We start from the raw sequence: 57,671 nt of genomic DNA on the forward strand, positions 1-57,671 counted from the left end.
TTTCATAGGCTAGAGCGAGGGTACGCATTCCGCGCTTTTGGTAGGCTTCGATTTGAGCGAGTAGGCGATTGCGATCGCTTAACGGCACTTCTCCCACCTCTTCAAGGCTGTGGGAACAGTATTCGAGCAAGACTTCCGGCGCGCCTTTGATATGAATAACATCGGCTCCGAGCATGGGAGAATAGCCCAAGGTGGCCATGTACTTCTTTTCTGGGGAAAAGGAAGTTTGATAGGTAAACTGAAAATGTTGGCGATAGGTTCCGTACTGAAGCCCCCACTCGTGGAGCCAGAGGAGTAGCGCGCCCTCGGTGGCATTGCCGAGGATTGCTGGTTCGCCCTCACCTCGAGTTTCAAGATCTGCCGTACTATTCGCGGCGATCGCTTCGGCGATCAGTCCTCGGGCAACTTCGCGATCGCTCTGCCATCTTGACTGTAACCCCGGAAAATCGACCTCTGCCACCCGCATTTGATTTTGCGTCAGCGTGCCGGTTTTATCCGAACAAATCGTCGTAGCCGCCCCAATCGTTTCGCAAGCGTGCATCCGCCGCACCAGGTTATTCGAGGCGGCCATCTTTCGCATACTATAAGCCAGCGAAAGGGTCACGCTCATCGCCAAGCCTTCCGGAACGGCAACGACGATAATCGTCACGGCAACCATAAAGTATTGCAGCAGGGCATTGCTGACGGCGGCGGGCAGCCAACTTTGACCTTCGGGGGGCAGCCAGTGCAACAGGTAGCCCGCCCCCAAACCGCCCAGGAGGACAATCGAACTGGCAGCAATGGGTTTCAGGCTGCCCCAGCCGCCCTTCGCTTCCAAAAAGTCCGGCCGTTTTTCCGTGCGCCCGAGGAGGTTCCAGCCGTCGTAGAGGACGGGCAACCAGATCGGAATCAAAGCGACAACAGCACTAGAAACGAGCAATCCGAAGATGTAGCTTTGTGGGGCAGTCAAGGAGTAATCACCGAGGAAGAAGCCGCGCGCGAGTAAGGCAATGAAGATAAATAGTGCGAAGGAAAGCCCGACAATACCGATGAGTTGGCTGAGTTTTTCCAGTTGGAGGTTAAGCGGTGTATTGTCGCTGGCTTCGACGGTGGCGACGGCGGTAGCGAGTTTGCCGATTTCGGTATTATCGCCGACAGCCGTAACTTCCATTACACCGCGTCCTTGGGCGACAAGAGTACCGCGATAAAGTTTTTCGGGAGAATAGGTTTCTGAGACGGTGGCGTGCAGATTGGCTTCTTCTAAGCCGTATTTTTGAACGGGTTCTGATTCGCCGGTAATTTTGGATTGATCGACGAGGAGGGAGAGGGTTTCGATCGCGTCGCCATCGGCAGGAACTTCTTCGCCTTGTTCGATAAAGACGAGATCGCCGACAACGACTTCTTGCCGCGAGATCGCCATGCAACTGTTATCGCGAATGACTCGGACGCGCTCGTCATCCCCGACGCGATCGAGCAGTTCAAATTCTCGGCTGGCTCGGTATTCGTTGATAAATGCGAGGCTAGTGCTTAAAAAAATTGCGATAATGATGCCGATGCTTTCGGCATATTCGCCTTCAATTGCGCCAATCCCGACGGAGACTCCTGCTGCAATGACTAGAATGCGAATGACCGGATCTTCGTATTTTCCGAGATAGAGCTTCCACCAAGGTTCTTGTTGGCGGCGGCTGAGAACATTTGCACCATACTTTTCTCGGTTAATTAGAACGCGATCCGCACTCAGTCCTCGATTAACGCGAGCGATATCGTTAACGTTACAAGTCAGCATGAAAGTTGCAAGCAGTTGCGCGACAAGTGGATAAGGGCTGGTCTAGCGCTACGGATGCTATAGAAGCTCGGGATCGAAGCTATCTCGATCCCAAAATTTAGAGCGAGCGCCCTCACTAACTAAAATCGGGGATGCACTTGATGCAAGTTCCGTAAAAAATGCCGATGGTGCAGTTTCTCAGTTATCGAATCGAGAAGACGCATTGATCTGAAATTCCGATAGCCTTGTGCGATGCCCTTCTAGGATTACAGTATAATTTGTTACTTCAGTTGAGAGGGAATTCTCGATTCCAAAGTCAACAAAAATTAACTTGCAGCCTTGGGGTCGGGAGTCTGCGAATGCAAGGCGCGATCGCATTTCGGTGCGATCCCGTATTGCCCCCGATCTCTGGCGAGTCACTTCCCCCACTGAAGCGTGCGAGCTACAGGAAATTACGGAGAATACGAGTTTGAAGCTCGCACTTTCAAGGGGATTAAACTTGCGGTTCGGGACGATCGTCCGGTAATTCGGGCGATCGCTGCGCTTGTTTCAAATTGTAACCCTGTTGTTGAATTTGCTTGACAAATTGCGTTGGTTCTGTAGTATCGGGAGGTTGCGATTGTCCCGAGCTATCCTGCCGGTTTTTTTTCAATCTCGCTTGTCTGCCCATATTGGCTCTCCTTTTCAATTCGATCGACGACTGCACCTACCGAAAGTCTAAATTTTAATCGAGAGCGGGTCTTAAACAAATCCGTAGCGATCGCGCCCCTTAAGCGAAGAACTATTACTATAAAGCAACAAACGCTAATACCCACACTCTCATACGCGCGATCGCAACGGCTCCTGTATGCAAACCGTTCTCAAAACTCCAACTCCGCCCGCCGAATCGCTGCTCGAAACCGCAACCCTCGAGGTGAAGGGGATGAAATGTGCGGGCTGCGTAAAAGCTGTCGAACGCCAACTCCTCCAAAATCCCGGCGTAGCGACTGCGAGTGCCAATCTCATCGCCGAAGTCGCAGTCGTGCGGCACGAAGCCAACACCATCAGCGCCGACCGTTTAGCCGAATTTTTAACCGCTCGCGGCTTTCCCAGCCAAGCGCGTTCCTCAGAAACGCTGCGCCTCGGTCGCTGGCAACAAGAGCGCGCCCAGCGCCAGCAACAGGCAAAACAACAGTACCGCCAACAACTAGCAACCGCTGCGGCCCTGCTTTTATTTTCCGCCATCAGTCACTTACACCATTGGGGCGGCCCGAGCTTTCCTTTTCTCGATCGCATCGGAATTCATTGGCTGATTGCCACCCTCGCCCTCTTGTTACCCGGACGGGAAATTATTCTTGATGGCGCGCTCCGTCTGCGGTACGGAATGCCCAACATGAATACCCTTGTCGCGCTCGGAACGCTCAGCGCTTACGGAACCAGTTGTATCGCGCTGCTGTTTCCCCAACTCGGTTGGGAGTGCTTTTTTGACGAACCGGCGATGCTGCTGGGTTTTATTCTGCTGGGACGCATTTTAGAACGACAGGCTCGCGATCGCGCCGCCGCCGCCCTCGAAAAGTTAATCGCCTTACAACCCGCGATCGCGCAATTAATCGGCAGCAGCAACACCAACGCGTCTCACCCCCATTTTCGAGGTTCCCGCGAACACAGGGAACACTACTTAGACGAGCCGGGATTAGCCGTTCCCATCGAACAAATCCGAATCGGCGATTGGGTGCGCGTCCTACCGGGAGAAAAAATCCCCGTTGATGGGCAGGTCACGCTCGGACAAAGCGCCGTCGATGAATCGATGCTGACGGGCGAATCGACTCCCGCCCTCAAACAGCCGGGGGATGAAGTCGTTGCCGGAACCGTCAACCAAAACGGCGCGATCGCGATTCAAGTCACCCGTACCGGCAAAAATACCACCCTCGCGCAGATCGTCGCCCTCGTCGAAGACGCGCAAACCCGCAAAGCCCCCGTGCAAAAACTGGCCGATACTATAGCCGGTAGCTTCGCCTTTGGCGTTATCGCCCTTGCAACCGCCACCTTCCTATTTTGGAACTTTTGGGGAACGCATCTGTGGCCGGAAGTTTTGCAGGCGACAACCATGCACGCACCGGGCGCTTTTGTCTCGCCCGTCGTTCCCAGCTTGAAACTCGCGATCGCCGTCCTCGTCATCGCCTGTCCCTGCGCCTTGGGGCTAGCCACCCCCACCGCGATCCTCGTTGGAACCAGTCTCGGAGCCGAACGCGGCATTTTAATTAAAGGCGGTGAAATCCTCGAGCGCGTTCGCCAACTGAATTTGCTCGTCTTTGATAAAACCGGAACTCTAACGCGCGGTCAACCCGCCGTCATCGATTGCCTTCCCGTCGCTTCCTGCACCGACGAGCGATTGTTGCAACTCGCCGCCGCCGCCGAACGCGGAACCACGCATCCGCTCGCGGCTGCGATCGTAGCCGAAGCGCAGCGCCGCGAACTCCCGCGTTTAGAAGCGGCAGATTTTTACACCGAAGCGGGTTTGGGGATTGCAGCCACCGTCGCAGGCGAAACGGTGTTAGCGGGCAATTTGGATTGGTTGCTCGAACGGGGAGTTGAAATCCCCTCGGAGGTTTCAGCCCTCGTTTGCGATCGCGCGCAAGCCGGTCAAACCGTTGTTTGTTTGGCTGCGGACGGTCGGTATATCGGCGCTATTACCCTCGAGGATCCCTTGCGTCCCGACGCGCCTGCAACGATAGAACGGTTGCAGCAGATGGGGATTGAGACGGTTTTGGTTACGGGAGATCGCCCGGAAGTTGCTCGCGCGATCGCGTCCCGAGTCGGCATTTCCCACGTCTTTGCAGGCGTGCGCCCTGAAGGGAAAGCCGAAATCGTTCGCCAACTCCAGCAAGGAGAAGCGATCGACCGCCAAGAATCCCTCGCAGCTAAACCCAGAGTCGTCGGTATGGTCGGAGACGGCATTAACGATGCGCCTGCCCTCGCTGGCGCTGATGTTGGTATTGCGCTGTGCGGGGGGACTGATGTCGCTCGGGAAACCGCCGGAATCGTCCTGATGGGAACGACTACTGCCAAACTGACCGAAATTCGCCTTTTTGAAGTGGTGGAAGCCATTCAACTCAGTAATGCGACCTTCGACAAGATTCGTCAAAATTTATTCTGGGCGCTGGGCTATAACTTGATGGCGATTCCGATCGCCGCAGGCTTACTTCTACCGCGTTTCGGTCTTTCTTTAACGCCCGCCCTCGCGGGAGCTTTCATGGCGCTGAGTTCGGTTCTGGTGGTTAGCAACTCGCTACTGCTGAGACATTCGGGGCTATTTACCCGGCATTGTTCGCCTCATGCTCATTAAGTAAGGTTGAAAAAAGTCAGGACGAAATATTATCTTAATGTAAAAATTGGTGACAACCGCTTGTGCCAAAATGGAAAGGGGCTTGACTGATGTCCTTCAACCCCACTAGCACCGGATCTTTAACTGTTTATTGTCCAGGCAATCGCCCATGACTGCTCAATCGGTAAAATCGAACCAAGAACATTTGTTGATCGTCGAAGATGATGCCGGAAGAAAGGGAATTACTCTCAAAGCAGCTTCCTACACCATCGGTCGAGGACAAAATAGCGATATACAGTTGGCTTCTCAATTCGTCTCTCGCCACCATGCGACCTTATTGAGAAAGTTGGGAGCCGACGGCACGCCTTACTATCGCATCGTGGATGGCGATGGTCAAGGCAAAACGAGCGTCAACGGATTGCTCATTAACGGCCACAAAAAGGAGGCTCACGATCTCAAACACGGAGATGAAGTCGTTTTTGGGCCTCAAGTTTTCGCGATTTATCAATTGCGCCAATGCGATGTTTTCCCGATGGCATCTTCAGAAGATCCCTACGATATTACTCTCATCGATCCGGCTATGATGCTTGAGGGAGAAGATTAGGGGTTGCAGTGGATGCTAATCCCTCAAACCTATCGTTGGCGGAAGCGGGATTTGAGGGGATAGGTTTTGAATTCTGAATTTTGAATTCAGAATTCTGAGTTTTGAATGCGCGAATTTTGAATTCTCATCATGCTTCCTAGCGATCTGCTTAGTTATCGGCATAATGGCGATACGATTATTCCCAAACGATTGCCATTAAACGAGGGTGCGATCGCGCTAGCTGTCGAAGCGATCGACTGTTTCCAAAACTGCCTCGGCAAAACGAAAGGGGAACTCAACGGCAGGCTTCAAGAACTCGAGGGCGACAGTCCCGATTATCGCGTCAAGCGCGGACTGGCTCATTTGCTCGAAAATAGCTTTTCGACGTTTGAAATTATCAGCCCTCTCGATCCGCCGCTGCTGAGGACGCGCGCCTTTGCTAGCGCTGCTACTGCAATACCGATTCCCCAAAATCGCGATCGCGTCTTGGATGTTTTGGCAACTCAGCTTTCCGGCGAACTCCATCGCGAAGTTCTGCCCGCCGATATTGAAAAAGGACTCTACGCCGATCTCCCCGAAAACCGCATCCTGACCGAATTCGAGCCACCCGCTCCAGAGGCGCTGCTGCATCGCTACAATCTTTCTCAAGTTCAAGGGATCTTTTACCGCGCTAGCGAACTGACAATTAACGCCTACCGCAACGTCCCCGGCGAATACAAAATCTTGTTTCGCTACCTCAAACTGTTCCAACTGATGTACTACGTCGAAGGCGATGTTGACCACGGGTTTACGATTTCTCTCGACGGTCCGACCAGTTTATTTAAATCTAGCACGCGCTATGGGCTTGCTTTTGCAAAGATGCTGCCCGCTCTGTTGCACGTGACGCGCTGGAGCTTGAAAGCGACTTTAGAAAACCGAGATCCCTACAGCGGTGCAAAAAAGAAGGGCAATTTTAGCCTCAACGACCGCTGCGGTCTCGTTACTCATTATCCCCCCGGTAAAGCCTACGATAGCTTGCTCGAGGAAGCTTTCGCCCAACGCTGGGAAAAGTTAAAGACAGAATGGATTCTCGAGCGGGAAGTCAATCTCGTTCCTATTCCCGGTAGCGTGATGATTCCTGATTTTCGCCTCGTTCATCCCGACGGGCGGGATTATATCCTGGAAATTGTCGGCTTTTGGCGACCGGAATACTTGCAGAAGAAGTTTTCCCAAGTGCGGCGCGCTAATCTGGAGAATTTAATTTTGGCGATTTCCGAGCGTTTGAATTTGGAGAAGTCGGGCGTGAAGGCGATTGATGTTCCGGCTCGGATCGTTTGGTTTAAGGATAAGCTGTCGCCGCGATCGGTTTTAGAAGTTTTGGAGTCCTAAGCGAGATCGATGCGGGCGAATTTCTCAAGTTCTTCTCTTTTTTTTCACAAGTTTTTCACGTTTCACATCCGATTTTAAGGGGCTTGCGATCGCGGGGAAATTACGAGCGTATTCCTCGATATAAATGGGTACAATTTGACTGAAAGGAGCGCTATCGACTGGAAATGCTCTGGCAAAATTAAATTAATAATTCGATAAATTCACACCCAACGAGCGATCTAGATCACAGTAAATTCAGGAGTTTTGAGCATTTCTACGTGGTTCCCCCTAGATTAAAAATCGTGTCTTTTTAATCTCCGTAGATGGCCTCATGGCAACATAGTTTTTAAGGGTGAAAATAAATGTAGATTGACACGCGAATTCAAAGATTGACGGAAATGACAACACTATCTGTTCGTACCCGTAGAATTGAAATCCTAGTTGCCTACGTTCGCACGCCTTCCTTACAACTCCGCAATCAACTGGTCGAACTGAATATCGGCTTAGTGCGAAAAGTTGCCCATCAAATCAGCAGACAGTGTGCCGAACCCTACGAAGATTTAGAGCAAGTCGGATGCTTAGGATTAATCCGCGCAATAGAACGTTTTAATCCCCACCAAGGCTGTGCTTTTAGCTCCTTCGCACTGCCCTACATTCGAGGCGAGATGCTGCACTATCTCCGCGATAAAAGCAGCGTTCTGCGCATTCCCCGCCGCTGGCAAGAACTGACGGCGAAAGCGAAAAAAGTTCGCAAGGAGTTGACTCTCGAATTAGGCAGAGTGCCGAAAGATGAAGAATTAGCCCCGGCGTTGGGAGTCTCGTTACAAGAGTGGCGCGAGTGCAAAATGGCAACGGGAAATCGTCGCTTGCTGAGCTTAGATGCGCCGGTGACTCAGTTGATGGACGAACCTCTCAGCTTAGCCGATACGCTTCCCGACCCCAACTATTCGGCGCGTAAAAGTTGGCAAGAGGATTGCATGGAACTTCAGGGTGCAATGGGTCAATTAGAAGACAAAACGCAAAGCGCGATCGCGTTAGTCTATCTCCAAGATTTATCGCGTAAAGAAGCAGCTAAAAAAATTGGCATCAGTCCGATGACGGTGACGCGCCACCTCAACAAAGGAATTGCCCAACTCGGTACGATCCTCGAACCTCAAGCTGCATAAAACTTCTTCAAAATTTCCTCCCGACTTAAAAAGCCCGATTCTGTCTTAGAATCGGGCTTTCCTATCGAGTTTCGACTAATTCGTAACCTCAGATAACTCAATCGTGCGATTGTCTAAATCCTTCACCAAAAAATTCAAGGGTTTATTGGTGCGAACTTTATATTTCAAGCGGCGGGACTGAACGCGCAATAAGACTTCGTTCAGACAGTCGCGATCGAAGCAAACGTGACGCTGCCGATTGTTATGTCCGTAACTCGCTCCCATAATAACGTGCAGTTGGGTGTTCTTTTTGAGTTGATACCACAAGCCATCGGCAGCACCGCGCCCCGGTGCAGCGGTTGTTGTCGGCGTAACGGACATATAAAGCGGATCCATGCCCGTCGCGCCCAAAGTTTGTTCGTAGTTATAGTAATAATGCAGGGGGATATCTGCGACAGGAAGGTTTAGCAGCCCCTCATAAAATTGGCGCGCGATTTCTAGGTCGGATACCATGACGGTATGAACCTTGGGGGCGCTAGTAAGAAACATCCACATCGCTCCAGCGTAGGCAGCGAGTAGCATTACCATGATGCCTTGCGTGGAAAATAAGCTATCGAGCGGGGGAATAAACGCGCCTAAGTTATCGAAGATCGGCATTGTTAGGACTTAGAATAATGGTCGAACATACACTGTACTATTTTAAGTTAGCTTATTGGCAGCGATCGCGCGCCCGGGTTTGTCGCTTCCCGGTTGCCTACAACGACGCGCTGAGGTTGCATGATTTTCTGCAAAGGAAGATAATTCTTTTAAAATCGCAATAAAGACTTGCGATCGCGCGAACTCTCTGCTACTAATGCTACAGGTCTAATTTCTAGTGGTGAGAGGTATCGAGCGCCTGCCGTGTTAACTCAGCAATTTCCCGAATCCAAACATCCTCTGGTCAAGTCCCTATTTCACCACAGCGATAGCGAGTTGCTGACTCTGTTTCAGCGCTATCCGGAACAGGGGAAGTATTTCGTCACGATCTTCTGTCGCTATTATCCCATTGTTTATTCCTTAATCGGTCATTCAGCGCGATCGCCCGTTCAAGCCGATTATTTGTTTGCGCTGACTTGGCGGCACATCTTCTACGAAATGCGCGGCTTAGTGCTGCGAACCGAAGGCGCGAACGAACCCAGTTCTTTCCAAAGTTGGGTGATTAATGTCACGGCTTTATGTATCAATCAAGGCGTTGTACCGCCGGTAGAATCGATTACCTACGATCTCAAAGCCGCTTCGCCACCTTTATGGTGTTATGTGGAACAAGCCCTAGAAAGTTTGCCGCCGATGCTGCGTTTAATTGTCGTGATGGCGCAAACCTTCCGTTGGAGCGAAACGCGCATTGCGGCTTACTTGCAAGCTGAAGGGGAATCAATTTCGCCCGCTCGCGTTCGCACCGAATTGCAACAAGGCTATCGAATTTTGGAAGCGCGCTTACCTGAAGATATCCGTCAAATTTATATGTCCGACGCGAGCGAAGAAGCCGAAGTTGGGGAGGAAATCAAGGAAGGCGAGTTGGTGTTGAGCGATTCGATTTAAGGCTGTGAGGCGGTGCGTTACGCTTCTCTAACGCACCCTACACTTCCTACTTGATAGAAAATGCTCTTTTGTCGGGTTGCGCGTTGCCGTTTCTCCCCAGAAACCGAAACTTTTTTCTACTCGAAAAAGAGGTTGATATGGATATCAAGAAATACGTCTATTGGCAAGATGAAGAAATGTGGCTCGGTTATCTGGAAGAATATCCAGATTACTGGACGCAAGGCGAAAGCGAGCGAGAATTAAAGGAAAATTTACTCGCTCTCTATCGAGATTTAACGAGCAATACTATTCCGAATATTCGTCGTGTTGCTGAGTATTAAGTTAGGAGCATGAGATGAGTAGCGCGGATAAACTCTATGAGTTAGCGAAATCTTTACCGGAGGAGCAAGCAGCAGAGATTTTAGACTTTGCTGAGTTTCTGCTGCAAAAGCGATCGCGCCAATTGTCCACAGAGGTTGCCACGTCTACAGAGCCTCAACTCTTAGATTTCCGTCAAGCTGCGGGGCTAGGTCAAGAAGTTTGGCAGAGCGTCAATGTGGAGCAGTATCTCCAGCAGGAACGGGCAGCATGGGATTGATTTTAAAAAAAGGTGATGTTATTTTTCTGGATACGGCTCCGTTCATTTATTTCTTTGAACGACATCCAACTTTCTTTCCTTACGTGGAGCGGTTGTTTAATCAGGTACACGAACAAGAAGCTGAAATCATTTCGTCCATCGTGACGTTTATTGAGATTGCGACGCTTCCGGCTCGGATGGGCAATCAGGCATTAGTAGAACAATATCGAGTATATTTTACGAGTTCTAGTCGGGTAAGACTGCTGCCTGTTAATCAAGCGATCGCAGAGCAGTCGATTGCTCTTCGAGCTAAATACCAACTCAAAACACCGGATGCCATTCAACTAGGTACGGCGATCGCACATCAGGCAAATTACATCGTGACGAACGACCGTCAATGGAAGCAGTTGACCCATCAAATGGTGTTAACGGTTGAAGATATTGGACGATCGAAGTGATGGGTAACAGTCGCGTCTGAGTCGGATTCGCGCTCGGATTGTGTCGATAGGTCTTACCGAATTGTTTTGGTCGTGGGTAAGCTCGCGATCGCTCCTCAGTTAAGATTTAGAAACCACGCTCAACGGTTCAATGCCCGCTAAATCCAGAATCGGAGCGATTAAGTCTTCACGCCGCACGGCCATCATGTGAACGCCTTGGCAGAGTTCCCGAGCCAACTTCACCTGTTCTGCTGCGATTTTCATGCCTTCTTCGAGGGGGTCTGAGGCTTTCGCGAGGCGATCGATAATATCTTGGGGAATTTGAACTCCCGGCACGCAGCGATTGATAAAGTTGGCATTTTTAGCCGATTTGAGTAAGAAAATTCCGGCTAGGATCGGTTTGTCGCTTTCGACGGCAACTTTCTGCATGAACTTATCGAGGCGATCGAAATCGGTAATCAGTTGACTTTGGAAAAACTGCGCCCCTGCTTCGAGTTTGCGCTCGAAGCGTCGTTGCAATCCCGACCAACTTTTCAGTTGCGGATCGACCGCAGCACCGGCAAATAAATCGGTGGGTTCGTCGGTGAGGGGTTTTTCGTTGAGATCGAAACCTTGATTGAGTTTCGCGATCGCGCGCAACAATCGTACCGATTCCAGTTCAAAAACACCTCTGGCTTCTTTATGATCCCCCGCTTTCACCGGATCGCCCGTTAGCGCCAAAATGTTGCGGATTCCGAGGGCATTCGCTCCCATTAAGTCGGCTTGCAATCCAATAGCGTTGCGATCGCGGCACGCCACCTGACAGATCGGCTCGATGCCCTGTTGTAATAAAATCGTCGAAGCCGCTAGCGAAGACATTCGCAACACCGCGCGACTGCCATCGGTAATATTGACGGCGTGAACTCGCCCTTTTAGGGTTGCCGCCATTTTTAGCATATGAGACGGATTGCCCCCTTTCGGGGGGCAAACTTCGGCAGTCACGAGAAATTCTTTAGCTAGGACAGCTTGGCGAAAGCGATCGGTCATCTTCAGTTATCAGTTATCCGTCATCAGTCATCAGTTATCCGTGCGTTGAATGGCACTGAAATAAGAGTTGAAAAATCGCCGTAGAGACGTTGTATACAACGTCGTTATTGATATTTCGTAGGGTGGGCAGCGCCCACCAGCTTTAAGTCAGTGCCATTCATCCGTGCGTTGACTGTCAACCGATCTTAACAGTTGTCCGAGCTTCCAGCAAAAACTTGACAAATTCGCAATTTTATGAAACAAACCCGCAGGAATTAGAGTGCATCAATTTCTCGCGCCAGTTTGAGATCTCGCTGGCTAATTCCCCCCGCATCGTGCGTCGTCAGATCGATCGCGACCTTGTTGTAAACATTAAACCATTCGGGGTGATGATCCATTTTTTCAGCCAGAATCGCTACCTGCGTCATAAATCCAAACGCCTCGACAAAGTTCTTGAACTTAAACTCTTTATGTAATTTTCCTTCAACTAACGACCAATCCTTTAAAGACGCGATCGCGTTTAAAATTTCCTCGTGGCTGAGCTTTTTAATTGCCATTTTCACTTTTCCTCTCGCTTGAATAAAACTATCATAGGATACTGCTTACTTCCGCTTCGCTTCTGCTTCAACTTCGTCTTGTAATTTCTTCACTCGTATATTTTGCGCTTCAGTCCCTTGAGAGTTCCAACTTTTTATAATCCTTTCGGGAAACATTTTCTGTAAGTCTTCGGCATATAATGTACCCGATCGCGGTTGTTGATGGCTGAGAACCTTGAATTCCTGCGGCGAGCGAGCAACAGTTAAGCGAACCGGAGAACTACTCCCCGTTCCTTGTTCGAGTTTGCCATTTTTTTGATAAAATTCTTGGCACAACACCCAAAGATAAAGTTGCTCGGTATTTCCTTCCGTTTCAGTGCCTAAAACTTCGTAGGCGGCGTAGGTTTTCCCTCCAAAACCCTTACTGCAAACGCGATCGCTCAGATAAGTTTTAATCGCAGGAAGCTGGGAATATTCGCTGAAATCTCGTTCTTTTGGCGAAGTACAGCCTGCAACAATGAGGAAGGCGATCGCGGCGAGGTGGGCGAATTGGCCTCGGCGCGATCGAGAGGTTTTTAACTTCAGAAAGCTGCAAAATTCAGGTAGGAATTGACTCACGAATCTAACAATTTTTAGAGAAGGTTATCAATATCTTTGTTGCTACGCTGTTTGCCTCTTCTGCCTCTAATTTAGCACTTTTAACGCACTTTTGACAATCGCACTCAAGCATCCCCTCGCTTTATCAATTATTTGCCGACTTTTGAAGCGGAGAAGGACATTGAGCGTGAAGATGAAACAGAAGATTATATTGAGAGTAAATATCGGCGTTTCTGGATTTATTTTCAAGATTTAGCCAATATTGGCGCGCTCGATCGCGTTTCTGTCGCGCAAGTCTTAGAAATCTTCCAACTCGACGAATTTGAGGAAGAGAAACAAAGGTATTTGGAATTGCGCGCAGGTGATGAGCTATCCAGTCTTTTATAACGCTTGGAACTGAGAGGTAGTAGTGCGTTACGCTCCGCTAACGAACTCTACTTTTTAGCGATAAAGGCAGCCAAAATTGCTGTAGGATTGAAGGGTTATGGGTAATTAAATAATTGTCCATTTCTTTTAGAAAATAGAAAATCGCTGTAACTGCTTGTCCTAGACAACAGTCATCACTTTATTGTATTCCTCTGGGTTCTGTAGTGCATCCCAAAGCTCGACTTTCTGTTGTAGATTTAACCAGAGTTGAGGCCCGTTGCCTAACGCTTTTCCTAACCGAATGCTCAGATCGACTGTAATTTGTTTTTTAACTTGAATGATATCATTCAGGGTACTGTATGATACGCCTAAAATTTCAGCAAATTTTGTTTGAGATATCTCTAATTCTTCAAGAATGTCTTCAATAACTTCACCGGGATGGATGGGTCTTACTTTTCTGGCAATAATCTCTTCAAATTCTTTCATCTTAGTTAATGATAGTCTTCAAACTTATAGTTTCAAACCCAATTCTGCCTCACCTCATAAAATACATATTGCTATAAAGGGGAGCGCAGTCGCAGCACGACTGAAAATCCCCCCTCATGATTAAATTGCTGTTCAATCGACTGACAATTACTCTAATTTCAACACCGCCATAAACGCTTCTTGCGGCACGTCCACCGTTCCAATCGCCTTCATTCGTTTCTTCCCTTTCGCTTGCTTTTCCAGCAGCTTTTTCTTCCGGGTAATATCGCCGCCGTAACACTTCGCTAATACGTCTTTTCTCAACGCAGGAATGTGTTCGCTAGCAATCACTTTTGCCCCAATTGCGGCTTGGATGGGAATCTTAAATTGATGGCGCGGAATTAATTCTCGCAACTTCTCCGTCAGCGCGCGTCCGACATAATAGGCTTTATCGCGGTGGACGATGGTTGAGAGTGAATCGACAGCATCGCCGTTGACTAAAATATCCAGTTTGACAAGGTGATTTTCGCGGTAGCCAATCAGGTGATATTCCATGCTGGCATAACCGCGCGATCGCGACTTCATTTGATCGAAAAAGTCCGTTACCACCTCCGCTAACGGCAACTCATACACCAAACTCGTTCGCGTCGGCGTGAAATATTTCATATCTTTAAATTCGCCGCGCCGCGTTTGACATAAATCCATTAATGTGCCGACGTAAGTTTCTGGCGAAAGCACCTCAACCCGCACGTAAGGTTCCTCGATTTTCTCGCGCTTGCCCGGATCCGGCAGTTGGCTGGGATTATCCACCTCAAACACCTCACCCTGTACCGTTGTGACGCGGTACACCACAGAAGGCGCAGTGACGATTAAATCGAGGTTATACTCGCGTTCTAAGCGTTCTTGGACGATTTCCATGTGCAACAATCCGAGGAAACCGCAGCGGAAGCCAAACCCCATCGCTGTTGAGGTTTCCGGTTCGTATTGCAGCGCTGCGTCGTTGAGTTTGAGCTTTTCTAGGGCTTCGCGCAAGTCGCTGTATTGGTCGGAATCGGTAGGAAATAGCCCGCAGAATACCATCGGCTTGGCTTCAGTATAACCGGGGAGGGGTTCGGCGGCGGGGGCAGCGGCGAGGGTAATCGTGTCGCCGACGCGCGCATCTTCGACAGCTTTAATGGCGGCGGCAAAGTAACCCACTTCGCCTGCGTGGAGTTCTTCGACGGGAATTTGGTGGGGAGAAAGGATACCGAGTTCGTCGATCGCGTATTCTTTTTTCGAGGCCATTAACCGCACGCGATCGCCTTTTTTCACTGTTCCATCCATCACCCGGAAATACACCACCACGCCCCGATAAGCGTCGTAATAACTATCAAAAATCAGGGCGCGTAAGGGTTCTGCGATCGTATCTTTGGGCGGCGGCACTAATTGCACGATCGCCTCTAAAATTTCCGGTATGCCTTTGCCTTCTTTAGCTGAAGCGAGGATGGCATTGCTGCAATCGAGTCCGATGGTTTCTTCAATTTCTTCGATAACGCGCTCGGTATCTGCCCCCGGAAGATCGATCTTATTTAATACGGGGATAATTTCTAAGTCGTTTTCCAGCGCGAGATAGACGTTAGCAAGGGTCTGCGCTTCCACACCTTGGGAAGCATCCACCACTAATAATGCCCCTTCGCAGGCGACGAGCGATCGCGAAACTTCATAGGAAAAATCAACGTGACCCGGCGTATCGATTAAATTTAAAACATACTTTTCGCCGTCCGCCGCCGTATAGTTCATCCGCGCCGCCTGCAACTTAATCGTAATGCCGCGTTCGCGCTCCAAGTCCATATTATCGAGGAACTGTTCTTTCATCTGCCGCTGTTCCACCGTCCCCGTCGCCTGAAGCAAGCGATCGGCTAGCGTCGATTTGCCGTGGTCGATGTGAGCGATAATGCAAAAATTACGGATGCGAGAAACGGGTACGTCTGTCATACGAAGATTACAAGCGGCAGCAAAGCGCAAGAGAACTTCATGTATTTTAATGGTTTCTGGAGGCGAGCGGGAATTTTGATGTTACCGTGTCGCTAAACTCCAACAGAGGCAGCTTGGCAAGCTTGAAGATCGGGCGGTGTCGTTTGTACCCGAACGTCGCTGTAACCGGCAGTTGATAAGATTTTAGTCACGACTAACTCAGCGCGCTCGTTCGCATCGTCCAAAACGCCTTGCGTGCAAGCATTCTTGACAATTTTATCTAAAGTTTCTCGCTGGGCGAGGGTTTGCAATTCTGCGGCAGCATCCGGCCCTAAATTGAGGAAACCGCGATTGTAGTTGTAAACTTCGGAACGGTTGACATCGATTTTGCTATCGAGAATTTTTGGGGCGGGGAGTTGCACGTAAAGGGTGTTATTTTCCGTGCGGAGGTTGCTGGCGGTAAATTGGGAGAGATCGACTCCGGCGCGAACTTCGCCGTAAGCGGTATACAGAAGGCTGGTTTTCCCAACAACGAGTTTGCCGAGGGTGCGATCTTTGTGGGTGGGAACGACAGCTTCCATCGCAAAAACGGCGGTGGTGAGTTCGCTAGCGCTGCGGACTTGATGGACGATGAGGTTGGAGGGTTCGACTTGGGGTTGAGGTGGGGGTGCGCTGAAAAAGTCTCGAACTTGCGCCACGATGCGATCGCCCGCGCGCAAAACCCCGATCGCATTAAACAGTATCATTAAGGCGAGCGTCCCCGTCGCCATCGACCAGAGGTTTCGCACGAACAAAAGAGGAAGGCTGAGGCTGCTGTTTTTGGTGGCGCGATCGTTCATCAGAAAAATGGGTTTGAAACCCCGTGCTAGAAGCACGGCTTTACATTAATTTTTGGTAGAATCGTGTTGGTCAATGACCCACCCGCGACGATGGAGACATAAACCATAACACCAAAGCTTGCGAAACTTCGCAACGGGGAAGAAAAATCGGTAGACCGGGAAAAGAGGACGGGGCAATGGGTAGAGCCATCCCTCGAATCAACCAAAAACCGAGAAATTCTTTTCGGAATTTCGACACCTAAGAACCGCGCTTGCTAGCGGGGATAGTCTGTGGAGCGAACGTAAGACCATAAAACTCCTTGCGGGTGGAGGCAGTTGCAATGAAGCAGAAACCTGAATCGTAGCGTCCTCGTTTTTGAGGAGAACTCAAAAACATGGATGGGCGCGTGAGGTTTAGGAATCACCGCACTTTTAGGGCGGTGAGGATGTCAAAGTTACTCCTGATAATCTGGGCGGGCGGGATTATCGATGCCCCTCTATCCTACGCTACAAAATAAGCGATCGCTTCCCTCTTTTCCAGTAGAGTTTATACGAATTCAACACCCCCGTCACCCCCTCCCCCAGTCACCCCCTCCCCCAGTCCCCCCATCCCCCGAACTGTAACAGTTCTTGACAAAGCGACAAAACAACGGACGCTCGGTGATAGCATTCCCATAAATCCCTTTTAGTTGAGAGAAGATTTTATGTCAGAAGAGCTTACTGGGAAGCCTCCCAAGTTTGGGGGCAGCACAGGCGGTCTGTTAACCAAAGCGGATGTAGAAGAAAAATACGCAATTACCTGGACTTCCACCAAAGAGCAAGTGTTTGAAATGCCAACGGGTGGCGCTGCCATCATGAACGAAGGCGAAAACCTGCTCTATCTCGCTCGCAAAGAGCAATGTCTCGCTTTAGGAACTCAGTTCCGCACGAAGTTCAAGCCCAAAATTGAAAACTTTAAAGTTTACCGAGTTTATCCCAACGGAGAAACTCAATTCCTCCATCCGGCTGACGGCGTGTTCCCTGAAAAGGTGAACGAAGGTCGTTCTGCTGTCAATACAAAAGGTCGTCCGATCGGTGCAAACCCCGAGCCGGCCACAATTAAGTTCTCCGGTCAAAAGACTTACGAAGTCTAAACTTCGGCACGGGTTCCCTAGAACTGATGGTGGGTCTCTAGCCGCTCGGTTGGAGACGAGCCATCAGTTGTTTGGTGTCTGTTGCCGTTAGGCTCTTTTAAGGAATTGTATTGTCAATTGTCCCCCATCAATTGTCAATTATTTAACTCGCTCCTTACTTTATGATTTTTCCCGATTTCTCTGAGTTCTCGAGGTTGGCCAAGCAAGGTAATTTTGTTCCGGTTTATCAGGAACGAGTTGCCGATTTAGAAACGCCCGTGTCGGCGTGGTATAAGGTTTGCACGAGCGAACCTTACAGCTTTTTGCTGGAATCGGTGGAAGGGGGAGAAAATCTGGGGCGCTACAGTTTTATCGGTTGCGATCCCACCTGGGTTTTGGAAGCTCGAGGCGATCGCACGACGCAAATTTATCGGGATGGTTCGATTGAAACTCACTCGGGCAATCCTTTCAAAATTTTAGAGCAATGTCTCGAACCGATTCATCCGGTGCAACTTCCCCAGCTACCGCCCGGAATTGGCGGTTTATTTGGATTTTGGGGGTACGAACTGATTAAGTGGATCGAACCGCGCGTTCCGGTTTATCCCGCATCGCCCGAGAGCGAACCGGATGGCATTTGGATGCAGGTGGATAATTTGCTCGTGTTCGATCAGGTGAAGCGGAAAATTTGGGCGATCGCTTACGCAGATTTGCGCGGGGAAAATGTGGATTTAAAAGCTGCGTACCAAGAAGCGTGCGATCGCGTTACCAAACTCTCCGTCAAGCTGCAATTGCCCCTCCCCGTAGAAGCCCAGCCGTTAGAATGGCGTTCTACAACTGCCCTGTCCCCAAATTCCCTCCCCTTAAACTATCAAAGCAACACCTCAAAAACACAGTTTTGTGAAAATGTCAATAAGGCGAAAGATTATATTCGCGCCGGGGATATTTTTCAAGTCGTCCTCTCTCAGCGACTTTCCACGCCCTATCGGGGACATCCCTTCGAGCTTTATCGTTCCCTACGCCTGATTAATCCTTCGCCTTACATGGCTTACTACAACTTCGGAGATTGGCAAATTATCGGCTCGAGTCCGGAGATTATGGTGAAAGCAGAGCGATCGCAGAGTGGTTCGCTTAGCGCCGTCGTGCGCCCGATCGCGGGAACGCGCCCTCGCGGTGCGAGCCAAACTGAAGATGAAGCCCTGGCTGAGGAATTACTCGCCGATCCCAAGGAAATTGCCGAACACGTCATGTTAGTCGATTTGGGACGCAACGATTTAGGGCGAGTCTGCGTTAAGGGCAGCGTCAGCGTAGACGAGTTAATGGTTATCGAGCGCTACTCCCACGTTATGCACATTGTCAGTAATGTGGTGGGAGAACTGGAGAAGGGAAAAAGTGCTTGGGACTTGCTGCAAGCGACATTCCCCGCCGGAACGGTAAGCGGCGCGCCGAAAATTCGGGCAATGGAAATCATCCACGAACTCGAACCGGAACGGCGCGGCGTATATTCTGGCGTTTACGGCTACTATGACTTTGAGGGGCAGTTAAACAGCGCGATCGCGATTCGCACGATGGTAGTTCGCCCTCAAAGCGGCGGCGATCGTCTCGTTTCCGTGCAAGCGGGTGCGGGTTTAGTGGCAGATTCCGTCCCGGAAAAGGAATACGAAGAAACTCTCAATAAAGCGCGCGGGTTGCTCGAAGCCATCCGCTGTTTGCAGTGAACGTCGCTAACGCCGAACTGCTCCATCTCCTGCAACTCGCCAGTTCCTCTCTACCCGTCGGCGCTTACAGCTATTCGGAAGGGCTGGAATTGCTGGTCGAACAAAATGTTGTTGACAAAAGAGATAAATTGTGCTGTTGGATCGAGCGTGAGTTGTGCGAAGGGACGATTCGGATCGAAGCGGCGGTCATGCTGCGGGCGGTGGAAAACTGGCCAGATCGCGATTGCTTGGAAGCTTGGAATGCTTGGCTGTCGGCGAGTCGAGAAACCCAGGAATTGCGCCAGCAGAGTTGGCAGATGGGCGAGTCGCTGTTGAGATTGATGGCAAGTTTGCAGCCAGAATTACGATCGTTTGCCGAGATAAAACCCTGTAATTACGCGATCGCGTGGGGAATTGCGATCGCAGCGTGGCAGATCGACCCCAAAGACGCGATCGCGGCTTATTTACACGCTTGGGCGGCAAACCTCGTCAGCGCGGGAGTTAAACTCATTCCCTTGGGACAAACGGAAGGGCAGCAAATCCTTTTCGGACTGCGCGATCGCATCTTAACCGCCACCCGCGAAATTATTGCCCTTCAGGACGATGAGTTAGACAGTTGCACTTGGGGGTTATCGCTGGCGAGTATGAACCACGAAACCCAGTATACGCGGTTGTTTCGGAGTTAATACCAAATTAATGTGAAGCTGCATAGAATGAAAAGTAGGGTGTGTTAGCGAAGCGTAACGCACCGTCATCCTGAGAATTTAGGAGAGTTTACTCTAGGTAACGCAATCTTAAATTGGTATAAACCCGATTCTCGTGGATTCATGGGTCTCAACTTAAGGTTTTCGGTAGTACATTAACAAGCTTATTTGAGATTACAACTTAGTCAATTTTCCGAAGCGATCTGGCGAATTTCTTCCAGGCTAAATCCCGTCGTTTGGTGAATTGTTTCCTCGTCTAACACCCCTAAAAGTTGTCGCACCATCACGATTTGAGCTTCCCGCCTTCCTTCTTCGCGCCCTTCCTTTAGTCCCTCTTTACGCCCCTCTTTATGTCCTGCTTTCTGTCCCTTCTCCAACCCTTCTTTCAGCCCTTTCTCTAACCCTTGTTTGCGCCCCTTCTCCAATCCTTGCTTCAAAGCCCTCTTAATCGCGTTCCGTTGGTCGTGGATAAAGATTTCGTGTTTTTCTAACTCTTCGAGTTCTTCGCGGCTGAGGTTGGCGCGGTTCGCAATTTCAAAGGCTCTTTTGAGTTCCGGGACTTCTTGAAAATCATCGGGAACTTTCTCTAGTTCCCGGGCATTTTTGATGAAATACAACCATTTATCGGCAAGGCTTGTGAGTTCGTCTAACTCTCGATTAAATTTCGGCAATTCAACAAAAACCAGTTCGAGATCGTCGATAATATAATCGACCAGGTAATCTCGTTCTTTAAGAATGAATCGAGTAATCGCGCGCTCGATATCGGGAAACATTTCAAAGTCCGTAATCGTTAAAGCAATCACCGGATTCAAGAGCGTATAATCGTCTCCCGGTGCGAGTTGAATGGAATAAGATTTAGCAGCATTGTAGAGAATGCGCTTCTCAAACCCTTCAATATTTAAAACTTGCATTTCAATAATGACCGTAGTACCGTCGCTCAGAAGTGCTTTAATGTCTAAATAAGTATCTTTAATCCCTCGGATGCGAGGAGCTTGATAAGGATTGAGAATTTTTAAGTTTTTAATATAGGGCGCACTGGGGTAAAGAATGCTATTCAGAAAACTGATGAGAATTGCTTTACTCTGTTGGGAACCAAAAATTTTTTTAAAGGCGAAATCGGTTTTAGGATTAACAAAGTTCATATTATTAAACCTCGAGTCCACGAAATTAAAGAATCATAAGGGCATAGCATTGCTATGCCCCCTATTTTACTCTTCCTCCTCGCTACTGATACTTTCCCCTTCCGGAGAAGGCGGCACCACAGCCACCGCCGCGATCGCATCGTCACCATCCAAACGCTGCACCCGAACGCCCGTCGCCTTGCGCGATTGAGGCGAAATCGCATCCACAGCTTGCCGGATGATAATCCCCCGATTCGTCACCATCATCAACTCATCGCCGCGATCGACAACTTTCAACGCAACCAGGGCATCTTGGGATCGGAACTTAATCGCTTTCAAGCCCTTACCCGCGCGTTTTTGCAAGCGGAATTGATTGATAGGAATGCGTTTGCCGTAGCCGTTTTTCGTCACCGCTAAGATCCAAGGGCCCTCTCCCGCTTCGGTAACGACATCTTCAACTCCGTTTTCATCGTCGCTTTCTTCCTCGCTACCGATCGCAATTTCAGCAACAATTTGACTGGGAATAATATCCATCCCAATGGCTGCATCGCCGTCAGGCAAATTCATCGATTTCACGCCCCGCGTCGCCCGTCCTAAAGGACGCAATTGTTGGTCGTCGGTGCGGAAGTGAATTGCCATCCCTTGGCGAGAACCGATGATAACGCTATCTTCGCGTTTGGCAAGGCGCACCCAGCGCAATTCGTCGCCCTCCACCAAAGAAATCGCAATTAAACCATTCGTGCGAATATTGCTAAATGCAGCGAGGGCGGTTTTTTTAATGCAACCTTGACGAGTTAGCATCACCAAGTATTCATCTTCAGTAAAAGCGCTGACGGGGACGAGGGAGGTGATTTTTTCTTCTCGCGTAATCGGCAGCATTTGTACGATGGGAACGCCGCGCGCGGTACGAGAAGAAACGGGAATGTGATAGGCATTGATGCAGTAAACTACGCCGCGATCGCTAAAGAATAAAATATTGTCGTGGTCGCAACAAGTAATGAAATGTTCGACACCATCATCTTCCTTCATTTTCGCCCCAGCACGGCCCCGCGTTGCCCGGTTTTGTGCCTCAAACGTCGCCACCGGCATCCGCTTAATATATCCTTGTTCGGTCAGCAAAATAACGGCTTGTTCGTTAGCGATTAGATCCGTATCCAGCAGTTCGCCTTCCGCTTGTACGATTTCAGTGCGGCGCGGAGTTGCGTGAATTTTTTGGATTTCGCGCAATTCCTCTTCAATAATTGCATCGATGCGTTCCCGACGAGCGAGAATATCCTGCAAGTCGGCAATTTTTTCGAGCAATTCTTCGTGTTCGGCTTGAATTTTTTCGGCTTCTAATGCAGTTAAACGTCGTAACTGCATTTGTAAAATCGCATCGGCTTGCACTTCAGACAGTCCGAATTGTTCGACGAGTTCTGCTTTCGCCGTCACCGTGTCGGCTGCCGCGCGAATGAGGTGAATGATGGCATCGAGGTTATCGAGGGCAATCAACAACCCTTGTAAAATATGGTCGCGTTCCTGGGCTTTTCGCAGTTCGTATTGGGTGCGACGGGTAATGGATTCAACGCGGAAGTCCAGGAAAACGCGCAGGAATTGTTTGAGATCGAGGAGTTGGGGTTCGCCGTTAACCAGCGCCAGCATATTCGCGCCGAAGTTGGCTTGGAGGGGCGTTTGTTTGTAGAGGTTATTGAGGACGACGCGAGGATAAGCATCGCGCTTGAGTTCGACGACGATGTGCATTCCGGTGCGATCGCTCTCATCGCGAATATCTGCAATCCCATCGATCTTTTTATCATTGACCAATTCGGCGATTTTTTCAATCAAAGCCGCTTTATTGGTTTGATAGGGCAGTTCGGTGATAATAATCGCTTCCCGTTCCGGACGACCGCGCTGTTGCAGGGTTTCGATGCTGGCAACGCCGCGCATCGTAATCGAACCGCGCCCGGTTAAGTAAGCATCGCGAATCCCACTGCGCCCCAGGATTTGACCGCCCGTGGGCAGGTCGGGACCTTTGATATATTCCATTAACCCTTCCACGCTAATTTCGGGAGTGTGGATGAGGGCGATGCAACCTTCGACCAGTTCGTTGAGGTTATGCGGCGGAATGTTGGTGGCCATCCCCACGGCAATCCCGGAGGAACCGTTGAGGAGGAGTTGGGGAACGCGCGCGGGAAGAACTACGGGTTCTTGTTGGGAACCATCGAAGTTATCGGCAAAATCGACGGTTTCCGATTCGATATCCCGCAGCATGGCGTTCGTTGCCAGGGTTTGCAGGCGACATTCGGTGTAACGCATCGCAGCGGGCGGGTCGTTATCGACGGAACCGAAGTTACCGTGTCCGTTGATGAGAGGGTCGCGCATGGAGAAGTCTTGCGCCATGCGAACCAAAGCATCGTAAACGGCTGTATCGCCGTGGGGGTGATATTTCCCCAAGACTTCCCCGACGACGCGAGCGCATTTACGGAAGGGGCGTTCGGGTGTGAGTCCCAGTTCGTACATCGCGTAGAGGATGCGCCGGTGAACGGGTTTGAGTCCGTCTCGAGCGTCGGGCAGCGCGCGCCCGACGATGACGCTCATAGCGTACTCGAGGTAGGATCGCGACATTTCGTTGCTCAAATCTGTGGGAACAATCCGTTCTTGAAAATCGGAAGTCATGGGGCGGAAAACTCCAATAACAGTGAGTTTAGGCGGTTAAATACGAAAAAGCAGCTTTAAATGCTACTTTTTGCGCGAAGAAATGTAAAATTTTGCCTGTTTTCTTTAATATTTTAACACAATTCTTCTGGGGATGAGGGGCGATAGGGCGGGCGGGAAGCCGAGTCAGCCAATGATAGGAATTTACTTAATACTTGCGGTTGCGAGCGATCGCTCTTCCCTAGATCTAAAATAGGGTTAGTGTCACCTGCCTCCCGAATCGCTCCGTTCAATTTTCTTTAACTATCGATTTGTACTTCGCCATACCAGATTTTCTGCTGGAGAACCCGCCATAACTTCGACTCTTGGGGCGTTACTTTTTTATGGCCGTAAATAGCGCTGAAGATTATATCTCGTTCGTCGCGAGAAAGTTTACCATCGGCAAGGGCGCGATCGATTGTTTTTTGAATTTGTTGGAGTTCCATTTCAATCTCCTTATTGGGCTGACATCCCGCTCTGAAGCGGACAAGGAAGAGCGTTCCGGTACGGGATTGCCAATGCGAGTCGAGGGGAAAGAGAGAAAAGGCAAGCAGTAAACCGCTTAATTTTGTCGTTTTAGATGAGAGCGTTTTTTGATATCGAGCTTGTTGCCCTTTCTCTCGCTTAATCTCCTCAAGCATAATCCGGTTTTTCGACCAAAGCACTGCTTTTTAACGAACTGTTACTTAGCAGAACGAAACTTAATTTGTATACTTGTGTAATTAACGATGAAGGAAGATTGAGACTGTCAAGTTTTTTGAACTTTAAGAAGGGGGTTATTGATGCAGGCAATACCAAAGTCTTAAGGGAGTAAAGATTGTCGCACAAAAGACTGTTGGTTCTGGCAACGGTTCAGCAAAATGCGTGCCGCGCGATCGCGCGGATTCTGATTCAGACAGTCGCTAAATCGAATCGCAGCCTCCTCAAAGACCTGCTGTTGGTAAAGTTGTCGCGCTTCTTCAAACAGCCATCTCGTTGCAAACTTCCCTTCTTTGAGCGCCGCATCGTCCATCTCAAAAACTTCATAAACCGTTACTAATTCTAACTTTCCCTTCACCTGAGTCTTATCGATAGGGCGAATGGCATAACGTTCGGGATTGGCTAATTTGAGCCAAGTTTGCTCGGAAATTAATAAAGGCAAGCCATATTCTTTTGTTAGTCCTTCTAAACGGGAAGCAAGATTAACTGCATCACCAATCGCGGTACTATCCATGCGCGACTGACCCCCCACTGTCCCTAACATTAATTTCCCCGTATTGATCCCAATACCGATCGCAATTTTTCTGCGTTCTTGTTGTTCGCGAATTGCATTGAATTCGTCCAATCGCTGTAACATCGTAATTCCGGCTTGCAGGGCATCATCCGCACTGCCGTGAAATAATGCCATAATTCCATCGCCGATGTATTTATCGATAAAGCCGCGATTTTCGATGATCGCCGGTTCCATGTGACTCAAATAATCATTGATGAAGGTAACATTTTCCTCCATACTCATCTGCTCGGAGAGAGTCGTGAAAGAGCGGATATCTGAGAACAAGATTGACATTTCTTGTTCCACTGTTTCTCCGAGTTCGATATCAACGATGCTTTCTTTATCTAATAACTGAAGAAATTGATAGGGGACAAAGCGTGCCGTTGCTTCTGTGAGTTGAACTTGGGCATCAAGAGCGGCTTCAAGATCGACATTCACCTTAAAGAGATCGGAAATAAACTGTTGTCGTTCTTGCTCGGCAGCGAGGCGATCGCTAATATCAGCAAAAGCCGCAATTGCATAAGCAATCTTTCCATTCGCGTCATAAATTGGCGTTCCCCAAGACTCTAAAGGAATACTGATATTGCTGTGGCGAATTTCTAGGTCGTCAAGTCGAGTGGTTTCGCCGTTTAAAGCGCGGTTTAATGGTAAGTCTTCAGGGGAATATAATTCCTCTGTGTTTACTCGATAAAGCTGATACATATTATCAATTTTTTCGAGTTCGATTCCTGGCATAAAATCCCGACCGAGTAAATATTTAGCTTTACGATTAAGATAAGACAGGATGCCATTATTATTGATAATCACAACACCAACCGGAATACCATCCAAAAATTGTTGGAGGCGATTTTCGTTTTCCTGAAGCTGAGAGATTAGTTGTAACTGCTTTTGATTGGCGGCTTCTAAAGCTTGATTGACTTGTTGTAACTTCAGGGTTTGTTCCCCAATCTGCTGCTTCTGCAAATAACTATTTAAAGCTTCCGCAACTGTCAAGTTGAGATCTTCTGCTTGCCAGGGTTTACTGATATAACGATACAGTTTCGCCTCATTAACTGCATTGCCAACTGCCGTTGCATCAGCTTGCCCTGTCAGCATAATTTTTAAGGCTTCGGGGTATTGTTGATGAATTCGTTTGAGTAACTCATCGCCTTTCAAATGAGGCATAATATAGTCCGAAATAATTACCGGAATATCGTAGCCTTCTGCGCGTAAGTCTTCAAATAATTCTAAGGCTTCCGAACCACTTTCAGCGATTTCGATCGCATAGTCTCTTCCAAACGCCTCTCTCAATTCTGCCTTAAGACTTAGCAGAACTGTTCTTTCATCATCAACGCAAAGAATTGCTCTTTTTTTCATGCGCGTTTGTTCGAGTTTCCTAAGCTTGATTGCCGAGCCTAATTTTTCATTGAAACTATAAATATTCGTCAGTTTCAGGTCATCGCTAATGCTGATTTTAACAAAGATAATAAATCTTCATCCGACCAAGGCTTACGCAGACAACCATGCAGGTTTGCCAGTTCGTAAGCGCGTTCTACAGCCGTTTTATCGGCTTGTCCGGTGAGCATAACCGTGACGATATTGGGAAATTTTTTATGAATCTCGATTAATAGCTCGTCTCCTTTCATTCCTGGCATCAACCAATCGGAAACGACAATGACAATTTTTACATTTTCTTCGACTAATTCTTCAACTAGCTCTAAAGCGTCGTCGGCATTTTCTGCGACTTCATAATTGTAAGTATCTCCAAAATACCCCTTAATTTGTGCTTTGAGGCTTTTCAAGATAGTTTGTTCGTCATCGACGCAGAGGATAACTGGCTTTGACATCTTATTTCGCGTGCAAATCAATAAGGTACAATCAATATAACATCTATAGTATGGGGTCATATCTGTCGCTGGAGCTTGCGACTGCCCGATGGGATAGGAAACCGCAGTTTCTAGTTAAGCGCCGTAACGTTTCTCTTTGCCGGTTCCTCCGGAGAGAGATTGCGGGGAATCAAAATCGCGATCGCGGTTCTTCCGGGCTGGGATTCGACGGAAATTTCTCCCTGATGCTTTTTAACGACTTTACGCACGATATCAAGGCCTAAACCGCTCCCTTCTCCTGCCGCTTTAGTTGTAAAAAATGGGTCGAATATTCTCGGTAAAATTTCGGGAGGAATGCCCTTACCGCTATCGATAAAGACGGCTTGAATAAAATTGTCTCGTTCCGAAATATCGATCGTTAGCGTGCCAGAATAGTCCATTGCTTGGATAGCATTGTGGATTAAATTCGTCCAAACCTGATTGAGTTCGTCCGGATAACACCAAATCGGCTCGATTTCGGTGTAGTGACGAACAACCTCAATTCCTTGCTTGAGTTGATTGTGATAGAGCGTTAAAACCGTATCGATCCCCTCCGTAAGGCTAGCCAAAACTCGCTTGCCCTCGGGGTTGTCGTGGGCGTAAGTTTTCAGGGCAAAGACAATTTTTGAAGCGCGAGCAGTAGCCAGAGTAATAATTTGCAAGCCGCGCTGCAAAGTGGCTAATTTATAGGCAAGTTCGATAATTTCGGGGCTGTTCGGCTCCTTAAACAGAGGCAAAAAGCCTTCAATATCTTCGTAGATGCCTATATCAACGAGAGCATCGGCAAAACTGTCTGCTTTGTCGATGTTTTCCGCTTCCAAATCCCGAGCTAGAGCGCGCCTGAATTTGCGTTCCTCACGAGCGCTATAGGAGCTTTCTTGGTTTTGCGCCCGGTTTAATAAAGCAAAGAAAAGCGTTTCAACTTCAGGAGAAAGGGAGCGCAATAAATCGGGCAACTGCTTGAAAGTTTGCTCGAGAAATTTATTCATATTGCCGGCTGAAGATTGAATCGCACCCAAGGGAGTATTGATTTCGTGGGCGACACCGGCAACCAATTGCCCTAAAGCAGCCATTTTTTCCGACTGAACGAGTTCGTCTCGCGCGGTTTCGAGTTCCTTGAACGCTAGCGTTAATTCCTGATTGCGCTGTTGTAATTCTTCAGTGCGTTCGGTAACTTGTCCTTCGAGGGTGCGGTTGTAATTTTCGAGGATTTGTTCGGCTCGGCGGCGTTCGGTGATGTCGGTAAAGGTTGCGATCGCGTACTTAACCCCTCCGGCTCCATCATAAATCGGCGTTCCCAAACATTCAATCGGGATAACCCGATCGCGCAGACGAATTTCCAAGTCCTCAGCGCGCGTGCTAACGCCTTGTAGTGCCATCGCGATCGGCAAGCGATCGTTAGGATACAATTCGTCCGTACCGCTCAAATAAGTTTGATAAACCTCGGCAAGCGCCTCGGAAGGGGCGGAATCCACGATGCCTTTGCCGAGTAACTGCTGGCCGGTACGATTGGTGTAGTAGGGTTTGCCCTGGCTGTCGATAACAAACACGCCTACGGGAATAGCATCGAGAAAGTCTGCCAGTCGGCGTTCGCTGGCAGAGAGCGCGGCAAATGAGGCTTCTATCTGTCCGGCCATTTGATTGAAGGCGGCGGCGAGCGCGCCTAATTCGTTGCGAGTTTCGACGGCAACTTGTACCTGGAAGTTGCCTTCTCGAATTTGAGTTGCGCCTTCTGTTAGCTGATTTAAAGGTCGAATCAATTGGCTGGAGAAGAGCAAACTCGCTAGTCCTGCGAGCGTCGTCACGGCTAATAACGTTCCGCCGACAACAACTATCATTTGGCGCGCGGGGGCGTAAACTTCTCGCGTCGGCTGTTCGGTAATGACTTTCCAGGGAACGTTACGGGTAGGGGCTAGAGTGCCGAGAACTTCTGTGCCGTACAAACCGCGATAGCGGTCTAAAAATTCACTTCCGATGGAAAGAAACTTAGAGCGATGCGCGATCGCGAAGGGTCGTTCGGAGATATCTTCTACCGTAGCAGTTTCGGGAGAATTCCTCGCTTCGGCAATCAGACGCAGGCGATTATCGATAACGTAAGCATAACCCGTCTTGCCGACGCGGGTATGGGAAAGGACAACCCACAGAAAGCTGAGATTAATGCGAGCGGTTAATACGCCATCGACGCGATCGCTATTATTACGCACGGGAACCGCTAATTTAACGGTGGGAAGTTTCAGTTCGGGATCGATTTCGACTGGGCCGACGTAATCTTCGTTATGGGCAAAAGCACGGATAAAAACGGGCTGTTGGCGTTGATTTTCGAGCTTAACGGGGCGCGTGAGGGAAGCCGTGACAATCGCGTTGCCTTGTCTATCGAGGAGTGCGACGGACTCAAAGGCTTCGTTATGGCGGGCGAGAGCTTCGAGTAAATTTTGTTGGGCCGAGCGCGGAAGCTCAGTAAAACCGCGCATTCGAGCTAGATAATTGAGCTTGCTTTGAACGTCGTTGAGATATTCGTCAATTTCTCGGGCTGCCGATTCACCGCGTTCTTGCTGGAGGGCAATGGCTTGCTGCAACAGGCTTTTAAAGCTGAGGGTCGCAACGAGTCCGCCCGCGAGCAGGGCTGCCGTTACAGCCAGCGCGATCGCGCCGTAACGCAGTTGGCGAGCAAGGGTCAGGGGAGATTGGTAGTCTTTCATGCCGGTTATAGGAGCATTCTATCGAAGGGCTGTTTCCATTGCGATCGCTTCGTGCCTATAAGTATAAATTACGGCAAAATCTCGAGCTTATCCGTGAAGATTTCCTCGGTGATTGCTTTGACTTTTGCTTCTTGTGCGGCGGTAAGCGTGCCTCGGAACGGCGTTAGCATTTGCACCCCGTCTTTAATACCGAGTTTGTATTGCTTGCCCTGCCAGCGCCCGCTTTGGACGAGAATTCCGCCTTGGAGCATGAGCTTGGGAACATCTTGTAAGGCGCTGGTAATGACGCGATCGGGGGCGAGAGGGGCGCGATCGCGATCCCAGCCCATCAGCCAGACTTTCTCTTTGCGCGCCATCTTAAATACTCGTTCTTCTGCCGGTTCGGCGCTGATGGCGATAATATCGGTTCCGTCTTGAATGAGTGCCTCAGCAACTTTCCCAACCTTATCGCGATCTGTCCAAGTTCCCGCCCATTCAATTTTGGCTTGAATATTGGGATCGATCGCTTTTGCACCCTGCACGAAAGAATTCGCCCGTTCTTTCATGTGAGAATAGTCCACGCCGCCGATAAAAGCGACTTTTCGGCTTTGGGATTTCATCGCCGCGATCGCACCCGTTAAATATCCCAATTCGCCACTCCGAAAAATTAAACACCCTTGATTGATATTATTCCCCGGACAGTTGGTTGTAGCGGAAAACTTAACCCGGGGATACTTTTTGGCGACTTTTTCGATCGCGCTCAGAAACTCGCCGCCATGACCGATGACAAAGTTGAACCCCTCCCGCGCGTAGCGATCGAAGACTTCCTCTTTCGCCGGTTCTGGCAATTCGCTCGCCTTCTCCGTGTAGGCAATTTGCGCGCCCAGTTCTTTCTCGAGCAATTTCAACCCCTCAAACCCCGCCTGACTCCAAGAACCATCGTTTTTAGTCGTCGGCAGTACCATTGCGACTTTGAAACCTCCCGTTTTTACCCGTTCCGATCCTGCGGAGGAAGAGGGCAAGTTTGGCTCGCAACTCAGCGAAAGCATCGCGAATCCCCACAATCCCGCCAGGAATAGCCACCCAAAACGGCGACGGTGCAACTTAGCGATCGCCACACCGGGCAGCATTATTCTCCAAGATTTAAAGGCAGCAAAAATGCGAAATCCACGTTGGAGAAAAGGACGAAAAGGCATAGCTCGTACTCGGTTATTGGGGATCGGTTTTGTTGCAACCCGTTTTCTGCCCTAAAAGTCGAGGGCATTCAGTCGTCCCAGTCAATCTTCGGTATCTGCATTCTGTCAAAACTATCGAGGCAAGTTCAGGGTTTTTACGCGATCTAGTATCCGTAAAAATACCATAATATCAGCAAAATTGCTATGAAAAAAATCTTATAGCAGTCTGCACTGAGATTATAGCGTTGGAGTTTCTCAGTTTTGCAATCCCTTCGCGAATAGATTTAGTCGCTAGTTCGCCCGAAAAAACTCCTGTTGGTGCTGGTTATTGTCGCTACCGCCATCGGCAAACTCTTAAAAATCGGCTCGAGCGTCCCGCTGCTTTACAATTTGTCGTGGAAATTTTAGGGGATATTTTTTCGGCATGAATCTGGCGGGCGCAACGGGGACGCTCGAACAGCGGCGTTGCAGATCTTAGGCGCGATCGGTTTATAAGCTCTTACTCAAAAATGCACCTCGGGAACTGAATGAGGATGTAATAAAGTTAGAGTAGAAAGTGTCTGCTCATCCTAACGTGAGCCAAGATAGTTTTGGGAGCCTCTAGAAATTAAGATTTAACTATGTCTCTGGATAACTTAAAACCTGCTTCTAAAGCGGATGCCATCGTCTACGCCCCCTATTTTCAGGGGAACAAGCGGAATTTGCTACCATTAGCGATTGGCTTGTATCAACTCGGATCTTTAGAGGGCGAACGCCATATCGAAGGTGGGGAGAGCATTCCCTTTGTAGCGACTTGGTACGTGACGAAGCTGCCAACGGAGTTAACAGGCTGTCGCCTGCAATTTGCTGGAAATTCTGAGTTAGCCTACGAAACGAGAATCCAAAATTCGGAGTTTGTCGATCATTTGCTAGAGTTGCTCATGAACTACAAGCGCAGCAGACAAACCGATTTTACTCGTGCTTTTTATAGAAAATTACTCAAAATTGATGAATAAAAAGCTTATTTTAAGTGCTATTACTTATACGGAGAAGGAGTGAGGGTGTGGCAAAAGCCAAATATTTATTAGTGGGATCGATCGCAGCCTACAGTGGAAAATCGTCAGCGATCTTGGGGATTGGGGATTGCCTCAAAGAAAAAGGAATCGCGATTGCCTACAGCAAACCGCTGGGAGCGGGCGCGAGCGAAACGGAAGAGGACGTGCAGTTAGTCGCAGAAGTTCTCAGTTTGCCGCCCGAACGAGTGAGATCGCCCCTACTCAATTTAAATGAGGAGACGATGACTGCCCATCTCCAGCAAGATGGCTTGCTTGATGACGCTTCGGATTTAATCGAACATCTAGACGGAATTGAAGGCGAACTCGTCTTGCTCGAAGGCGCGCGCACGCTAGCCGAAGGGACATCCTTGGGATTATCCGCCAGTCAGATTGCAGCCGCCGTCAACGCCCAAGTCCTCTTAATCGTGCGCTATACGTCCTCCCTAGATACGGATGAATTGCTCGCGGCTAAACGGGAACTCGGCGATCGCTTACTCGGCGTTGTCCTTAACGATATCGCGCCGGAAAAATGGGAAGAAGTGCGCGAAGTTATCGTTCCTTTCCTAGAACGCTTGGAAATCCCTGTTTTAGGAACTTTACCTCGCGAAAGCTTGCTCGAAAGCGTCAGCGTGCGGGAATTGAGCCAACAACTCAATGCTAAAGTCCTCTGTCGGGGCGATCGCTTGGATCTCATGGTAGAAGGGTTGGCAATTGGAGCGATGAACGTCAACTCCGCCCTCGAATACTTCCGCAAAGGACGCAACCTCGCCGTTGTTACGGGGAGCGATCGCGCCGAACTGCAACTGGCAGCCCTCGAAACCTCTACCAACTGCCTGATTTTAACCGGCCACAGCCCCCCGCAAGACTATATCCTCAGCCGCGCCGAAGATCTTGAGGTTCCTATCCTTGCCGTCGATCTCGACACCTTAACGACTGTGGAAATCGCCGATCGCGCCTTTGGTAGCGCCCGCATCCAAGAACCGATTAAAGTTCAGTGCGCTCGCGAACTCCTGCGCGATCGCTTCGATTTCGATCGCCTCCTCTCCCAACTCGGTTTAGAACCTGCCTACTCAATGAGCAATGAATCGTGAATAGTAGCGCTAAAAATCGGTAATCCATACCAAGGTAGTTTTGTCAACAGCGATTAGTCGCTCGACTCTCTTGACGTAAATCCCTGCGTCAACCTGCCGGATGCAAACAACCTTTAACGGTTAATTACAAGCCCCATCAGGCTACTGTTCTAGCACGATGGGGCTATTTGAATTTTCGATACTCCCAAGGCGAGGTAAATTTACTATCGCTCCAAACGCCACGCCGTCTACTTTTTGCCTCCGTTTCTGCTTGCTCGATCGCGGCAGAACTCGGACAATCTTTGAAGTAAGGACGGTAGGCTAGGGCGAGTCCTTCTTTTGTTAAAACTTCTTGGATAAAAACCCCATCTTTGGTGCGAACTTCCGCAACTTTTCTGCCGTAGCGATCGCTATCCGTTATCGTTAGAACAATACGATTGTCGCTAGTTTTTAATAGTTCTTCGACTCGCTGCTGCGCTCGACTTCCCCACTTAAACTGATTGACATCGACGGCGCGTTTGCTAGACCGTTCTTTCGCTGAATGGGGAACTTCTGGAGCATCGACGCAGGCAAATCGCACGGTGATTTTTTGACCTCCCGGTTCGAGAACGGCAAGGGTATCGCCATCGCTGACGCGCTCGACAACTTGACCGGAATCGCATCCGCTTGATAATAATAGGAAACAGGTTCCTACTAAACTTAAAACTAACTTTCTTGTTTCAACCATGAATGCTCTAAGATGACGACTGTTTGAAAATTTGAAAACTCGCGCAACTGAAAAATGGTTCTAAGTAGGCGGTTGTAATTAAATAGAATGCGGAGAGGGCGGGTTTTGATGTCTAGATCGCTCTCATAACAACAGTTTCAGCTAAACCCGCCCCTACAGGTCTTGTTAACTTTTTTTATGCCCCTTACTTAGCAGTTCTATTAAGATAAGATAGAATCGAATGGCACTGATTTAAGGCTGGTTGGCGCTGTCTCACCCTACAAAATCATCTGTAGAGACGTTGTATACAACGTCTCTACGGGCGATGTGTTTTTTCTTAAGTCAGCGCCATTTAAGATAGAATCTCTCGATTTTAGGATAAAACCTCCTTATAGAATACCTCAACGTTTTTGCGATTTTAGAATTCATTTTATCACTAAATCTAGCAATAACGATTATCATCAAAACATTAAACTCGCATCGCCCAAATTTCTGTTCCTGCTGCAATTTGTTTAACTCCTAACGGAACAATGGCTAAAGCATTGGTTTGAGCGAGGTTAATTAAGTTGCTCGAACTGTGACTGCCGCCCGCAACAACAAAGCGGTAATATCCATCTATAAGCTGTACTTTTCCCCACAAATAAGTTTCGCGCTGCATCGCACCTTTTAACTCAAATTGGGTTCTGACTTTAATCAATTCCGGACTCCAATTTGTTGCCAATCCCGATAGTTTTTTGAGGGCAGGCAGGACGAATCGCCAAGCCGTGACTAAAGCGGAAACGGGATTGCCAGGGATGCCAAAATAGAGGCAGGATTTATCTTTGCGGGCAAAAGTAGCAACGGTTAAAGGTTTGCCCGGTTTGATGGCAACGGATTGGATGTGAATTGCGCCGCCGAGTTCTTGTAAGATGCGATCGATATAATCGTAATCGCCGACGGAAACGCCGCCGGTAGAGAGGACAAAATCGGCGCTGGCAATGGCATTTGCGATCGCGTCTTTTAATTCATCGGGGCGATCGCGGACTATCCCCAATTGTAGGGGAATGCCGCCATTTTGCGCGACAAATGCAGCCAGTGCGTATTGATTGGAATCGACAATCTGCCCCGGTTGCAGGGTTTTTTCCGGTGAGACTAACTCATCGCCGGTGGAGAGGATGGCAACGCGGGGACGGCGGTAAACGGTGAGTTGGGTGCATTGGGCGGCAGCGAGAACGGCAATTTCTGGGGCTGCGATCGCGATTCCCGCCTCGAGCAACGTCTCCCCCGCTTGGTAAAATGAAGCGCGATGGCGCACAAATTCTTGACACTGCGGCGCTTGCAAGATTGTGACTCGATTTTCCTCCCGCCTTGTCTGTTCCTGCATCACAATCGTATCCGCGCCCTCCGGTAAGATTGCGCCCGTAAAAATGCGCGCCGCTTGCGCCATTTCGACTCGTTTTTGCGGTTGAACTCCCGCCGGAATTTCCTCAATAATATCCAGCGTTACCGGACAAGATTGTACGTCTGCATAGCGCACCGCATAGCCATCCATCGCCGAATTATCCCAATGGGGAAAATCCAAGCTGCTGGTAACATCGGTTGCGAGAATGCGTCCCGGTGCGGCAGTTAAATCGACGGTTTCTACGTCAATTTCGCGATCGAGGGCAGAAACAAGTTGTAAGATTTTAGCTTCGGCTTCTTGAGATGAAATCATAGGGACTATTTATAACGTTTGCGTATTTTTTGAATCAATATTTTATCTGTAGGGGCATTGCACTGCAATGCCCTAACGGGACTTTGACAACTTTGCGGCACAAAAAGGGCTGAAAGCCTTGTTCCACGCCGATTTTACGTCGAAGGCGTAAAATCGGCTCAAACGTAGTTGTAGTCAGGGTTCAGGTGTTTTCGACCTAATTTTATTGATATATAAGGCTTTCAGCCCTTTTTGACTTAGATTTTTGTCAAAGTCCCGCTAATTGGTGCGGAACTCGAAGGAACTATCGCCCGTGAGTTTCATCCAACTTTTTAATAAATTATAAGGTGGGCAAGGCTATTTAGTTATCCCCATCGCTTTTTCCTCAACGTCGCCTTGCCCACCAAAACCGTTATGGTGGGCGTTGCCAATTTAAAGTTGTTCCTTAGATTTGAAGTTGTTGGCGCAATGACCAACTTACAGAAACTATCTGGGAAGTTGACTTAATACGGTTTCGAGTTCTTGGCGCACGCGATCGAGTTCTTGGCGTTTTTGTTCAAGCCACGCTTTTTCTAACTCGCGTTGTTCAAGAGTTGCCAGCATAGCTTTTTCTTGTTGCGCTATTCTGCTCTCATGAACAGCAATTGCTTTGGTCATTATTTCGTCAGTCTGTTCTACTTTTTTATCAAACGCTTCTCCAATGATCTCGTTGATCTTTTCAATGTCTGCTGATGACTCTGAAAATTGCTGCCAACCACTCTCAAAAACCTTAACTCTAATTGCTGTATCGAAGTCCAGCACATTGCCTATCCCTTTACCAATCAGGCCGCCTCCGAATAAACTACCTATAAGTCCTAGGATTGGACCTGCAAAAATAAATGCTGGTATAAATAATGCTGCTCCCAAACCAGCCAGAGCCACCCCTCCCATAATATTTTCTTCTTCAGCACTTTTCTGTTCTCTGCAAAATATCCAATTAGAATCAGAATTCATCAAAGTGTCCCCAGATTGAAAAAAGTTATGTTTAATGGCTTGTGAATTCTTGTGTATTTCACGATCGAGAATTTCAATATACGGTTTTAAGATTTCCTGTTTTAACTCAGTTTCAATCCATGATTCTAATTCTGTAGATAAGTTTTGATTGAACTGATTCACATAATCTTTTATGAGCTTATCTTTACTCCATATTGCTGAATGCTCGGATGTCCAATTTTCAGCTTTTTCTGCTAAACGCTCTAGCAATCCGTCTAACCAGTTATCCCAAGATTCTCTGATTTCGTCAACTGCTGCTTCTCTCAAGTCGTCTGCAAATATCTTTAGTTTTGTATCTCTTCCACTTATTTCACCAATTTTTTCGATTGTGACTTGTATAGATTCATCTGAATTTTCTATATTGCTGTCCATAAGTCTTTCAAATCGATTGATTTCATCATAAATGTATTGGCTTAAGTTGCTGATTCTAGCAATTAGTTGATTTATCTTTATGATGCCACACTCATTGCTCAAAAATTCTTCAACTGCCTCAGAAAAAGACTTAAAGCTAAGCCAAAAATCATTTTCATTTTTTTCTAAAATTGCTTCTAGAGCAGCCTGAGCAGAGATATAGTGAACGCGATTTTTTTCTCGAACAATTTTTTGCTGTTCGTAGACAAACTTTTCAATGCGACGCTTAACATCCTGAAAATCTTTTTCTCTACGCAGCAAATCGATAAAATTGACAACTATAAAAAGATTATCCGTAGGTTCCTCAACTCTCCCGCCATTCAGTTGTATTCTTAAACTATGAATTAAATTTCGCTCCCCTTCTGTGAGAGGACGCGAAGCATTTGTCAAAAAAATAACTGCATCAGTTTCTTTTAACAATTGTTGAGTCAACATTGTGCGAGCCGGATGTTCATTTAGACCGGGAGAATCAACAATTTCTACTCCATAACGACACATATCTAGATCCGGATGCTCTAAGACAATTTCCACTAATTCGGACTTAAGCAGTTCTTCTACTTCATCTTCCAATGCTACTTCTTCAGAAATAGTTGCTTTTTCTTGATATTGATCAAACGGAATCTCTTCTTCGCGCCCATCTCTATAACAGCAAACTACTCGTTTTTGTTTTCCATATTTCAAAACTGTAACCACCCCACTACAAGGGATTGCTCTAACAGGCTGAATTTCTTCGCCTAGTAAGACATTAAGAAGTGTTGACTTACCTTGACTAAATTCTCCTACGACTGATAATCGAAATCGTTGGGATTTCGATTTTTCATGAATTTGCTGAGCCTCTTCTGTCAGCATTGGTGAAAGAAGTTTTCGCTCTGTACATTCAGAGATAACATTAAGAAGATTATGACTAATCGTTTCTAAACATTTGAGATACGACTTAAATCTCTCAAGATTATGGTGAGATAAAGCCAAATTGTTGCACGTATTTTCGTGATAAGATGCCTTTGGCAATTTATCTATGATTTGACTCGCTGCTTGAAGAAATGCAGGCTCTAATTTGTGAAAACGAGTTGGGTCTAGGAGAAAACGAACCTCATTTAAAGCCATTGGCTCGAAATCGCAATGATCAGTAAATCCAGATTCCAACACGGACAGATATCGCAGATCGATGCTCAACAAATTAGAGACGACTTGTAAATATTTCCGCTCTTGTTTATCTATATTTCCATCTGCTGCTGACATTTTATAACCCAAGCCGATTAACAGTAGCTTTTCTGGTTCTGAGAGAGGAGCAGTCAGAAGTCTAAAATTTTGAGATGTTGTATATATTTTTTGTTCTCGTACACCTTTTAGCATTAGTTGAGTTAATTGTCGTACACTCCCCTCAAGTGGGATAAATTGGTTGAGAGTTTTCTGAAGCTGCCGCTTCTCTTCTTCTGTCACCTGCCCATCTGCAAAGATTACACCTAAGAGGAGCGTTATTAAATTAGCAAGGAACAATACAGTTGGTGTAATATCCCGTTGATTGAGCTTCTGTCCAGTAATGCGCGACAGGAGTTCAACTACCTCAGATCCAATACGCAAAGTATCCATATGTTCGCGACGTAACTTAAGCCTGTATCTGATTTTATCTATAAATTCCCCATCTAGGTTGATTCTGAGTTACTCTTTTCAAGAAAATACTCGCCAATCCCAATTCCAGTGAGCCAAAATAGAACTTAGCTAAGTTAATTGCGCTTCTATTTTTAAGTAAAAATGCTGAATTTTGTCTTTCCTCCTCAGATTCAAGCGGGTATCGCCTCCGGTGCTTACGAGGTCGTCCGCCAGTCTGCTACAGGTCAACTCATTGGACTTGCTAGAGATACCGCGACAGGTCAGTTTGTGGGTCATGCGGTTGGTATGGTAAGTAATGGCATCCCCTTAAATCCCATCACTGTTCCCATGCAGTTCGCGCAGATGTATCAAACACATCGAGGGTTTACCGCAACGCTGAACGGGATTAACGCTATTCAGTCCAGCTTGGGGGTTTTGCAAGCAACGACGGCGGTTATTGGTGTTGGTGTGGTGGCGACGGCGGCACTTTCAGCGGTGAATTTGTGGCAAACGCTGAAGCTGAGAGAAGATCTTAAGCAATTGAAGTTAGATGTTCGAGACGGTTTTATCGATCTCAAACAAGCGTTGCGCGACCAAGGAACCGATATTATCGAGCATATTGATGAAGTTGCGCGAGATATAACATTTCAACAACATCGCTTGGAGTTGATTAAAGCTTACGGACGATTTCTCGAAGCAAGTAAATTGATGAAAACGGCGCTATCGATTCAGGACTCGATCGCGAGAACGACTGAATTAGCCAACGCGCGACAAACGTTAAGCGAAGCTTTAGCGATTTACAATAATCCTCATTTGCTCTCAGAAACCTGCGCGGCAGGTCAATTGCGGCGATTTGAATGCGCTTGGGCGATCGAGCAAACCCTGGCTCTATCCTACCAACTCCAGGGCGAACTGGCGGCGGCCAGCGATCGCGTCTCCTACCTGCGCGACACACTCCAGCAAAATTGCCTCGCCGTTGCGAACAACTGCGAAACGGAAGAAGAGTTGGAGTTCCTTTTTCCTGAATTAACCCGCATTCATCACCACGATCTCGCCGTTCTGGAAGTGTGGCAAAATCAAATGGATTGGGCGCGATCGCTCTCTCCCTCGGAACGGCAACTTCTTGCCAGTGCAGATTTTAACGATGCAGAAAAGTTTGAAAATGGCAACAACGCAGCAAGTTTAGCCAAACCCCCAGAACTGACTCTCTACGAAGAATTGCAGCCGAAATCGCATCCCGACTCCCTAAGCGACCAACTCAAATTCTTATTCTCTTCGAGTCTGCGCCGACAGTACGAAACCTACATTAGCGAACAATCTGCGGCAGTGGGTTACAAAGCTTTAGTTCCCGCGAATTTAGAAAAAGCATCAAATTTAGCTGTAGCGAATCTTTATTGGTATTTTAAGGTCAAGCAAGAATCAGAACAAGAGGAGGCGGTAGCAGTTTGAACAAGCCTTTTTCGATACTAGCGTTCTTTGACGAATCAAGTTTCTCTACTTCGTTGAACTATATCGATTAGACTTGAGATTGGATGGTACTGAATTCAAGGATGGAAGCGATACCCCTCTCTAGTCTCCCTCACCCCCTCGCTGAAGTCATACCAATTCTCATTGATTTTGCACAATTCCAGAAGAGGGCATAGCAGTGCTATGCCCCGGAGAGCAAAAAATTTAGTGCATCGCGATTGAGAATTGGTGTCAGTGCCATTGGACTGGAAATTGAATGGTTCGCCGATCGCAGTTCGCTATTGTTAAAGATGTACGACGACAGACCTAAACCCAAAAGCTTCCCGCGCGTTCCCTTCGAGCGCCGCACCTATGCCTTTTTAATTGATTTTGTTAGCATTTGGCTCGTCAGCGCAATGGCAGGAAACTGGGAGTTTCAAGCCATTGTGTTCCTCGCCGCTTGGTTCGGGTTGCGGGTGATTTGGGTGGGGCGCAACCAGGGGCAGAGTTTGGGCGGTTGGGCGATGGATGAAAAAGTTCTCGATTTGCGCTTTCGGCGCGTTCCGGATCTCGTGACGCTGGCAAAGCGCGAAGCCATTCTCGGCGGGACAGCACTACTGGCGATGGCGGGGTTGAACCTCTTTTTTACCAACTCATTTAGTACGCTCTTATTAGTCTCGCCCCTACTGGCAGACTGCGGCGCGGCGTTCACCGACGACAGCTACAACCAAGCTTTTCACGATCGCATCTCCGGTACAGTCATCATTCAAAGCAAGCGCGGCTTTTCCCTCGACCTCCGTGTAAAAAGAGTGCTTGATGAATTAAAGTATCGTATGCGAAAATAGTAAATTGTGTCTCAATTCGATCGAGGTCGTATAAGTTAGAACATGGCCAGCAAAAAGGGCGTAAGACTGATTATCACGCTGGAATGCACCGAATGTCGAACCAATCCCGACAAGCGTTCCAACGGCGTTTCCCGCTACACCACCAGCAAAAACCGTCGCAACACGACAGCGCGGCTAGAACTGAAAAAGTTCTGCACGCACTGCAACAAGCACACGGTTCATAAAGAAATCAAGTAATTTCCCCGTTTCATCCAGATATCCATTTATTTCAACTATGGCTTACTTTCGCAAACGTCTTTCCCCCATCAAACCGGGCGACCCCATCGATTATAAAGATGTGGAACTGCTACGCAAATTTATCACCGAGCGAGGCAAGATTCTGCCGCGTCGGATTACGAACCTGACCTGCCAACAGCAAAAAGATTTAACCACAGCCATCAAACAAGCGCGCTATCTGGCACTGCTGCCTTACGTTAACGCTGAAGGCTAGTTTGGCTGCGGAAAAGTCAAAATTTTGAGGGTTGAATTCGGAGGTTCGCTCCGAACGCAATAGAGCCAAAAAAATTTACAATGCTGCTGTATGAGGGCAGTTTGTGACATTTTTAAACAGTCGCTCGAAACCGATAGACACCGATGGGTGTCGCGATCGCGGAATGCAACATTGCACATGAGGAAGCGCAAAATCAGTGGAGAAGGGAACGCCGATCGAATTTAGAGTCCAAGGAGAACGCCGTCTGGCCGTTATCGACCGTCCGGAAGGCAAAAAAAAATGGATCGTTATCGACGAGCGAGGTCAGGCGCATTCCCTTCCCCCTCAGCGCATTGAGTACGCGATCGAAGGCGAGATTTGCAAGCCGACAGAGCTAACGGCGTTGCGAGCGGGAATTGAAGATTATCTCGATCCTTCCAGTTTAGAAGTGGCTTGGGAGTTACTGGTAGAAGACGGGACGGGAGTCACCCCCGGAGAACTCGCCCAGTTACTCTTTTCCGATACGAGTCCGTCGCTGTGTTATGCCGCGCATTTGCTTTTGGCGGACGATAAGGTTTATTTCAAGAAAAAAGCAGAACATTACGAACCGCGCTCTGCAACTCAGGTTGCTGAAATCAAGCATCAACAAGAAGTCGAACGAGAACGCCTTCGGGAAAAGGAAGGATTTTTCAATCGGGTGCGCGAAGCCTTAGCGGGAGAAGCGGTAGAGTGGCAAGAGAGCGATCGCGCGCGCTTAGAAGCGATCGAAAAACTCGTCCTCTATCCCGAACAAACCCATCGTCTCGCTCAAGAACTTTTAGAAGCCTTGGGACGCACTGCAAGTCCCCAAACTGCCTTAGAGTTGTTAGTAGAACTCGGTCGCTGGAGTCCCCACGAAAATCTATTTCTGCGCCGTAGCTCTTTTCCGACTTACTTTCCTCAAAAGGTTCTCGACGTGGCTCAGCAACGCTTGCAGTCTCCTCCACCGGATTCCGAACGCGATCGGCTCGATTTAACGCATCTAAAAGTGTATACCATCGATGACGAAAGCACCCGCGAGATCGATGACGGTTTGAGCGTTGAATTTCTCGAAGGGGGAACGGCAAAACTCTGGATTCACATCGCCGACCCCACCCGTTTAGTGGCGATTGGCGACGATCTCGACCTAGAAGCGCGCCGCCGCAGTACCAGCCTTTACCTGCCGACGGGAACGATCCCCATGTTCCCCGAAGCTTTAGCGACTGGGCCGATGAGTTTAGTGCAAGGACAAGTTTGTTCTGCCCTCAGTTTTAGTACGACGCTCGATAATACCGGAGCAGTCCTCGACTACAGCATTCATGCCAGTCTGATTAAACCGACCTATCGCCTCACCTACGACGATGTAGACGAGATGCTGGAGTTGGGCATTACCGCAGAGCCGGAAATCGAACGACTGGCGACGCTGGCTGATTTGCGCCGTTCGTGGCGACATTCCCAAGGTTCGATTGACATCCGGATGCCGGAAGCCTCGATTAAGGTTAAAGGCAACGAAGAAATCGAGATCGATTTATTGGACGATTCGCGATCGCGCCAACTCGTCGCCGAAATGATGATCCTCGCCGGGGAAATCGCCGGACGCTACGCCCTCGAACATAATATTCCCCTACCCTTTCGCGGACAAGCACAACCCGAACTGCCCCCGGAAGAAGAACTTTTACTGCTTCCCGCCGGGCCGGTTCGCTTTTGCGCCATGCGTTGCCGGATGCCGCGCAGCGAGATGGGAATTACGCCCAATCGCCACGCCGGTTTAGGTCTCGAAATTTACACCCAAGTCACCTCGCCGATTCGCCGCTACACCGATTTGCTGGCGCACTTTCAACTCAAAGCCCACCTGCGAGGAGAACCGCTGCCCTTCGAGCCGTCGCAACTGCAAGAATTGATCTTTAGCGTTACTTCTTCGGCTTACGAAGCCACGTTAGTGGAACGACAAACCAATCGTTATTGGGGGTTGGAATACCTGCGCCGTCACAGCGATCGCGTTTGGACTGCCTTGATGCTACGTTGGTTGCAAGAAGATAATAACCTCGCTTTGATTTTGTTAGAAGATTTGGGCTTGGAACTGCCGCACCGCTTTAATCGCAACGCTAACTTAGGCGAGCGTTTGAATGTTCGCGTTGCTAGTGCCGACCCGAGGCAAGATTTCATTCGCTTCCGGGAATGTTTGCCCGAAGAAGCGGCGGCATCGATGATTTAACCTTTGGATTTTAGATGTGTTATTTTGAATTTTGAACGAATAGCCCTGAATTAAAGCGGGTAGGCGCTTTCCGCCCTATGAACTCCTCCCCTCCCCCCCTCTCCCCCTCTTCCTCAAGCGATCGCTTTAATACTTCTCAAATTGTTTGCCTGGAGGCTGAGAAGACATACCTCTACGCCGAGGTTATTCAAATCATTCCCGATCGCCAGATGTGTTGGGTACGTCCTTTACTCTTAGCAATCTTTAACGAGTTTGAACTTGACAAAATCTACGATTTGCGTAGTGCTTCCGATTTAGTCTGGCCCGATCGCTTTTTTCGAGCCGCGATCGATACTGAAGTCATTCCCCTCATCGTCGAACTCGAAGCAAGTAGCACCGTCATTCGGGAGACTAACCTTATTCGCCCGCAGTTGCATCGATTCCTCCAACGCATCTGGCAAACTGAATAATTGATAATGGACAACGTTCGTACAAATTGATTGCTCTCTTGAGGCAAAGCCTCCTTTAAAATTGACAATTGATAATGGATGAATGGCACTGAAATAAGAGTTGAAAAATCGCCCACAGCCTTGATATTTTGTAGGGTGGGCAGCGCCCACCAGCCTTAAGTCAGTGGCATTCGATAATGGATCGTGGTATGGAGTTTATCGCTATCAATTAAAACAGTTTTTGTGCGACTAACGCTCCTAGTCCAATACAAATCGCACCGAAAACCGGACTACCCAACCAATACAGAAAAGCTTGCTTGGGTTCGCCCACCTCAAATAACACATCAGCATCTAATTCATACGTTGAAAATGTCGTATAAGACCCCAAAAATCCCACTAATACAAATAATTTTAGCGCTTGGCTTGCAACCATTGCTGATAAGAGTTGGCTAGCAAAACCTATTAAAAATGCGCCCGACAAATTCACGATTAAAGTTCCATAAGGAAAACGAGCGTCAATTTTTTTGGCACTAAATATCGCGATATAGTAGCGGCTTAGCGCTCCGGGAATAGCGCCGAGCGCGATCCAAAAAGGAACGAGAAAGGGAGAATTCATACGACTTGTTGGTTAAGTTCTGATGCACCTATTACTAAAACTATAGCCCTAATACCAATTCCAAATCGCGATGCACTAAATTTTTTGCTCTCCGGGGCATAACAATGTTATGCCCTCTTCGGGAATCGTGCAAAATCAATGAGAATTGGTATAAGTAGGTTGACGAAAATAACCTTAACATGAAGAGGGCGGGTTTTGACTGCTGAAGAGGCATTCAGCTTTGAGTATTATTTTTTATTTTCAAACTTTTTCTTGCGATAAAGATTCCTCCTTTCAGAGCGACAAATCCAAGCAAAAAACTGCCCGCCCAATAAACACCAAAACCGCCTAATTTCTGCTCGTTTAACAGCGTAATACTTTCGAGTTCGTAGCTCGAAAATGTCGTGTAAGAGCCGAGAAATCCCGTCAAAAGAAATAAACGTAGATCGGGATAAAAGCGTAGGGATTTTGAGAGCAATATTGTTGCTAAAAATCCCATCATTAAGCAGCCCGTGATGTTAACGATTAAAGTGCTATAAGGGAATTGAGTCCCTAAAATATTGGCAATTCCTAAACCCAAATAGTAACGGCTTAAGGAACCCGCGATCGCGCCGAGTGAAATCGCAGCGATCGGGCGAAAGCGCGCACTTCCCTTAACAATATCTTTGAGACTCAACTTAACTAATACTCCCTGGATGTGCGCTAACAGTCCCGACTGGTCGGGGAACTCAAACAACGCCAGAATATTTAGCTCGATCTGTTAATATCCGAGCGGAATGTTAAGATGCGGGTTGCTCCTACAGTGAATTGAAAACCCAGTTTCTCGAGCTTTGAAAGCAAGAAACTGGGGTTATTGCTATTTACAGAGCAAGCGCATCTAGCTCGCAAGTTCGCCTGCTACTCGCGTTACAGTTTCGGTACGAACTGTTCCTTTTCAGGAATATCTGCATATTCCGAAAGGATTTGGCGGAACTCGTCGCCATCGAGCGTTTCCTTCTCAATTAACAGATCGACCAAGCGATCAACTGCGGCGCGATGATCCCGAATAATTTGACGAGCGATTTGATGTCCTTCTTCGGCAATCGAACGAACGCGATCGTCAATTTTAGTCGCGATCTTTTCAGAATATTCAGAACGCGAAACCAAACTATTGCCTAAAAATACTTCTCCGGCTTGATCTTCAAGGGAAATCGGCCCCAAATCGCTCATCCCGAAGCGCGTGACCATTTGCCGCGCTAACGCCGTCGTTTGCTGCAAGTCGCCGCCTGCACCCGTCGTGACTTCCGCATCGCCGAAGATTTCTTCTTCCGCCGCGCGTCCGCCCATTGCGCCCGCAATACGCGCCATTAATTGCGCCCGCGTCGTCAATCCTTGTTCTTCGCCGGGAGTGAACCAGGTCAAACCTTGCGCTTGTCCGCGCGGAATTAAGGTGACTTTTTGTACCGGATCGTGGTCTTTTAAGAGAGTACCGACGATCGCGTGACCGACTTCGTGGTAAGCAATCAAACGCTTACTCTTACTATCCACCAACGGCGTACCTTCCATCCCCGCAATGACGCGATCGACCGCATCGTCGATTTCTAACATCGTCATCGCCTCTTTGCGCCGCCGCGCGGTTAAAATTGCCGCTTCGTTGAGCAAGTTTGCCAAATCTGCGCCCGTAAATCCGGGAGTCCGTCGCGCGATCGCTTCAATCGAAATTTCCGATGCTAGCTTCTTATTGCGCGCGTGAACTTCCAATACCTTCACGCGACCTTTCAAATCCGGCGCATCCACCGTCACCTGACGGTCGAAACGTCCCGGACGCAACAGCGCCGCATCCAACACATCCGGTCGGTTCGTCGCCGCGATAATAATAATCCCCGTATTGCCCTCAAAGCCGTCCATTTCCGTTAACAGTTGGTTGAGGGTTTGTTCGCGTTCGTCGTTACCGCCGCCAATCCCAGCACCGCGCTGGCGACCGACTGCATCGATTTCATCGATAAAGATCAAGCAAGGTGCATTTTCCTTCGCTTTCTTAAACAAATCGCGCACCCGCGACGCACCGACACCGACGAACATTTCGACAAATTCCGAACCGGAGATGCTGAAGAAAGGAACGCCCGCTTCGCCCGCGATCGCTTTAGCTAGCAGCGTTTTACCCGTTCCCGGAGGCCCGACGAGCAAAACACCCTTGGGAATGCGCGCGCCGACTGCCGTAAAGCGTTCCGGTTGCTTGAGGAAAGTCACAACTTCTTGCAGTTCTTCCTTCGCCTCTTCAATCCCCGCTACGTCGTCAAACATTACGCCCGTCTTCGCTTCCATCATGAAACGCGCGCGCGACTTGCCGAAACTCATCGCTTGTCCCGGACCGCCGGGAATATTGCTAGAACGGCGGAATAGGAACAGCAGCGCGCCGAGTAACAGCACCGGGAAGATTAAGTTCCCTAAAAATCCCCACAAAGCGCTGTCATTGCGCGCAGGGTGAGATTCTAGGGCGACGTTCTTATCTCTAAGCTTGGCGATTAGATCCGGTGCGTTTCCGGGCAGATCGACGCGCAGCAGTTGAATGCGGTTGTCGAGTTGCGGATCTAGCGCTTGGACGATCGCGGTACGCCCTCCTTCGTAAAGATCGACCCCCACAATTCGTTCTGCATCCAGGTATTCTAGGAAGCGACCGTAAGTCATGCGCGTACTCGCGGCGTTATTGCCCATATTACCCGCCGCCGGGGAAAAGGCTCCCTGCCAGACAAAGAAGCCGATTAAGAGGGGAAGTAGGGACCACAGAAGGATTACTTTCCAGGAAATTTTCATTTTGTATAAGTTCTATAAGGTCTGTCGATGGATTTTCTTAAGAAATTTGGCGTTTTAACCCAACGAGCGAGGGTTCTATTACCCAAAAATGCCTAAATTGCATCTCAAGCTTAATTAAATTTAACCTAATTTTCAGTTTTCTCGCAACCCGATGGGGGCGAAGGGGGAGTCGATTTAAGCCCGGGTAGGCTCGGGAAGACAATCTAAATATTGCCGACAAGCATTGAAAATACGCCTCTTCCCACTCAGAAAAGAGGCGCATCGTCAAGCAAAATTTAAGTTTCTTAAGCGACGAAAAACGAAACGGGCATCTTAGTAAACTTCAACGTGCCAGCGTTCTTCCTTCTTCAGTTGCTTGCGGAACTCATCCCAATTCATACCGCGCTTCGACGCTTCATTCGTGAAAGTTTCGCCAATCGGCGGTTCCATTCCCTTCAAACCGCACATATAAACGTGCGTCTTCGGTTTTTGCAGCATCTCGAACAGTTCGTCGGCGTTTTCGCTGACGCGACTCTGAACGTACATTTTGCCGCCATCGGCTGCATTTTGTTCGCGACTGATAGCATAGGTGAGGCGGAAGTTATCGGGGAATTCCGCCGCCATTTTCTCGAGTTCTTCTTTATAGAGAATATTGGCCGTGTAAGGAACCCCGAAGATCAACCAAGCTAAACCTTTGAACTTGTAACCTTCGTTCTGTTCTTTAAACATCCGCCAGAGGAAGGCGCGGAAAGGCGCAATCCCCGTTCCCGTTGCCAGCATGATGATGGTGGCATCTTCATCGTGGGGGAGAAGCATCTCTTTACCCACAGGTCCAGTAATGGCGACATCAGCACCGACTTCGAGGTTGCACAAATAAGTCGAGCAAACCCCGTAGACGGTTTCGCCCGTTTCCGGGTGCTTGTACTCCAGTTGGCGCACGCACAGGGAGACGGTTTCATCGTCCACGCGATCGCCGTGACGGGTCGAAGCGATCGAGTACAATCTCAGTTTATGAGGTTTGCCCTTATCATCTTGTCCCGGCGGAACGATACCGATACTTTGACCTTCCAGATAACGCAGGTTGCCTTGAGAGAGGTCAAATGTTAAATGGCGGACTGTTCCCTGTCCCCCTTGGGCAACTAGCTCGTAATTCTCCAGACACTTGCCCATGTAAGGGTTTTTGGGCTTATAAAGATTAACCGGAATATCTTCGGATTTAGCTTCTGATTTGGCCTTGGCTTGAGTCATAGGTTCGCTCTTGGGTGCGGGCTTCGCCGGCCGCGCTTGAGGTTTATAATCCGCATCAAACGGCTTGATGCTGACAATTTTGCCTCCCAAGCGGGTAATTCGCCGCATTTCCTGATTCATGCGTCCATAGGGAACGAGCAATTGAATCGTACCACTCTGACGAATGGGGTAGCCTGCTCGATCGGTTTGTTCGTTCTGACTCAGACCTTCCACTTCGTAGACGAACAATCGGCTGCTAAAGGTTGTATTACCGGGATAAGTACCAGCCGCGCTAGAACTATACATCACTACTTAAGGATCTCCCAACTCGGATTGAATGTTATGTGTCCCAGCACTGGCGCTCCCCAAATCGTTAATGGCGATCTCGAGATCGAAGGGGTGCGTCGCAGTCGAGACAAGTCCGTATAACTTCAGACTACCACTGGTAGCCGCTCGAGTTGCTGCGGTCGGTCTTGAGAGGCAAAATTTCTAGAGATTTTCTGTAGTTGAGACTAGCCCGAACTCGAAAGGCATACTGTAAAGATTTAAGCAATTTTATATTTTCTTTATCAAAACGGCTCGAGCTACCGTAGCATAGGTACGGGGCAAAATTTTTTCCCGCTCGCTCGACCTTGTAGGAGAACTCCTGTTTTGGTACAATTTCTCAATAAGTATCTAGTATTAAAGACTTACTAGGTTCGTTGTGTAAATTTACGGGCGGGAAATCCAGCAAGCCGGAGATATTTCGGTGCGGAGGGCAGATTCTCCCCTGCTTGGCGCGATTTAAGAAAATCAGTTTTGTGTTTAGAGGGAAGCTATGGTATCTCAATCGGATCGCGTGGTTCTCATTGGAGTCGCTGGTGACTCTGGATGCGGTAAATCCACCTTTTTGCGCCGCTTGACGGATTTATTTGGTGACGAATTTATGACGGTGATTTGTCTGGACGACTATCACAGTCTCGATCGCAAGGGAAGAAAAGCGGCGGGGGTGACTGCACTCGACCCCAAGGCTAATAACTTCGACTTGATGTACGAACAGATTAAGGCGCTTAAAGAAGGCAAAGCGATCGATAAACCCATCTACAATCATGAAACCGGAGAGATCGACCCGCCGGAGCGGATCGATCCCAATAAAGTGATCGTGGTTGAAGGGCTTCATCCTTTGTTTGACGAGCGCGTGCGCAGTCTGCTCGATTTCAGCGTTTACCTCGACATTAGCGATGAGGTCAAAATCAACTGGAAAATTCAGCGCGATATGGCCGAGCGCGGTCATACCTACGAGGACGTATTGGCTTCGATTAATGCCAGACGACCGGATTTCAGCGCCTATATCGAACCGCAGAAGCAGTATGCAGATGTCGTCATTCAAATCGTGCCAACGCAGTTGATTGAAGACAAGGAAAGCAGGTATCTGCGGGTTCGCCTGATCCAACAAGAAGGCAAACCCCATTTCCGCCCCGTTTATCTCTTCGACGAAGGTTCGACCATCGATTGGAGACCGTGCGGTCGTAAGTTGACTTGTTCTTATCCCGGCATTAAGCTCTACTACGGCCCGGATAGCTACATGGGCAACGAAGTTTCGATTCTCGAAGTGGATGGCGAGTTTGATAACCTCGAAGAGATGATTTACATCGAAAGTCATCTGAGCAATACGGCGACGAAACATTACGGCGAAATGACCGAGTTGTTGCTCGCGCATAAGGATTACCCGGGTTCCAACAATGGCTCGGGCTTGTTCCAAGTTTTGGTCGGTCTCAAAATGCGAGAAGCGTATCAAAACCTGACGGCGAGCAGTGTGGAAGAAAAGGTCGTAGCAGCGGTTTAAGCTCGAAACATTCCCTGAATCCCGCACTTCGTTACATAACCAACAAGTCGCAAGGTCGAATAAAACACTAAGATACAGCGCGCCCCGGTTCCTCGTTTCTTTCTAACAGAGGAGCCGGGGCTTTTGTTGCGGCGATCGCGCCGAAGGGCTGTTAATCGTCGAGACTATCGAGACTGAGCGGCACCAAGTCGCCGTTTGCAGTCAAACCTAACATCATTGGCTCTTTTTCAGCAATAAACTTACCCGTCAGTACGCAGCGTTCGTCCCTGTTCGCGATCGCTTCAATTGAGGCGCGGATATCGGCTTGCGAAAATTGAGGTCGATAAGAGCCGGACTTTTGCTGGACGTAATTCCACAGTACATCTCGAATCAGCGCTTGGTATCCCGTACCGCCAGAGAGTTCTTTGAGTTTGTCTTTGAGGTCTCTTTCCAAGCGGATGCTAGTCACTTCCATATCGGTGGTTGAAGTTCGAGTCAGGGTACGCATCATTTTTTTTCTCCAAAAATACTAGACATTGCGATAATACAAGTGTAGTATTAAAGAGCGGGGAATTTCAAGAGTCTCGAGAAATTCCTACACTCGCTCTCAAAAAAAAGATCGATTTTTTAGAGCTTGGTTTCCGGAATCGCGTTGCCCCCGCTTGTAGCTTACTCCGAAGCGCCAGCGAGCGCCTTTGAAAAAAACCCGTTATCAAATCCTTAAACCTTTAATTTCAAGAACGCCTTCAGTGAAAAACCTTACCGTCCTAACCGCCCAACACTTTGCCTCCGCTCTCAGACCGGGATCGTCGGCGACAAAGGATTGGGATTTTTTGTGGGTTGGGGGCGAGTGCATAGGTCGGACGCGGATGGCAGATGCCAAACCCAATCAACCCAGTATTAGATCGAGCAACGATCGCCATTATCACGGCTTCGGAAATTTAGAACCTGAAGTTAATCAAACCAGCGGGAGGTACGAGTCCCAAGCGACTGTACCGATAATAAACTAAAACCCTGTAGTCGGTTTGTAGTACCCCCGCTGTTCCTCCCAGGATGCGGGGGTTTTTAGTTTTAACCGATTCGAGCCAAGGAGCGCCGAAATGTTAAGTCAGTCCGTTGTCGTATTTTCTAAAAACTATCTACCGATCAGTCGCGTTAATATCCGTCGCGCCTTGGTTCTGTTAGTTTCCGGAAAAGCCGAGCCGGTTGATTTTCTAGTCCGGGAACCGTGGTTGGTGCGATCGCCAACGCAAATCTTCCCCGTCCCCCAGCACATTCGCCTGCTCGTTAATAGCGGCGAACGAACTTGGAAAGTGCCGCCGGTGAATCGTCGGGAAGTGCTGCGACGAGACGCACACCGCTGCCAATACTGCGGCAGCACCAAAAAGTTAACGCTCGACCACGTAATTCCCCGTTCCAAGGGCGGAAAACACACCTGGGACAACGTAGTTACTGCTTGCGAGCGGTGCAACTCCCAAAAAGGCGATCGCACTCCCCAGCAAGTGGGAATGAACCTTCGCTGTCGCCCCCAAGCCCCACCCCACCCCGCTGTTACCTTTGCCGACCAGTTCTGGCGCGAACAGCAAGTTAACCTGGAATAGCAGGAGAGAAAACAATGCTGAAACTCACCTATCTGGAAAACGGATTCGATCTCGAACGGTTGGCTCAATCGCTGGAAGATTGGGTAGAAGTGCGAGTCCTCGTCGCGATGCGATCGGCAACGGCAATTTGCGTCGAACCGACGACGGCTTCTTTCCTCCTGCCGATCGATCTGCCCTATCTCAAAGAACTCGAAGCGCTGGCGATGCGCGAAGAGGGCGATAGTATCGCGCTGGCGGTTTGCGATGAAGAATATATCGAAGTTAGCCTGAACGGGACTTGGGTTTCTTCCGCGCCCGACGGCGAAGAAGGAGCCTTCGTAACCGCATTAAGCGATCGCGTCGAGTTTTTCCTTTTTAAACTCTGGCAGGAGGCGCAATCTCTCGCCTCCGCCCTCCGCGATTGAGATTGAGGCGCACTCGCTTTGCAAGTGCGTCTTTTTATTTGCGTTCCGAATTTAAGGGAAAACAAAAGGGCGATCGCGCGCGTTCGTGCCGATAATCCTCTACTTTCTACGCCAGAAAATACGTTTTCACTAAAGCGCCATAATAAGCTCTCGCTTTTTTATCGATCAAAGCCGCCGGTAAATGAGAGAAATTCGATCGCGAAACGATATCGCTTTGAGGAATCGTAAAAACGGTTCTGTTATCGCTCTCCGTACCCGTTTGAAAATAAAAATATTTGCCTAAATCCTGTTCCTCTTCCTGACTGTATTTGCTTAAAATTTCTATAATCTTGTCAAGCTCCGTTTGTGTCTTTTTAAAAACACTGCCATTAGAACGATAAGAATTAAAGAAAAGTGGCAAAGCTATCGGTCTGCCATCATCGCGCCTTTTTTGAATTTCTGGGATATAAGATTGAATAACTTTAATCGCATTCTTCAAAGAAGAAAAATTATCGTGTTGAGTGGGAATCAAGACGACATCGGAAGCGTAAACGCAGCTTTGGCTGTAAAAAGTCCAGTTCGCCGGACTGTCGATCAAAATATAATCGTATTGCGAAACAAGGGGAGAAAGCAATCGCTGCAAGCGAGTAATTCCGCCTTGTACCTTTGCCTGTTGAAATAGATCCGTATAAGCTTCGAGTTCGGGATCGGAAGGAATACAATCAAAAATTGGAATTAACCGCTCATCCTTCAACGATTTAACATGATACTGTTGAATTGTTTCCTCAATCTCAAACTTACGACTGAGCATACAATCCGATAGTTTAATCACTCCCGCTCGAACATTAAGAATATCGGTGAGGTCGGACTGCTGGGGATCGAAATCAATAACCAGAACTTTTTTCTGATACGTCCAAGCTAAGGCTGCGGCTAAATTAACCGTAGTCGTTGTTTTGCCAACACCGCCTTTATCGTTGTATAAACTCACGGTCAGCGCGCGCGGGGGAGACGCAATTAAAGCATTCAATCCGCCGATAATTGTCTCGATATTAGACCGTTTAATTTCCAAAATGGAAGTCACCGGAAAAACGACTTTTCCGTGTTTGCGAAACAGTTGAATCCGATCGCCATTCGTGAGGATGCCCCAAATCGCTGTTTTGCAATTAGCGGCACAGAGATGTCGGGCGAGTTGCGATCGCGCTTCTTGATATTGAGGAGTCGCCGAAGAAAAATCGATCGCGTCTCCCGTCGATTCGGCACGCCCTCGAACTTCAACTAAAAGTTCGGGTTCCTCCGGATGATTCGCGAAAATAATTTCCGTCTGACTCTTACGAGCCGCATAATGAACGGGGCGTTCGCCGGGATGCGTGGGGAACTCCGGAAACCACTCCCAGCGAGAGAAGCCGAGTTCTTGCAACAGCGGCTCGACAAAATCGCTGCAAACCAGAGACTCTGTAGCGTCTTGAGGCAGATGCCGGAAAATCTGCTGCCAGTTAACATCGGACATCTTAATGAAATGAAACTCCTCTAGTGCGGTTGAACCCTTCAGTTTGAGTATACAGGCACGATTTAGCGTCGTGCCAAGCGGCAAAAAACCCAGTATTTTTTCGGAGCATCCATTCCTTCCGGAAGAACCTCCCCTGCATCGGAAAGACTAGGAAGCACTACGCATATCGGTCATGGGGGTCGAAGTTTAGGTGAAGACAAAAATTAATTATCCTTTAGTCGGACAAATTCTGCGAGAGCGCTATCAAATTCTACAAGTTTTGGGCCGTGGGGCTTTCGGTCAGACTTACGCAGTTTGCGACTTGCTCGATCCCGCCCAGCCGCAATATGCTCTCAAACATTATCCGCGCCGCAGCGATCTCGTCCATCTGGTTCGTGCCAGCCAGCAAGCTTTTATCGCGGAAGCTCGCATTTTAAAAACCGTGGGACAGCATCCGCAAATTCCTCAGTTCATCGATGCGTTCGAGCTAGAGGGGGGATGGTACTTAGTTCAAGAAGCGATCGCGGGGCAAACCCTCGCCGACTACCTTTCGGTGTTAAAACAGTGCGATCGCCTACAACGAGAGAGAGTCGCAATCTCGCTCCTTAAAGACGTTCTCAGCATTCTCGACTTCCTTCACGAGTGCGGCATCATTCACTGCGATCTCAAGCCGAACAACCTGATTCAGCGCTCTGAAGACGCTCGGTGGGTGTTAATTGATTTTGGCAACGCCCAGCCGGTACGCTTGTCGTCTGAGGAACCATCCGCCCGTTCTGCAATTGCTGTGAGTCCATCGGGCTACCTCGCCGCCGAACTGTTAAACGGCAAACCCGTTCCCAGTAGCGATATTTACGCCCTCGGCGCGATCGCAATTGAAATACTCACCGGACAAGATCCGGTTCGACTTCAACTGGATATCGATCGCGGCGAGCCGAGCGGCTGGCAGCGCCAAGATACTCCCTTCGAGCAGATATTACAGCAAATGGTGCGCTCTGACCTGCAACAGCGCTATCCATCTGCTCAAGCCGTTTTAGAAGCGATCGAGGAGATCGAGACGGGAGCGGATATCTTGCTCTCCACCCCTTCAAACAGCCCGACACCCTTAACAACTTTAGCGGCTAACCGAGCTTGGCTCGAAGAAGTTATCGAAACGCAGAGCGAAAGCGCCACAGCAGAACGAGAGCAACTCGATGTTTCCTTTAATGCGAGTATTGGTCCGGCTGGAGTTGCCGTGGCGGTGAGTCAGACGCATCCCAACCCTTTCAGTAACATTCGCCTGCCCCAGTTTCCCTTTTTCGTCAGTACCAGCGTAACAATTGCAGCGGTTAACACGGCGGCGATCGCGTTGGGAATGCACGCAATTAGCAATGTCGATAACGCCGATCCGGGCGAACAATTACTTTCTAGCGCCCGTAACGCTTATCAGAAGGGCGAATTCGATCGCGCGATCGCTCTGGCCAAAGCCATTCCCCCGGAAAGTTATTCCTATAAAGATTCTCAAGCCGCCCTCAGCCGGTGGCAGAAAAATTGGCAACAAGCATCGGCTCGTTTCCAAGAAATCGAGCAAGCCGTCGCGCAGCGACACTGGAACGACGTACTAACTCAAGCGAACAACTTTCCCGAAATCGCTTTTTGGCAAGAGAAATTAGCGCCGTTAATAGCAGAAGCCAAGGAAGGGGCAGAAGCAGAAGCCAAGAACTTGCTCGATAAAGCCTTCAATCGCGCCCGAGAGCGAGACTTCGCTCGCGCGATCGGCTACCTCGAACAAATTTCGCCCCAAACGACGACAGGAGCCAGCATTCAGCACAAACTGAATGAATATCGATCCAAACAACGCGTTCGCGCCGCCGTCCTGCTGCAAGAAGCCTACGAATTCGCCCAAAACCGACAATTTACCGAAGCGATCTCGCGGCTCGAGCAGATACCCCCAGATACCTCCGTTAGCGCGATCGCCCAAACTAAAATCGCCGAATACACTCAAAAACAAGAAATTAAAGCTAAAGTCAACCCTTTACCCGCGCTTTATCTGCGAGTCGCCCCTTAAACCCACCCCGACTCCACCCAGAAGCTAGCGGAATGCCAATCTTGTCAAAAAACCGAAAGCGAGGTTAGTCTAAGAACAGGCAGCACGTCGCTGGGAACTCAAACTGCCGTTAATCCGTCAACTCAACCAGTCGGGGTGCATTATACCAAAACTGGCTGAGAATTTTTTGGCCTTGGATTCCCGCTCGGACTTTGTATAACCAACTCGTCCGAAAAAAAGCGCTCCGCAGAGGTAGCACTCTAAAGAACATTCAGATTCTGTTATCGAGTTATGGTGGGTTTCTACACAGCAATTCGTTCTCGAGGTCTCCTTGTCAGCCTTCTCGCTTCTATGATGTGGATGAATGGCAACGGTATGACTCAACTCAGCGCCCTCGCCCAGCCAGCTTGGGAGGTTAGCGTCAACTTCCCCAAAGCTTCGGGCAACAGTGGCAGCCCCAGGCAAACGACCGGAGCGGGCAACCGCAACGGGACTTGCACGATCCGCAAGGATAGTCAACCCGGAATGACGGCTATAATGCCGGTTGGTAATATCGGGACGACAGTGGCAGCCAACCCTTCTCTATCGATTTATATCCCTCAAACCAATGCTAAACGACTTGAAGTCGTGATTGCAGAGGTAGCGTTTGCAGAGGAAGAATTTAAAGAAGTGTACGTCAAAAGCGATTTTGTAATTCCTGTTGCTCTTAAAGAGGATCCGGGAATTATAACTTTGAAGCTAGACGGGGCGAACTTGGAACCCAATAAGTTGTATAAGTGGACTTTCACAGCATTCTGTGGCGATGCCAACGATTTTTCTAAGGCAGAAAAAGTCTGGGGACTCTTCGAGCCGAAGGAATTGTCGGCGGACTTGAGACGGCAACTGGAAGGGGCTACTCCCTTAGAACAAGCTAAATTGTACGCCCAAGCGGGGATTTGGAATGAAACTTTAGCGCTCGTGTCCTCCTTGCGTGCATCTAATCCTCGAGAGTGGACGGAGTTATTGCACTCCATCGATCTTAACAACCTAGATTCGGCTCCGTTGCTCGAGTCAAACCCTTGATGCAATGGTATGTTTTCCTCACAGGAGGTGAATAAAAATGATGTTAATTCGGAACGCGAAGGTCGCTCCGGGTGCGAGCGCGGTTCTGCTGTTGCCAACATTATTTGGGTTTACTGCCCCTTCATCTCCTGTGAGTGCGAACAGTACCGAACAACTCATCAGCGTTAAGTTTCCCCGGGATTGCGGCGCTAACGGGGCAGAGCGCACGGCTCCTGGTGATTACAAAAGCCCCTGCATCAGTCACGGTACGACCGTTTTGATGCCGCTTGATAACATCGGTACAACGCTCGCCGCCGCTCCGTACCTTGGCGTTTCTCTTCCTCAAACAACGGCTTAGTTTGCTGAAGTCAGCATTGAAGAAGGAGAGCGAGAAGGCGATCGCATCGGCTCCGTTTCTGGATTAAAAGGCTCGATTGATTTGACTATATCCTAACAATGAGGTGATTGATATGATGTTATTGCAAAAATGGGGATTCGCGACTGGCGCGATCGCCCTTCTGATGTCCCCAGCCCTGTTCGGCTTTACCAACCTTCCAGCCTCCCCGCAGTCATCGAGCCGCATCGAACAACTAATTAGCCTTAGATTTCCCTCTTCTGGGGGCAGCCGACCTGCTCGTACTACGGGTGCTGCTTCCCGCAGCGAGTGCAACATCGAAAAGGGCAAAGGAATTTCCTCCGTAACCGCCCTGATGCCGATTGACAACATTGGAACCACCGTCGCCGCCGACCCGAACCTCTTCGTGTATATTCCCAAAAGCAAGATTGAAGGCGGAGAAGTCTCGATTATTGATGTTGCAACACAACAAGAAGTTTACCTAGAGCGATTCGACCTATCCAACAAACCGGTCGATGCTCGCGGGATCGTTAAGCTCTCCTTAAACGGTGCAAAGCTCGAACCCAACAAGACTTACCATTGGACCTTTACCCCTTTCTGCGATGTGACCAATGGAATTCCCGGCTACGATCAAACGTTTGTTGAAGGACAGTTTCAGCGCACGAGTCTGAGTACCGCAGACAGCGAGCAACTCCAAGAGGCTAGCACGCCCTTACAACGTGCAGAAATCTACGCTAGAGCTAAGGTTTGGAATGAAACCT

General features: G+C 48.8%; 54 protein-coding genes (2 of these 54 cut by a window edge). 29 read left to right on the top strand and 25 right to left on the bottom strand.

All coding sequences use genetic code 11. The annotated features are described in order from the left end of the window. A protein-coding gene (locus H6G50_RS03840) for a calcium-translocating P-type ATPase, PMCA-type (protein ID WP_190713458.1) crosses the window boundary here: on the bottom strand, positions 1–1,765 show its 5' portion. Its footprint begins 1,175 nt before the window's first position; only the first 1,765 of its 2,940 coding nucleotides appear in the window; the start codon lies at positions 1,763–1,765; its stop codon lies off the left edge, out of view. 472 nt (positions 1,766–2,237) lie between these two features. Next, positions 2,238–2,414, bottom strand: coding sequence for a hypothetical protein (locus H6G50_RS03845; protein ID WP_190713460.1), 177 nt, complete (start codon positions 2,412–2,414; stop codon positions 2,238–2,240). A 177-nt stretch (positions 2,415–2,591) separates the two neighbouring features. On the opposite strand from H6G50_RS03845, the gene H6G50_RS03850 reads away from it, so the two are divergent. The 4 genes from H6G50_RS03850 (at position 2,592) to H6G50_RS03865 (ending at position 8,144) form a co-directional block, all read left to right on the top strand. Beyond that, entirely contained in the window at positions 2,592–5,069 is a 2,478-nt protein-coding gene (locus H6G50_RS03850; RefSeq protein WP_190713462.1) for a heavy metal translocating P-type ATPase, read from the top strand. A 148-nt stretch (positions 5,070–5,217) separates the two neighbouring features. Then, positions 5,218–5,652, top strand: coding sequence for an FHA domain-containing protein (locus H6G50_RS03855; RefSeq protein WP_190713463.1), 435 nt, complete (start codon positions 5,218–5,220; stop codon positions 5,650–5,652). A 129-nt stretch (positions 5,653–5,781) separates the two neighbouring features. Continuing rightward, on the top strand, positions 5,782–6,999 hold the full coding sequence (locus H6G50_RS03860; RefSeq protein WP_190713465.1) for a DUF790 family protein: 1,218 nt from the start codon (positions 5,782–5,784) through the stop codon (positions 6,997–6,999). Positions 7,000–7,376: 377 nt separating this feature from the next. Then, positions 7,377–8,144 (top strand): RNA polymerase sigma factor SigF, encoded by a 768-nt coding sequence (locus tag H6G50_RS03865; RefSeq protein WP_190713467.1) that lies wholly within the window; start codon positions 7,377–7,379, stop codon positions 8,142–8,144. Positions 8,145–8,219: 75 nt separating this feature from the next. Here H6G50_RS03865 and H6G50_RS03870 read toward each other — a convergent pair whose 3' ends face one another. Further along, complete coding sequence (locus tag H6G50_RS03870; protein ID WP_190713469.1) at positions 8,220–8,780, bottom strand: glyoxalase-like domain protein; 561 nt, start codon at positions 8,778–8,780, stop codon at positions 8,220–8,222. Positions 8,781–8,797: 17 nt separating this feature from the next. On the opposite strand from H6G50_RS03870, the gene H6G50_RS03875 reads away from it, so the two are divergent. From H6G50_RS03875 to H6G50_RS03895, 5 genes are all read left to right on the top strand, one after another. Further along, a complete protein-coding gene (locus H6G50_RS03875; RefSeq protein WP_190713471.1) occupies positions 8,798–8,944 on the top strand; it encodes a hypothetical protein in 147 nt (48 codons plus the stop codon). Between the two features lie 79 nt (positions 8,945–9,023). After that, positions 9,024–9,701, top strand: coding sequence for a hypothetical protein (locus H6G50_RS03880; RefSeq protein WP_190713474.1), 678 nt, complete (start codon positions 9,024–9,026; stop codon positions 9,699–9,701). Between the two features lie 137 nt (positions 9,702–9,838). Further along, a complete protein-coding gene (locus H6G50_RS03885) occupies positions 9,839–10,021 on the top strand; it encodes a type II toxin-antitoxin system HicB family antitoxin (protein ID WP_190713476.1) in 183 nt (60 codons plus the stop codon). Positions 10,022–10,035: 14 nt separating this feature from the next. Continuing rightward, entirely contained in the window at positions 10,036–10,278 is a 243-nt protein-coding gene (locus H6G50_RS03890; protein ID WP_190713478.1) for a DUF2281 domain-containing protein, read from the top strand. Beyond that, a complete protein-coding gene (locus H6G50_RS03895) occupies positions 10,269–10,715 on the top strand; it encodes a PIN domain-containing protein (RefSeq protein ID WP_190713480.1) in 447 nt (148 codons plus the stop codon). The genes H6G50_RS03890 and H6G50_RS03895 overlap by 10 nt, the downstream gene beginning before the upstream one ends. Before the next feature lie 99 nt (positions 10,716–10,814). On the opposite strand, the gene H6G50_RS03900 is transcribed toward H6G50_RS03895, so the two are convergent. The 3 genes from H6G50_RS03900 to H6G50_RS03910 all read right to left on the bottom strand — a co-directional run bounded on the left by H6G50_RS03900 (position 10,815) and on the right by H6G50_RS03910 (position 12,853). Then, positions 10,815–11,720 (bottom strand): methylenetetrahydrofolate reductase, encoded by a 906-nt coding sequence (locus H6G50_RS03900; protein ID WP_190713482.1) that lies wholly within the window; start codon positions 11,718–11,720, stop codon positions 10,815–10,817. A gap of 254 nt (positions 11,721–11,974) precedes the next feature. Then, the gene (locus tag H6G50_RS03905) at positions 11,975–12,256 is read right to left on the bottom strand and encodes a 4a-hydroxytetrahydrobiopterin dehydratase (RefSeq protein ID WP_190713484.1); all 282 of its coding nucleotides are present in this window, start codon (positions 12,254–12,256) and stop codon (positions 11,975–11,977) included. Between the two features lie 45 nt (positions 12,257–12,301). After that, the gene (locus H6G50_RS03910; RefSeq protein WP_190713487.1) at positions 12,302–12,853 is read right to left on the bottom strand and encodes a hypothetical protein; all 552 of its coding nucleotides are present in this window, start codon (positions 12,851–12,853) and stop codon (positions 12,302–12,304) included. Between the two features lie 132 nt (positions 12,854–12,985). Between H6G50_RS03910 and H6G50_RS03915 the strand changes: the two genes are divergently transcribed. Next, complete coding sequence (locus H6G50_RS03915; protein ID WP_190713489.1) at positions 12,986–13,219, top strand: hypothetical protein; 234 nt, start codon at positions 12,986–12,988, stop codon at positions 13,217–13,219. 159 nt (positions 13,220–13,378) lie between these two features. Here H6G50_RS03915 and H6G50_RS03920 read toward each other — a convergent pair whose 3' ends face one another. From H6G50_RS03920 to H6G50_RS03930, 3 genes are all read right to left on the bottom strand, one after another. Continuing rightward, on the bottom strand, positions 13,379–13,684 hold the full coding sequence (locus H6G50_RS03920) for a HigA family addiction module antitoxin (RefSeq protein WP_190713491.1): 306 nt from the start codon (positions 13,682–13,684) through the stop codon (positions 13,379–13,381). A 147-nt stretch (positions 13,685–13,831) separates the two neighbouring features. Next, positions 13,832–15,637: a translation elongation factor 4 gene (gene lepA, locus H6G50_RS03925; protein ID WP_190713493.1), complete on the bottom strand. Its 1,806-nt coding sequence runs from the start codon at positions 15,635–15,637 to the stop codon at positions 13,832–13,834. Between the two features lie 92 nt (positions 15,638–15,729). After that, positions 15,730–16,491 carry a DUF4230 domain-containing protein gene (locus H6G50_RS03930; RefSeq protein WP_347239866.1) on the bottom strand — a complete coding sequence of 254 codons (762 nt, stop codon included), beginning with the start codon at positions 16,489–16,491 and terminating at the stop codon, positions 15,730–15,732. 647 nt (positions 16,492–17,138) lie between these two features. Between H6G50_RS03930 and H6G50_RS03935 the strand changes: the two genes are divergently transcribed. The 3 genes from H6G50_RS03935 to H6G50_RS03945 all read left to right on the top strand — a co-directional run bounded on the left by H6G50_RS03935 (position 17,139) and on the right by H6G50_RS03945 (position 19,926). After that, positions 17,139–17,567, top strand: a complete 429-nt coding sequence (locus tag H6G50_RS03935; RefSeq protein ID WP_190713495.1) for a photosystem I reaction center subunit II PsaD — start codon at positions 17,139–17,141, stop codon at positions 17,565–17,567. 161 nt (positions 17,568–17,728) lie between these two features. Further along, a complete protein-coding gene (gene trpE, locus H6G50_RS03940) occupies positions 17,729–19,261 on the top strand; it encodes an anthranilate synthase component I (protein WP_190713496.1) in 1,533 nt (510 codons plus the stop codon). Then, on the top strand, positions 19,258–19,926 hold the full coding sequence (locus H6G50_RS03945; protein WP_347239867.1) for an urease accessory protein UreF: 669 nt from the start codon (positions 19,258–19,260) through the stop codon (positions 19,924–19,926). The genes trpE and H6G50_RS03945 overlap by 4 nt, the downstream gene beginning before the upstream one ends. A gap of 203 nt (positions 19,927–20,129) precedes the next feature. On the opposite strand, the gene H6G50_RS03950 is transcribed toward H6G50_RS03945, so the two are convergent. From H6G50_RS03950 to H6G50_RS03980, 7 genes are all read right to left on the bottom strand, one after another. Next, positions 20,130–21,086 carry an Rpn family recombination-promoting nuclease/putative transposase gene (locus H6G50_RS03950; protein WP_190713498.1) on the bottom strand — a complete coding sequence of 319 codons (957 nt, stop codon included), beginning with the start codon at positions 21,084–21,086 and terminating at the stop codon, positions 20,130–20,132. Positions 21,087–21,152: 66 nt separating this feature from the next. Then, the gene (gyrA, locus tag H6G50_RS03955) at positions 21,153–23,720 is read right to left on the bottom strand and encodes a DNA topoisomerase (ATP-hydrolyzing) subunit A (protein WP_190713500.1); all 2,568 of its coding nucleotides are present in this window, start codon (positions 23,718–23,720) and stop codon (positions 21,153–21,155) included. A 278-nt stretch (positions 23,721–23,998) separates the two neighbouring features. Beyond that, positions 23,999–24,379 carry a hypothetical protein gene (locus H6G50_RS23795; RefSeq protein ID WP_199302689.1) on the bottom strand — a complete coding sequence of 127 codons (381 nt, stop codon included), beginning with the start codon at positions 24,377–24,379 and terminating at the stop codon, positions 23,999–24,001. 161 nt (positions 24,380–24,540) lie between these two features. Next, complete coding sequence (locus H6G50_RS03965) at positions 24,541–26,346, bottom strand: adenylate/guanylate cyclase domain-containing protein (RefSeq protein WP_190713502.1); 1,806 nt, start codon at positions 26,344–26,346, stop codon at positions 24,541–24,543. Positions 26,347–26,420: 74 nt separating this feature from the next. Further along, the gene (locus H6G50_RS03970; RefSeq protein WP_190713504.1) at positions 26,421–26,816 is read right to left on the bottom strand and encodes a response regulator; all 396 of its coding nucleotides are present in this window, start codon (positions 26,814–26,816) and stop codon (positions 26,421–26,423) included. 110 nt (positions 26,817–26,926) lie between these two features. After that, a complete protein-coding gene (locus H6G50_RS03975; RefSeq protein WP_190713506.1) occupies positions 26,927–29,533 on the bottom strand; it encodes a cache domain-containing protein in 2,607 nt (868 codons plus the stop codon). A 68-nt stretch (positions 29,534–29,601) separates the two neighbouring features. Further along, a complete protein-coding gene (locus H6G50_RS03980; protein ID WP_190713508.1) occupies positions 29,602–30,708 on the bottom strand; it encodes a BMP family protein in 1,107 nt (368 codons plus the stop codon). Positions 30,709–31,307: 599 nt separating this feature from the next. Between H6G50_RS03980 and ebsA the strand changes: the two genes are divergently transcribed. Both ebsA and H6G50_RS03990 read left to right on the top strand, forming a co-directional pair. Continuing rightward, entirely contained in the window at positions 31,308–31,682 is a 375-nt protein-coding gene (gene ebsA, locus H6G50_RS03985) for a type IV pilus biogenesis protein EbsA (protein ID WP_190713510.1), read from the top strand. 47 nt (positions 31,683–31,729) lie between these two features. Continuing rightward, on the top strand, positions 31,730–32,812 hold the full coding sequence (locus H6G50_RS03990) for a DRTGG domain-containing protein (RefSeq protein WP_190713512.1): 1,083 nt from the start codon (positions 31,730–31,732) through the stop codon (positions 32,810–32,812). Between the two features lie 163 nt (positions 32,813–32,975). On the opposite strand, the gene H6G50_RS03995 is transcribed toward H6G50_RS03990, so the two are convergent. From H6G50_RS03995 to H6G50_RS04005, 3 genes are all read right to left on the bottom strand, one after another. Continuing rightward, positions 32,976–33,518 (bottom strand): thermonuclease family protein, encoded by a 543-nt coding sequence (locus H6G50_RS03995; protein WP_190713514.1) that lies wholly within the window; start codon positions 33,516–33,518, stop codon positions 32,976–32,978. Between the two features lie 448 nt (positions 33,519–33,966). Further along, positions 33,967–35,190 (bottom strand): gephyrin-like molybdotransferase Glp, encoded by a 1,224-nt coding sequence (gene glp / locus H6G50_RS04000; RefSeq protein WP_190713516.1) that lies wholly within the window; start codon positions 35,188–35,190, stop codon positions 33,967–33,969. Positions 35,191–35,655: 465 nt separating this feature from the next. Continuing rightward, entirely contained in the window at positions 35,656–38,202 is a 2,547-nt protein-coding gene (locus H6G50_RS04005) for a dynamin family protein (RefSeq protein ID WP_190713518.1), read from the bottom strand. Between the two features lie 162 nt (positions 38,203–38,364). Between H6G50_RS04005 and H6G50_RS04010 the strand changes: the two genes are divergently transcribed. The 6 genes from H6G50_RS04010 (at position 38,365) to H6G50_RS04035 (ending at position 43,644) form a co-directional block, all read left to right on the top strand. Further along, positions 38,365–39,651 (top strand): hypothetical protein, encoded by a 1,287-nt coding sequence (locus H6G50_RS04010; RefSeq protein WP_190713520.1) that lies wholly within the window; start codon positions 38,365–38,367, stop codon positions 39,649–39,651. A gap of 236 nt (positions 39,652–39,887) precedes the next feature. Beyond that, positions 39,888–40,493 carry an RDD family protein gene (locus tag H6G50_RS04015; protein ID WP_242032701.1) on the top strand — a complete coding sequence of 202 codons (606 nt, stop codon included), beginning with the start codon at positions 39,888–39,890 and terminating at the stop codon, positions 40,491–40,493. 42 nt (positions 40,494–40,535) lie between these two features. Further along, on the top strand, positions 40,536–40,730 hold the full coding sequence (gene rpmG / locus H6G50_RS04020; RefSeq protein ID WP_190713522.1) for a 50S ribosomal protein L33: 195 nt from the start codon (positions 40,536–40,538) through the stop codon (positions 40,728–40,730). 37 nt (positions 40,731–40,767) lie between these two features. Then, a complete protein-coding gene (gene rpsR, locus H6G50_RS04025; protein WP_190713524.1) occupies positions 40,768–40,983 on the top strand; it encodes a 30S ribosomal protein S18 in 216 nt (71 codons plus the stop codon). A gap of 196 nt (positions 40,984–41,179) precedes the next feature. Continuing rightward, positions 41,180–43,195: an RNB domain-containing ribonuclease gene (locus H6G50_RS04030; protein WP_190713526.1), complete on the top strand. Its 2,016-nt coding sequence runs from the start codon at positions 41,180–41,182 to the stop codon at positions 43,193–43,195. Between the two features lie 77 nt (positions 43,196–43,272). Then, a complete protein-coding gene (locus tag H6G50_RS04035) occupies positions 43,273–43,644 on the top strand; it encodes a hypothetical protein (RefSeq protein ID WP_190713528.1) in 372 nt (123 codons plus the stop codon). A 208-nt stretch (positions 43,645–43,852) separates the two neighbouring features. Here the strand turns inward: H6G50_RS04035 and crcB (H6G50_RS04040) are convergent, their stop codons facing one another. The 4 genes from crcB (H6G50_RS04040) to petH form a co-directional block, all read right to left on the bottom strand. Then, positions 43,853–44,239 (bottom strand): fluoride efflux transporter CrcB, encoded by a 387-nt coding sequence (gene crcB / locus H6G50_RS04040; protein ID WP_190713530.1) that lies wholly within the window; start codon positions 44,237–44,239, stop codon positions 43,853–43,855. 214 nt (positions 44,240–44,453) lie between these two features. Then, the gene (crcB, locus tag H6G50_RS04045) at positions 44,454–44,894 is read right to left on the bottom strand and encodes a fluoride efflux transporter CrcB (protein ID WP_199302690.1); all 441 of its coding nucleotides are present in this window, start codon (positions 44,892–44,894) and stop codon (positions 44,454–44,456) included. Positions 44,895–45,124: 230 nt separating this feature from the next. Further along, positions 45,125–47,011, bottom strand: coding sequence for an ATP-dependent zinc metalloprotease FtsH2 (gene ftsH2 / locus H6G50_RS04050; protein ID WP_190713532.1), 1,887 nt, complete (start codon positions 47,009–47,011; stop codon positions 45,125–45,127). 312 nt (positions 47,012–47,323) lie between these two features. Continuing rightward, positions 47,324–48,523, bottom strand: a complete 1,200-nt coding sequence (gene petH / locus H6G50_RS04055; RefSeq protein ID WP_190713626.1) for a ferredoxin--NADP reductase — start codon at positions 48,521–48,523, stop codon at positions 47,324–47,326. A 511-nt stretch (positions 48,524–49,034) separates the two neighbouring features. Here petH and H6G50_RS04060 point away from each other — a divergent pair. After that, positions 49,035–50,042: a phosphoribulokinase gene (locus H6G50_RS04060; protein WP_190713534.1), complete on the top strand. Its 1,008-nt coding sequence runs from the start codon at positions 49,035–49,037 to the stop codon at positions 50,040–50,042. A 151-nt stretch (positions 50,043–50,193) separates the two neighbouring features. Here the strand turns inward: H6G50_RS04060 and H6G50_RS04065 are convergent, their stop codons facing one another. Beyond that, complete coding sequence (locus H6G50_RS04065) at positions 50,194–50,529, bottom strand: hypothetical protein (protein ID WP_190713628.1); 336 nt, start codon at positions 50,527–50,529, stop codon at positions 50,194–50,196. Between the two features lie 187 nt (positions 50,530–50,716). On the opposite strand from H6G50_RS04065, the gene H6G50_RS04070 reads away from it, so the two are divergent. The 3 genes from H6G50_RS04070 to H6G50_RS04080 all read left to right on the top strand — a co-directional run bounded on the left by H6G50_RS04070 (position 50,717) and on the right by H6G50_RS04080 (position 52,026). After that, a complete protein-coding gene (locus H6G50_RS04070; protein ID WP_190713536.1) occupies positions 50,717–51,031 on the top strand; it encodes a hypothetical protein in 315 nt (104 codons plus the stop codon). A gap of 90 nt (positions 51,032–51,121) precedes the next feature. Then, positions 51,122–51,622, top strand: a complete 501-nt coding sequence (locus tag H6G50_RS04075) for an HNH endonuclease (RefSeq protein ID WP_190713538.1) — start codon at positions 51,122–51,124, stop codon at positions 51,620–51,622. 14 nt (positions 51,623–51,636) lie between these two features. After that, positions 51,637–52,026: an alr0857 family protein gene (locus H6G50_RS04080; RefSeq protein WP_190713540.1), complete on the top strand. Its 390-nt coding sequence runs from the start codon at positions 51,637–51,639 to the stop codon at positions 52,024–52,026. Positions 52,027–52,132: 106 nt separating this feature from the next. Here H6G50_RS04080 and H6G50_RS04085 read toward each other — a convergent pair whose 3' ends face one another. Beyond that, the gene (locus H6G50_RS04085; protein WP_190713541.1) at positions 52,133–53,512 is read right to left on the bottom strand and encodes a ParA family protein; all 1,380 of its coding nucleotides are present in this window, start codon (positions 53,510–53,512) and stop codon (positions 52,133–52,135) included. Positions 53,513–53,702: 190 nt separating this feature from the next. Between H6G50_RS04085 and H6G50_RS04090 the strand changes: the two genes are divergently transcribed. The 4 genes from H6G50_RS04090 to H6G50_RS04105 all read left to right on the top strand — a co-directional run. Further along, positions 53,703–55,535 (top strand): serine/threonine-protein kinase, encoded by a 1,833-nt coding sequence (locus tag H6G50_RS04090; protein WP_190713543.1) that lies wholly within the window; start codon positions 53,703–53,705, stop codon positions 55,533–55,535. A 270-nt stretch (positions 55,536–55,805) separates the two neighbouring features. Next, entirely contained in the window at positions 55,806–56,576 is a 771-nt protein-coding gene (locus H6G50_RS04095; protein ID WP_190713545.1) for a DUF928 domain-containing protein, read from the top strand. Positions 56,577–56,613: 37 nt separating this feature from the next. Then, a complete protein-coding gene (locus H6G50_RS04100) occupies positions 56,614–56,913 on the top strand; it encodes a hypothetical protein (protein WP_190713549.1) in 300 nt (99 codons plus the stop codon). 112 nt (positions 56,914–57,025) lie between these two features. Continuing rightward, positions 57,026–57,671 carry the 5' portion of a DUF928 domain-containing protein gene (locus H6G50_RS04105; protein ID WP_190713550.1) on the top strand. It continues 239 nt past the right edge of the window, so 646 of the gene's 885 nt are visible here — the first part of the coding sequence; the start codon lies at positions 57,026–57,028; its stop codon lies off the right edge, out of view.

Source organism: Oscillatoria sp. FACHB-1406, from assembly GCF_014698145.1.
GTDB lineage: Bacteria > Cyanobacteriota > Cyanobacteriia > Cyanobacteriales > Spirulinaceae > FACHB-1406.

Excerpts from the sequence above, each read along its gene's own strand:
- H6G50_RS03975 (WP_190713506.1), bottom strand. The coding sequence starts at position 29,533 with ATGAAAGACTACCAATCTCCCCTGACCCTTGCTCGCCAACTGCGTTAC.
- H6G50_RS03965 (WP_190713502.1), bottom strand. The coding sequence starts at position 26,346 with ATGAAAAAAAGAGCAATTCTTTGCGTTGATGATGAAAGAACAGTTCTG.
- H6G50_RS04075 (WP_190713538.1), top strand. The coding sequence starts at position 51,122 with ATGTTAAGTCAGTCCGTTGTCGTATTTTCTAAAAACTATCTACCGATC.
- H6G50_RS03885 (WP_190713476.1), top strand. The coding sequence starts at position 9,839 with ATGGATATCAAGAAATACGTCTATTGGCAAGATGAAGAAATGTGGCTC.
- gyrA (WP_190713500.1), bottom strand. The coding sequence starts at position 23,720 with ATGACTTCCGATTTTCAAGAACGGATTGTTCCCACAGATTTGAGCAAC.
- H6G50_RS04060 (WP_190713534.1), top strand. The coding sequence starts at position 49,035 with ATGGTATCTCAATCGGATCGCGTGGTTCTCATTGGAGTCGCTGGTGAC.
- H6G50_RS04010 (WP_190713520.1), top strand. The coding sequence starts at position 38,365 with ATGCTGAATTTTGTCTTTCCTCCTCAGATTCAAGCGGGTATCGCCTCC.
- H6G50_RS04100 (WP_190713549.1), top strand. The coding sequence starts at position 56,614 with ATGATGTTAATTCGGAACGCGAAGGTCGCTCCGGGTGCGAGCGCGGTT.
- H6G50_RS03935 (WP_190713495.1), top strand. The coding sequence starts at position 17,139 with ATGTCAGAAGAGCTTACTGGGAAGCCTCCCAAGTTTGGGGGCAGCACA.
- ebsA (WP_190713510.1), top strand. The coding sequence starts at position 31,308 with ATGTCTCTGGATAACTTAAAACCTGCTTCTAAAGCGGATGCCATCGTC.
- trpE (WP_190713496.1), top strand. The coding sequence starts at position 17,729 with ATGATTTTTCCCGATTTCTCTGAGTTCTCGAGGTTGGCCAAGCAAGGT.
- H6G50_RS03890 (WP_190713478.1), top strand. The coding sequence starts at position 10,036 with ATGAGTAGCGCGGATAAACTCTATGAGTTAGCGAAATCTTTACCGGAG.
- petH (WP_190713626.1), bottom strand. The coding sequence starts at position 48,523 with ATGTATAGTTCTAGCGCGGCTGGTACTTATCCCGGTAATACAACCTTT.
- H6G50_RS03850 (WP_190713462.1), top strand. The coding sequence starts at position 2,592 with ATGCAAACCGTTCTCAAAACTCCAACTCCGCCCGCCGAATCGCTGCTC.
- H6G50_RS23795 (WP_199302689.1), bottom strand. The coding sequence starts at position 24,379 with ATGCTTGAGGAGATTAAGCGAGAGAAAGGGCAACAAGCTCGATATCAA.
- H6G50_RS04065 (WP_190713628.1), bottom strand. The coding sequence starts at position 50,529 with ATGCGTACCCTGACTCGAACTTCAACCACCGATATGGAAGTGACTAGC.
- H6G50_RS03855 (WP_190713463.1), top strand. The coding sequence starts at position 5,218 with ATGACTGCTCAATCGGTAAAATCGAACCAAGAACATTTGTTGATCGTC.
- rpsR (WP_190713524.1), top strand. The coding sequence starts at position 40,768 with ATGGCTTACTTTCGCAAACGTCTTTCCCCCATCAAACCGGGCGACCCC.
- glp (WP_190713516.1), bottom strand. The coding sequence starts at position 35,190 with ATGATTTCATCTCAAGAAGCCGAAGCTAAAATCTTACAACTTGTTTCT.
- H6G50_RS03860 (WP_190713465.1), top strand. The coding sequence starts at position 5,782 with ATGCTTCCTAGCGATCTGCTTAGTTATCGGCATAATGGCGATACGATT.
- H6G50_RS03865 (WP_190713467.1), top strand. The coding sequence starts at position 7,377 with ATGACAACACTATCTGTTCGTACCCGTAGAATTGAAATCCTAGTTGCC.
- H6G50_RS04005 (WP_190713518.1), bottom strand. The coding sequence starts at position 38,202 with ATGGATACTTTGCGTATTGGATCTGAGGTAGTTGAACTCCTGTCGCGC.
- lepA (WP_190713493.1), bottom strand. The coding sequence starts at position 15,637 with ATGACAGACGTACCCGTTTCTCGCATCCGTAATTTTTGCATTATCGCT.
- H6G50_RS03895 (WP_190713480.1), top strand. The coding sequence starts at position 10,269 with ATGGGATTGATTTTAAAAAAAGGTGATGTTATTTTTCTGGATACGGCT.
- H6G50_RS03845 (WP_190713460.1), bottom strand. The coding sequence starts at position 2,414 with ATGGGCAGACAAGCGAGATTGAAAAAAAACCGGCAGGATAGCTCGGGA.
- H6G50_RS03920 (WP_190713491.1), bottom strand. The coding sequence starts at position 13,684 with ATGAAAGAATTTGAAGAGATTATTGCCAGAAAAGTAAGACCCATCCAT.
- H6G50_RS04095 (WP_190713545.1), top strand. The coding sequence starts at position 55,806 with ATGGTGGGTTTCTACACAGCAATTCGTTCTCGAGGTCTCCTTGTCAGC.
- rpmG (WP_190713522.1), top strand. The coding sequence starts at position 40,536 with ATGGCCAGCAAAAAGGGCGTAAGACTGATTATCACGCTGGAATGCACC.
- H6G50_RS03875 (WP_190713471.1), top strand. The coding sequence starts at position 8,798 with ATGGTCGAACATACACTGTACTATTTTAAGTTAGCTTATTGGCAGCGA.
- crcB (WP_190713530.1), bottom strand. The coding sequence starts at position 44,239 with ATGAATTCTCCCTTTCTCGTTCCTTTTTGGATCGCGCTCGGCGCTATT.
- H6G50_RS03905 (WP_190713484.1), bottom strand. The coding sequence starts at position 12,256 with ATGGCAATTAAAAAGCTCAGCCACGAGGAAATTTTAAACGCGATCGCG.
- H6G50_RS04035 (WP_190713528.1), top strand. The coding sequence starts at position 43,273 with ATGAACTCCTCCCCTCCCCCCCTCTCCCCCTCTTCCTCAAGCGATCGC.
- H6G50_RS04080 (WP_190713540.1), top strand. The coding sequence starts at position 51,637 with ATGCTGAAACTCACCTATCTGGAAAACGGATTCGATCTCGAACGGTTG.
- ftsH2 (WP_190713532.1), bottom strand. The coding sequence starts at position 47,011 with ATGAAAATTTCCTGGAAAGTAATCCTTCTGTGGTCCCTACTTCCCCTC.
- H6G50_RS03870 (WP_190713469.1), bottom strand. The coding sequence starts at position 8,780 with ATGCCGATCTTCGATAACTTAGGCGCGTTTATTCCCCCGCTCGATAGC.
- H6G50_RS03950 (WP_190713498.1), bottom strand. The coding sequence starts at position 21,086 with ATGAACTTTGTTAATCCTAAAACCGATTTCGCCTTTAAAAAAATTTTT.
- H6G50_RS03995 (WP_190713514.1), bottom strand. The coding sequence starts at position 33,518 with ATGGTTGAAACAAGAAAGTTAGTTTTAAGTTTAGTAGGAACCTGTTTC.
- H6G50_RS03970 (WP_190713504.1), bottom strand. The coding sequence starts at position 26,816 with ATGTCAAAGCCAGTTATCCTCTGCGTCGATGACGAACAAACTATCTTG.
- H6G50_RS03980 (WP_190713508.1), bottom strand. The coding sequence starts at position 30,708 with ATGCCTTTTCGTCCTTTTCTCCAACGTGGATTTCGCATTTTTGCTGCC.
- H6G50_RS03900 (WP_190713482.1), bottom strand. The coding sequence starts at position 11,720 with ATGACCGATCGCTTTCGCCAAGCTGTCCTAGCTAAAGAATTTCTCGTG.
- H6G50_RS04085 (WP_190713541.1), bottom strand. The coding sequence starts at position 53,512 with ATGTCCGATGTTAACTGGCAGCAGATTTTCCGGCATCTGCCTCAAGAC.